At 65.5% G+C, this 56,917-nt stretch carries 49 protein-coding genes (2 of these 49 cut by a window edge); 30 read left to right on the forward strand and 19 right to left on the reverse strand.

The window, feature by feature from the left end; translation table 11 throughout:
• The 9 genes from HG262_RS11950 to HG262_RS11990 form a co-directional block, all read right to left on the reverse strand.
• Nucleotides 1-42, reverse strand: the 5' portion of a protein-coding gene (locus HG262_RS11950; RefSeq protein ID WP_169271230.1) for a tripartite tricarboxylate transporter substrate binding protein. 960 nt of this gene lie to the left of the window's left edge; the window shows 42 of its 1,002 coding nt (coding positions 1-42); its start codon is at nt 40-42; its stop codon lies beyond the left edge, outside the window.
• 44 nt (nt 43-86) lie between these two features.
• The gene (locus tag HG262_RS11955; RefSeq protein WP_169271231.1) at nt 87-1,013 is read right to left on the reverse strand and encodes an allantoinase PuuE; all 927 of its coding nucleotides are present in this window, start codon (nt 1,011-1,013) and stop codon (nt 87-89) included.
• A 24-nt stretch (nt 1,014-1,037) separates the two neighbouring features.
• Nucleotides 1,038-1,535, reverse strand: coding sequence for an ureidoglycolate lyase (locus tag HG262_RS11960; protein WP_248293338.1), 498 nt, complete (start codon nt 1,533-1,535; stop codon nt 1,038-1,040).
• A 1-nt stretch (nt 1,536) separates the two neighbouring features.
• A complete protein-coding gene (locus HG262_RS11965) occupies nt 1,537-2,175 on the reverse strand; it encodes a GntR family transcriptional regulator (RefSeq protein ID WP_169271233.1) in 639 nt (212 codons plus the stop codon).
• 592 nt (nt 2,176-2,767) lie between these two features.
• Nucleotides 2,768-4,330 (reverse strand): ABC transporter substrate-binding protein, encoded by a 1,563-nt coding sequence (locus tag HG262_RS11970; protein ID WP_169271234.1) that lies wholly within the window; start codon nt 4,328-4,330, stop codon nt 2,768-2,770.
• A gap of 35 nt (nt 4,331-4,365) precedes the next feature.
• Nucleotides 4,366-5,502, reverse strand: coding sequence for a C45 family peptidase (locus HG262_RS11975; protein ID WP_169271235.1), 1,137 nt, complete (start codon nt 5,500-5,502; stop codon nt 4,366-4,368).
• 109 nt (nt 5,503-5,611) lie between these two features.
• Nucleotides 5,612-6,382 carry a polysaccharide deacetylase family protein gene (locus tag HG262_RS11980; protein WP_169271236.1) on the reverse strand — a complete coding sequence of 257 codons (771 nt, stop codon included), beginning with the start codon at nt 6,380-6,382 and terminating at the stop codon, nt 5,612-5,614.
• Complete coding sequence (locus tag HG262_RS11985; RefSeq protein WP_169271237.1) at nt 6,379-7,263, reverse strand: polysaccharide deacetylase family protein; 885 nt, start codon at nt 7,261-7,263, stop codon at nt 6,379-6,381. Before HG262_RS11985 ends, HG262_RS11980 begins: the two co-directional genes overlap by 4 nt.
• Nucleotides 7,263-8,279 (reverse strand): tripartite tricarboxylate transporter substrate binding protein, encoded by a 1,017-nt coding sequence (locus tag HG262_RS11990; RefSeq protein WP_169271238.1) that lies wholly within the window; start codon nt 8,277-8,279, stop codon nt 7,263-7,265. Before HG262_RS11990 ends, HG262_RS11985 begins: the two co-directional genes overlap by 1 nt.
• A 221-nt stretch (nt 8,280-8,500) precedes the next feature.
• Between HG262_RS11990 and HG262_RS11995 the strand changes: the two genes are divergently transcribed.
• The gene (locus HG262_RS11995; protein ID WP_169271239.1) at nt 8,501-9,271 is read left to right on the forward strand and encodes an IclR family transcriptional regulator; all 771 of its coding nucleotides are present in this window, start codon (nt 8,501-8,503) and stop codon (nt 9,269-9,271) included.
• 40 nt (nt 9,272-9,311) lie between these two features.
• On the opposite strand, the gene HG262_RS12000 is transcribed toward HG262_RS11995, so the two are convergent.
• The 3 genes from HG262_RS12000 to HG262_RS12010 are packed head-to-tail and all read right to left on the reverse strand — an operon-like array spanning nt 9,312 to nt 15,075.
• Nucleotides 9,312-10,784, reverse strand: a complete 1,473-nt coding sequence (locus HG262_RS12000; protein WP_169271240.1) for an efflux transporter outer membrane subunit — start codon at nt 10,782-10,784, stop codon at nt 9,312-9,314.
• Between the two features lie 14 nt (nt 10,785-10,798).
• Nucleotides 10,799-13,951, reverse strand: coding sequence for an efflux RND transporter permease subunit (locus HG262_RS12005; protein ID WP_169271241.1), 3,153 nt, complete (start codon nt 13,949-13,951; stop codon nt 10,799-10,801).
• A complete protein-coding gene (locus HG262_RS12010; protein ID WP_169271278.1) occupies nt 13,948-15,075 on the reverse strand; it encodes an efflux RND transporter periplasmic adaptor subunit in 1,128 nt (375 codons plus the stop codon). Before HG262_RS12010 ends, HG262_RS12005 begins: the two co-directional genes overlap by 4 nt.
• Nucleotides 15,076-15,265: 190 nt before the next feature.
• On the opposite strand from HG262_RS12010, the gene HG262_RS12015 reads away from it, so the two are divergent.
• Nucleotides 15,266-15,889 (forward strand): TetR/AcrR family transcriptional regulator, encoded by a 624-nt coding sequence (locus tag HG262_RS12015; protein ID WP_169271242.1) that lies wholly within the window; start codon nt 15,266-15,268, stop codon nt 15,887-15,889.
• Here the strand turns inward: HG262_RS12015 and HG262_RS12020 are convergent.
• Nucleotides 15,886-16,266 carry a VOC family protein gene (locus HG262_RS12020; protein ID WP_169271243.1) on the reverse strand — a complete coding sequence of 127 codons (381 nt, stop codon included), beginning with the start codon at nt 16,264-16,266 and terminating at the stop codon, nt 15,886-15,888. The two genes, HG262_RS12015 and HG262_RS12020, sit on opposite strands and share 4 nt — an antisense overlap.
• Nucleotides 16,267-16,390: 124 nt before the next feature.
• Between HG262_RS12020 and betT the strand changes: the two genes are divergently transcribed.
• The 5 genes from betT to HG262_RS12045 all read left to right on the forward strand — a co-directional run bounded on the left by betT (nt 16,391) and on the right by HG262_RS12045 (nt 24,958).
• A complete protein-coding gene (betT, locus tag HG262_RS12025) occupies nt 16,391-18,361 on the forward strand; it encodes a choline BCCT transporter BetT (protein WP_169271244.1) in 1,971 nt (656 codons plus the stop codon).
• Nucleotides 18,362-18,527: 166 nt separating this feature from the next.
• Nucleotides 18,528-19,658: an efflux RND transporter periplasmic adaptor subunit gene (locus HG262_RS12030; protein WP_169271245.1), complete on the forward strand. Its 1,131-nt coding sequence runs from the start codon at nt 18,528-18,530 to the stop codon at nt 19,656-19,658.
• Nucleotides 19,659-19,674: 16 nt separating this feature from the next.
• Nucleotides 19,675-22,782 (forward strand): MexW/MexI family multidrug efflux RND transporter permease subunit, encoded by a 3,108-nt coding sequence (locus HG262_RS12035; protein WP_169271246.1) that lies wholly within the window; start codon nt 19,675-19,677, stop codon nt 22,780-22,782.
• Nucleotides 22,783-22,792: 10 nt separating this feature from the next.
• Nucleotides 22,793-24,244 (forward strand): efflux transporter outer membrane subunit, encoded by a 1,452-nt coding sequence (locus tag HG262_RS12040; RefSeq protein ID WP_169271247.1) that lies wholly within the window; start codon nt 22,793-22,795, stop codon nt 24,242-24,244.
• Nucleotides 24,245-24,298: 54 nt separating this feature from the next.
• A complete protein-coding gene (locus HG262_RS12045; RefSeq protein WP_169271248.1) occupies nt 24,299-24,958 on the forward strand; it encodes a metalloregulator ArsR/SmtB family transcription factor in 660 nt (219 codons plus the stop codon).
• Here HG262_RS12045 and oprZ read toward each other — a convergent pair whose 3' ends face one another.
• The 3 genes from oprZ to HG262_RS12060 are packed head-to-tail and all read right to left on the reverse strand — an operon-like array spanning nt 24,959 to nt 30,657.
• On the reverse strand, nt 24,959-26,350 hold the full coding sequence (oprZ, locus tag HG262_RS12050) for a multidrug efflux RND transporter outer membrane subunit OprZ (RefSeq protein WP_169271249.1): 1,392 nt from the start codon (nt 26,348-26,350) through the stop codon (nt 24,959-24,961). It abuts the gene before it with no gap.
• Complete coding sequence (locus HG262_RS12055; RefSeq protein WP_169271250.1) at nt 26,347-29,484, reverse strand: multidrug efflux RND transporter permease subunit; 3,138 nt, start codon at nt 29,482-29,484, stop codon at nt 26,347-26,349. Before HG262_RS12055 ends, oprZ begins: the two co-directional genes overlap by 4 nt.
• A gap of 3 nt (nt 29,485-29,487) precedes the next feature.
• Nucleotides 29,488-30,657, reverse strand: coding sequence for a MexX/AxyX family multidrug efflux RND transporter periplasmic adaptor subunit (locus HG262_RS12060; RefSeq protein ID WP_169271251.1), 1,170 nt, complete (start codon nt 30,655-30,657; stop codon nt 29,488-29,490).
• Between the two features lie 322 nt (nt 30,658-30,979).
• On the opposite strand from HG262_RS12060, the gene axyZ reads away from it, so the two are divergent.
• The 7 genes from axyZ to HG262_RS12095 all read left to right on the forward strand — a co-directional run bounded on the left by axyZ (nt 30,980) and on the right by HG262_RS12095 (nt 38,769).
• Nucleotides 30,980-31,618, forward strand: coding sequence for a multidrug efflux transcriptional repressor AxyZ (gene axyZ / locus HG262_RS12065; RefSeq protein WP_169271252.1), 639 nt, complete (start codon nt 30,980-30,982; stop codon nt 31,616-31,618).
• A 45-nt stretch (nt 31,619-31,663) separates the two neighbouring features.
• Nucleotides 31,664-32,560, forward strand: a complete 897-nt coding sequence (locus HG262_RS12070; protein WP_169271253.1) for a LysR family transcriptional regulator — start codon at nt 31,664-31,666, stop codon at nt 32,558-32,560.
• Nucleotides 32,561-32,698: 138 nt separating this feature from the next.
• Entirely contained in the window at nt 32,699-34,201 is a 1,503-nt protein-coding gene (locus tag HG262_RS12075) for an ABC transporter substrate-binding protein (RefSeq protein ID WP_169271254.1), read from the forward strand.
• An 85-nt stretch (nt 34,202-34,286) separates the two neighbouring features.
• Nucleotides 34,287-36,086 carry a gamma-glutamyltransferase family protein gene (locus tag HG262_RS12080; RefSeq protein WP_169271255.1) on the forward strand — a complete coding sequence of 600 codons (1,800 nt, stop codon included), beginning with the start codon at nt 34,287-34,289 and terminating at the stop codon, nt 36,084-36,086.
• A 153-nt stretch (nt 36,087-36,239) separates the two neighbouring features.
• The gene (locus tag HG262_RS12085) at nt 36,240-37,214 is read left to right on the forward strand and encodes a diacylglycerol kinase family protein (RefSeq protein ID WP_169271256.1); all 975 of its coding nucleotides are present in this window, start codon (nt 36,240-36,242) and stop codon (nt 37,212-37,214) included.
• On the forward strand, nt 37,211-38,005 hold the full coding sequence (locus HG262_RS12090; RefSeq protein ID WP_169271257.1) for a metallophosphoesterase family protein: 795 nt from the start codon (nt 37,211-37,213) through the stop codon (nt 38,003-38,005). The genes HG262_RS12085 and HG262_RS12090 overlap by 4 nt, the downstream gene beginning before the upstream one ends.
• On the forward strand, nt 38,002-38,769 hold the full coding sequence (locus HG262_RS12095) for a phosphatase PAP2 family protein (protein ID WP_169271258.1): 768 nt from the start codon (nt 38,002-38,004) through the stop codon (nt 38,767-38,769). Before HG262_RS12090 ends, HG262_RS12095 begins: the two co-directional genes overlap by 4 nt.
• Here HG262_RS12095 and HG262_RS12100 read toward each other — a convergent pair.
• From HG262_RS12100 to HG262_RS12110, 3 genes are read right to left on the reverse strand one after another with little or no spacing between them, the layout of a single operon-like run.
• Nucleotides 38,740-39,168: an NAD(P)-binding domain-containing protein gene (locus tag HG262_RS12100; RefSeq protein WP_169271259.1), complete on the reverse strand. Its 429-nt coding sequence runs from the start codon at nt 39,166-39,168 to the stop codon at nt 38,740-38,742. The genes HG262_RS12095 and HG262_RS12100 overlap by 30 nt on opposite strands.
• Entirely contained in the window at nt 39,165-39,608 is a 444-nt protein-coding gene (locus HG262_RS12105; protein ID WP_169271260.1) for a PaaI family thioesterase, read from the reverse strand. Before HG262_RS12105 ends, HG262_RS12100 begins: the two co-directional genes overlap by 4 nt.
• A complete protein-coding gene (locus tag HG262_RS12110; protein WP_169271261.1) occupies nt 39,605-40,219 on the reverse strand; it encodes a TetR/AcrR family transcriptional regulator in 615 nt (204 codons plus the stop codon). The genes HG262_RS12105 and HG262_RS12110 overlap by 4 nt, the downstream gene beginning before the upstream one ends.
• Before the next feature lie 460 nt (nt 40,220-40,679).
• Here HG262_RS12110 and HG262_RS12115 point away from each other — a divergent pair, with 460 nt between their 5' ends.
• From HG262_RS12115 to HG262_RS12190, 16 genes are all read left to right on the forward strand, one after another.
• Nucleotides 40,680-41,795, forward strand: coding sequence for a porin (locus HG262_RS12115; RefSeq protein WP_169271262.1), 1,116 nt, complete (start codon nt 40,680-40,682; stop codon nt 41,793-41,795).
• Nucleotides 41,796-42,093: 298 nt separating this feature from the next.
• A complete protein-coding gene (locus HG262_RS12120) occupies nt 42,094-42,453 on the forward strand; it encodes an NADH-quinone oxidoreductase subunit A (protein WP_006217959.1) in 360 nt (119 codons plus the stop codon).
• Between the two features lie 40 nt (nt 42,454-42,493).
• Nucleotides 42,494-42,970, forward strand: a complete 477-nt coding sequence (locus HG262_RS12125; protein ID WP_006217960.1) for an NADH-quinone oxidoreductase subunit B — start codon at nt 42,494-42,496, stop codon at nt 42,968-42,970.
• Between the two features lie 76 nt (nt 42,971-43,046).
• Nucleotides 43,047-43,673 carry an NADH-quinone oxidoreductase subunit C gene (locus tag HG262_RS12130; RefSeq protein ID WP_169271263.1) on the forward strand — a complete coding sequence of 209 codons (627 nt, stop codon included), beginning with the start codon at nt 43,047-43,049 and terminating at the stop codon, nt 43,671-43,673.
• Nucleotides 43,674-43,676: 3 nt separating this feature from the next.
• On the forward strand, nt 43,677-44,933 hold the full coding sequence (locus HG262_RS12135) for an NADH-quinone oxidoreductase subunit D (protein WP_169271264.1): 1,257 nt from the start codon (nt 43,677-43,679) through the stop codon (nt 44,931-44,933).
• 47 nt (nt 44,934-44,980) lie between these two features.
• Nucleotides 44,981-45,475, forward strand: a complete 495-nt coding sequence (nuoE, locus tag HG262_RS12140) for an NADH-quinone oxidoreductase subunit NuoE (protein WP_006217963.1) — start codon at nt 44,981-44,983, stop codon at nt 45,473-45,475.
• Nucleotides 45,472-46,839: an NADH-quinone oxidoreductase subunit NuoF gene (gene nuoF / locus HG262_RS12145; RefSeq protein ID WP_169271265.1), complete on the forward strand. Its 1,368-nt coding sequence runs from the start codon at nt 45,472-45,474 to the stop codon at nt 46,837-46,839. The genes nuoE and nuoF overlap by 4 nt, the downstream gene beginning before the upstream one ends.
• A gap of 15 nt (nt 46,840-46,854) precedes the next feature.
• Nucleotides 46,855-49,182: an NADH-quinone oxidoreductase subunit NuoG gene (nuoG, locus tag HG262_RS12150; RefSeq protein WP_169271266.1), complete on the forward strand. Its 2,328-nt coding sequence runs from the start codon at nt 46,855-46,857 to the stop codon at nt 49,180-49,182.
• On the forward strand, nt 49,182-50,255 hold the full coding sequence (gene nuoH / locus HG262_RS12155; RefSeq protein ID WP_054424153.1) for an NADH-quinone oxidoreductase subunit NuoH: 1,074 nt from the start codon (nt 49,182-49,184) through the stop codon (nt 50,253-50,255). The genes nuoG and nuoH overlap by 1 nt, the downstream gene beginning before the upstream one ends.
• 21 nt (nt 50,256-50,276) lie before the next feature.
• Nucleotides 50,277-50,765: an NADH-quinone oxidoreductase subunit NuoI gene (nuoI, locus tag HG262_RS12160; RefSeq protein ID WP_006223758.1), complete on the forward strand. Its 489-nt coding sequence runs from the start codon at nt 50,277-50,279 to the stop codon at nt 50,763-50,765.
• 17 nt (nt 50,766-50,782) lie between these two features.
• The gene (locus HG262_RS12165) at nt 50,783-51,439 is read left to right on the forward strand and encodes an NADH-quinone oxidoreductase subunit J (protein WP_169271267.1); all 657 of its coding nucleotides are present in this window, start codon (nt 50,783-50,785) and stop codon (nt 51,437-51,439) included.
• The gene (gene nuoK, locus HG262_RS12170; RefSeq protein WP_006217969.1) at nt 51,436-51,744 is read left to right on the forward strand and encodes an NADH-quinone oxidoreductase subunit NuoK; all 309 of its coding nucleotides are present in this window, start codon (nt 51,436-51,438) and stop codon (nt 51,742-51,744) included. Before HG262_RS12165 ends, nuoK begins: the two co-directional genes overlap by 4 nt.
• A 17-nt stretch (nt 51,745-51,761) precedes the next feature.
• Nucleotides 51,762-53,798 carry an NADH-quinone oxidoreductase subunit L gene (gene nuoL / locus HG262_RS12175; RefSeq protein WP_169271268.1) on the forward strand — a complete coding sequence of 679 codons (2,037 nt, stop codon included), beginning with the start codon at nt 51,762-51,764 and terminating at the stop codon, nt 53,796-53,798.
• Complete coding sequence (locus HG262_RS12180; RefSeq protein WP_169271269.1) at nt 53,795-55,297, forward strand: NADH-quinone oxidoreductase subunit M; 1,503 nt, start codon at nt 53,795-53,797, stop codon at nt 55,295-55,297. The genes nuoL and HG262_RS12180 overlap by 4 nt, the downstream gene beginning before the upstream one ends.
• A 9-nt stretch (nt 55,298-55,306) precedes the next feature.
• Complete coding sequence (gene nuoN / locus HG262_RS12185; protein ID WP_169271270.1) at nt 55,307-56,791, forward strand: NADH-quinone oxidoreductase subunit NuoN; 1,485 nt, start codon at nt 55,307-55,309, stop codon at nt 56,789-56,791.
• A gap of 13 nt (nt 56,792-56,804) precedes the next feature.
• On the forward strand, nt 56,805-56,917 hold the 5' end (the start) of the coding sequence (locus HG262_RS12190; RefSeq protein WP_169271271.1) for a DUF2818 family protein. It continues 217 nt past the right edge of the window; 113 of the gene's 330 nt are visible here — the first part of the coding sequence; it begins with the start codon at nt 56,805-56,807; its stop codon lies beyond the right edge, outside the window.

The raw sequence follows: 56,917 nt of genomic DNA on the forward strand, positions 1-56,917 counted from the left end.
GGTCATCGCGCCGCGGCGATTGAATTTCCTGTACTTCGACATACTGCTCTCCTGAAAGAGAAAACGTGGTCATTGCAGAAAACAAATCAGCGCGGCGCGTCCGGGGCGCACGGATGGCAAGCGTGCCAGTGGCGGGCGATATCCGCGCGGCGACACACCCACACATCGGAATGGGCGGCCACATGGTCCAGGAATCGCGCCAGCCCTGCCGCGCGGCCGGGCTGGCCGACCAGGCGCAGGTGCAGCCCCACGGACATCATCTTGGGGGCCGTCGACCCTTCCTCGTAAAGCATGTCGAAGGCGTCGCGCAGGTACTCGAACAAGTCCTGCCCCGTGGCCATGCCGCCACGGATGAACTTGGCGTCGTTGTTGGCCAGACCGTACGGCACAAGCAGATGCGGCGTGTCGCCGACTTGCGTCCAGTAGGGCAGTTCGTCGTTGTAGGTGTCGGAGTCATACAGGAACCCGCCTTCCTCCACGAGCAGCGCGCGGGTGTTCAGGCTGGGGCCGTAACGGCAGTACCAGCCCAGCGGACGCGATCCGACCGAGCGGGTAATGGATTCCACCGTGCGGCGGATGCGCTCGCGTTCCTGTTCGAGCGTCAGGTTCTGATGACGCTCCCAGCGCCAGCCATGCGCGCAGACGTCGTAGCCCGCCGCGCGGATCGCGTCGCAGACCTGGGGATTGCGTTCCAGCGCCAGGCCGCAGCCCAACACGGTCGCCGTCATGCCGCGCGATTGCAGCAATCGATGCACTCGCCAAAAGCCGATGCGGCTGCCGTACTCGAACATCGACTCGGCTGCCAGGTCGCGGCCGGTGAAGCCGCCCGCGCCGCCCTCGGTCAAGCCGGTCTCGGATTCCGGGTCGCCGTCCGGCACCGAAGGCTCACCGCCTTCCTCATAGTTGATGCACAGATTCAGCGCCAGACGCGCGCCGCCCGGCCATTGGGGATCGGGGGGATTTGCGCCATAGCCGATGAAATCGCGGCGCAAGTGGAGAGGATCGAAGTTCATGACGGACAAGCCACCTGAGAGGAATCAACCGGGAAGGGAAACGACGGCATGCGGGGCCGGCGCCTGCCAGAATTCATCGTCGTCATCACGGCCGGTCTGGCCCATCAGGACAAGGAATTCCGCGGGCCCGCCCAGCACGGTCAGGCCGTGGTGCCAGGTGCCCACGCGATAGCACACGCCCTGGCTGCCGGAAGCCAGAAAGGCCTCCAGCCGCGCCATATCCGGCAGGCCGTCGGCCCCGGTTGGCGCGACCACGACGAGATAAGGCGTCGCCGTCAACGGAACGAAGGTCTGGGCCGCGTGCGGATGCCGCTCCATCAGTTCGATCACAACCGGGCCGGCCGGCCGCGCATTCACGCGGCTGACCCAGCAGGCCTGCCGCGTGGCCTGCGGTCCGTGCCGCATCGGCTCTGTCAGGAAGTGGCGGCGTTCCGTGCCTTGGTGCGCAATCACCTCGCCATAAGGCGCGAACGCGTCGGCGGTAAGCGGCTGCGCGTGCACGAGGGTGGGGGAATGCGTCATGTCACGCACCATGGGTCAGGTATCCCAGCGAGTTGACGTAGCTGCGGCGCACGCTCTCCAAATGGGCGGCCATCGCCTGGCGAGCGCGGGCCGAATCGCCGGACAACAACCCCTGCACGATCGCCAGGTGCTCTTCCCTGGCTTGCACCTGCCGCTGCGGCAGGCGTTCAACGTCGCACATTCGCACCTGCCTGCGGGTCGCGGTGATCATCGACGCCAGGTTCCGGTTGCCGCAATAGGCGGCCACCAGATCATGCAGGGCGTTGTCGACCTCCCAGTCCGATTTTTCATCAGAGGTCTGGGCGTCCAGCAACGCTTGGAGGCGGGTGCGCAACCCTTCCAGCGGCTCGGCCGGAATGCGCCCGGTCGCCATCGCCGCCGCCTCGCTTTCCAAGAGGCTGCGGATCTGCAGCAATTCCAGCAGATCCGTCACACCGAACGACCGCACCACGATCGACCCGTTGGACAGGCGCTCGAGCATGCCCTCGCCCAGCAACCGATTCATCGCGGCGCGCAACGGCGTGCGCGACACCTCCAACTCATCCGCCAAGCGGCGCTCTTCCAGCACCTCACCCGCCGGAATCCGGCGCGAAACGATTTGGTCCAGCAGGGTTTGATAGGTGCGTTGCGTAGCGTTCATGGCGTGTGGCAGGAATAGAAGCGGCGCCGCCACCAGAAAAACCGGCTCGCGGCCATGCGATGGCTGAACGGTACTTCATTGGTATCCCAATGGGATACCAGTAGTATCCCCAATGCGCGGGCCGAACGAAACCCGCAGGGGAAGGCGAAGAAGGGGAAGGGGATCTCGCCCAGACGGAGCAGAACAGGTCCGGAGAAAGGGGAATTCGCCCAAGAGAGGGGAATTCGCGCATAAGGAAGGGAATACGCCTGCTTAGGCAGCCAGGCGCAGGACGGACACCGCCACGACGCCCACAACCATGTATGCCGATTGTGGCCGCCCGCGCGGCCGCAATTCGGCGGGCGACGCAAGACTCTCCACCCACCACGGGTCTAGCAGCGCCTCAAGCCAAGACGCTGGTAGCCCGTCGGCGCGGCCACCCGGATGGCGCGCAACCTCGATGCGCCCGAGGGAATCTGAAGGCCGCGGCCGCAGGCCGCAACGAAGATGACAAAGGGGCAGTCCGGAGCGAAGGCTCCGGACCGCAATCGTGGGCGCGCGCCATCCGGGTGGCCGCGTCGATGGGCGGCCTACTTCACCGCGTTTACAGCGCTCACTGAGAAACCCGCTCCACTTCCCATGCACGCGGCTTCTTCACCGCCCAAGGTTGATACCCCTTGATGCTGCTCCGGTAAGCCCCGATATCCAGGCCGTTATAAAGCGGAATGCTTGGCACGTCCGCCAGGAACAGCTGATGCAACTGATCGAACGCCGCCTGCCGTTTGGCATGATCCGTGTCCACGGACGCCGCTTCCACAAGTTTCGCGGCCTCCGGGTTATCCCAGATCTTGCGCGGTTGCTTGGCCTTGTCGCCCGTCACCATCTCGTAGTTCAGCGCCGCGTCCAGGCGCGCCGAATACGGGAACGTCATCATCTGGTAGGTGCCCGCGTTATAGCGATCCAACTGCGTCGCCCACTCCACCACCGACAACTGCGCATTGATGCCCACCGACTGCAACATCGCCTGCACGATCACCGCCGAGTTATATGACTGAGGGTAGCGCTTGGTCGTCAGGATCGACAGTTCCTGGCCCTTGTAGCCGGCTTCCTTCAGCAGCTTCTGCGCCGCGGCCGGATCGTAGTCCCAGCCTTTCTTCTGGACGGCGTCATGGTAGGGCGAGACCAGCGGCACGATGGAATTGTTCGGCTGCGCCAGCCCTTCGGTCACGGCCGCGGCCAACTGCTTGTAATCGATGGCGTGGGCCAGGGCCTGGCGCATCTTCGGGCTGGACAGCACCGGGTCCTTGGTCTGCAGCAGCAGCGCCGTCATGCTCATCACCGGCGCGTAGGCCACCTTGACGTTCGGCGTGCCTTGCAACACGGGAACGTCGTTGTTGGACACGTCTTCGATGATGTCGATGTTGCCGCGCTGCAAAGCGGCCTTGGCGGTAGAATCGTCCGGCACGATCATGAAGCGCACTTCGTCCACCAGCGGGCGCTTTGACCCGGTGTAGCCGTCGCGCTTGCCGTCCAGGTTGGAATAGGCGGCGAACTTGGTCAGGCGGATGTATTCGCCGCGCTTCCATTCGGCCAATGCGAACGGACCCGTGCCGATGGGCTTGATCCAGGCCCCGTCCGCGCCGACGGAGTCCTTGGACAGGATGCCGGTGCCACCGCAATCGGTGCGGGCCAGCGACGCCAGGAACAGGCTGGTGGGTTTCTCCAGGTGATAGACGACCGTCTGCGCATCGGGCGCTTCCACGCCGGTGACCTTCACCGTGCCGCGGCCGTCGAATTCGCTGGCGCAGCGCCAGCCCGAGTTGGCGGCGGTGTAGTGCTGCCAGGTCCACAGCACGTCGGCCGACGTCATCGGCTTGCCGTTGTGGAACGTGATGCCCTCGCGCAGCTTGAAGGTATAGGTCTTGCCGTCCGGGCTGATGTCGACAGACTTGGCCAGCAGCGGGCGCACCTCGGCGTCTTCGCCGTAGGCGACCAGGCCTTCCACGATGTGCAGCACGACCGCGTCGCTGTTGCTGTCGCGGTTGACGCCGGGTTCGGTGGAACGGATATCGGCTGTCAGCGAGATACGCAGCGGCGGCGCCGATTGGGCGGCGGCCGTGCCGGCCAGGCCGGCAAGCGCCAACGCAACCGCGGCGCGCAAACAATGGTTCTTCATTGATATTTCCTCGGGTTGCGCGGACGCGTTGCCGATCAGGCGGCGGCCAGCAGTTCGGGTTCCGCGGTCAGGCTGTAACGGGTGAACGTACGGTTCAACGCGGGCAGCGGCGCCACTTCCATCAGGCCGGCGGCGGGTTCCATGATGACCATGGCGACCGTGGCCGACAGGTTGTCGTGGCTGCCGGGGCGCGGCGGGCGGCAGACGGAATAGGGCGAGCCGAAGTCGTCGAACAGGGCGTGCTTCAGGTCTTCGCGCGTCAGTTGCGTCTTGTCGTTCAGCAGGCGGCGCACGCGCCAGTCGCGGTAGGCGCTTTCCGGCGTGCTGGCGCGGCCGGTGTCGCGCAGCTTGCCCAGCGCCACTTCGCTGACCCAGTGGTTGGCGTGCACGATCAGGTCGTCGGCGCCCGGGTAGATCGGGAAGGCTTCATCGGTGGTGCATTCGTAGTCGACGCCAAAGCCGGCGGCCATGCCGATCATGATGTTGTTCGAACACGACTTGGGCGTGGTGGCGACGGCCTTGATGGCCAGCGCGAAATGTTGCTGTTCCAGCACCTTGCGGCGGATCAGCGACAGCGGCACGCCCAGTTGGCGGAAGTCGCGGTCGGATTCCAGATAGTTGGCGGTGATGGACACGCCGGCGCTGTTCAGGCCGCTGCGGGCCAGGCCGCCAGCTTCCACGAAGGTCAGGATGTCCGGGCCGTTGTCGTTGCGCACGCGCAGCACGATGGCGGTTTCGGCGCATTCGGCGCGCCAGTCCCAGTTCTGGCCGTGGATCAGATTGCCGTTGGCCGAGCGCGTGGGCAGGATCAGGGCGCCCGTGCAGCCGTCGCCGGGTTCCAGTTCGGCGGCCTTCTTTTTTTCGGCGCGCGCCTTGGCGACGACTTCGGTGCGGGCGTTCACCATCACGATGTCTTCGAACGGCACGTCGGCGCCGGCGGCGATGCCGCGCATTTCTTCCAGGTAGTGCGGGGCGAAATCCTCGATCTCACGTGCGAAATGGGCGATGAGCTGGGTGCGCGCCATGGCGTCGTAGCCCAGGTCGACCAGCGTCTGGCCGTACATGGCCGCGCTTTTGCGCACGCGGTCGGCGGCTTGCTGGCCGTAGGAGCGGCCACGGGCTTCGGGCGTGCCGGAAACCGATACGAAGGGGAATTGGGTGATCTGGGTCATGGACGGTAAGCGGCGACGCGCGCCGTGTAGTCGGAAGGGGAAATCGATATTGCAAAAATGTTAGCTTATTTTGGCGCCAATATTGCTCAGGGTTTACCCAATGACGGGCTTAGCCTGCCCGCAACGCACGCGCCGCCAGGTCGCCGCAGGCAGAGAAATCGGCTCCCGCCGCCCGGAAGCGTTCCAGCAACTGCTCCACTTTCTGCAGCCGCGCGGCGCGGCCCACGCCGTTGTCGGCGCGCGGATGCAGGGTCAGGCAGGCGTAGCCGTCGGCCGCCAGCAGCGCGTCGCCCTGTTCCACCCAGTGCGCATAGGCGCGGTCCTGGGTGACGCGGCGGCTGAAGTGGGTGGCGTCGCACAGGCCTTCGCTCCAGGGCAGTTCGACCATGCCGGCGCCACCGTCGGCGTCCAGCGCATAGGGCGCGTCGTCGTCGATCGCGCTGCTGTCATAGCGGTAGCCCAATTGCCGCAGGAGCGGCACGGTGCGCGCCGAAAATGCGCTGCTGGTGTAGCGGAAGCCCTGCGGCGCGACGCCCGTCAATCGGCCCAGGCGGTCGCGGGCGCGCTCCAGCACCTCGCCTTCGCGGTCGCCCAGCGTGCTCAGGTCTTCGAAGGCATTGCCCTGGGAGGCCGCCTCGTGGCCGTCGCGCAGGCTTTGCTCCAGCAGGTCGCGGCAGTGTTCGGCTTCGAACACCGGCCAGAAGAGCGTGGCACGGATGCTTTGCCGGCGCAGCATGTCCAGCACGCGGGCCAGGCCGCCGCCATAGGTGTAGCGGCCATGGGCGTCACGGCCGTGCAGCGCGGCTTCGGGCTGGGTCGCGGCTTCCGGGCCGATGCCTTGCACGTTCAGGGTGACCAGCACGGTCTTCGCGGCGGTCATGCGCGTCTCCAGTTGTCGGGGTGGGCCAGGCAGTGGCGGGCAAGCGCTTCCAGCGTCATGACATGCACATCGGATTGTGCGGCGACGTGGCCCAGGAATCGGTCCAGGGCCGCCGCGCGGGCGGGCGTGCCGGACCCGCCGGCCGCCTTGGGGTGCACGGTCAGGTGCACATAGCCTTCGGCCTGGCGCAGCGCCTCGAATTCCTGGACCCAGTTGTCGCAGGCTTCGGCGGCCAGGCTATGGCCCGAGAAGTAGAAGGGGTAGTCGTCCAGCGACACGGTGTTGTTGGGCAGCATGACGAAACCGTCGTCGCCATCGGCCAGGTAGGGCCGGTCCTGGTCTTTTTCGCTGGCGTCGTAGCAATAGCCCAACTCGCGAAGCGCGGGCAGGGTGCGATGGCTCTTGCGCCCCGACGGCGAACACCAGCCCACCGGCGTCACACCCAGTTCCTGCTGGATGATCCGGTGGGTTTTCGCCAGCAGCGCGGGTTCTTCGTCGCCCAGGTCCCAGGCTTCGTGCAGATAGCCGTGCGCGGCGATTTCGTGTCCGGCGGCCAGGATGGCGTGGAAAGTGGCGGGGTAGTGTTCGACGTCATACCCGCAGGCGAAGAAGGTGGCGGGCATGCGGTGCCGCGCCAGGATCTCCAGGTGCCGGGGCACGCCGCGACGGATGGCATAGCGGCCCGCGGTGTACGGGCCCGCCGGAAATTGCTTGCGGCCGACTTCGACGGCGGGGCCGTCCACGTGGACGGTGACGCAGACGACCGCGCGCACCGGCGGGGCGCCCGCGGCCCGCAAGCCTTGCGCGCGCAGTGCTTGGTCCAGCGGCAGCCAGGGGTTGTCGTCGGCGCCAATGACGACGCCGTAAGGAATTCGTTGCATCAGGTGGCCTTGATGTCGGCGTTTTTGATCAGGGTGCGCCACTTCTCGCTTTCGCTGGCGACGAAGCGGCCCAGTTCTTCGGGCGTGCCGCCGTGCAGCTCCAAGCCGTTTTGCGTCAACTGCGCCAGCGCGGGTTGCTTGAGCGCGCTTTGCACGGCGCCGTTCAGCATTTTGATGATGGCGGCCGGGGTGCCCGCGGGCACGAACACGCCGTTCCATCCGATGGCCTGATAGCCGGGGAAGCCGGATTCGGCCACGGTGGGCACGTCCGGCAGTGCCTGGGCGCGCTGCGCGGATGTCACCGCCAGCGGGCGCGACTTGCCGCCGTGGATGAATTGCTGCTGGTTGATCACGACGTCCATCAGGATGGGGAACTGCCCGCCCAGGAAGTCGTTGACCGCCGCCGCCGCGCCCTTGTACGGCACGCCGGGCAGGTCCAGCCCGGCCGTGGCCTTCAGCAGTTCCATGGCCAGATGCGCCGAACTGCCGTTTTGCGTGATGCCGTAGAAGTACTTGCCCGGATTGGCCTTGATGAGCGCGACCAGTTCCTGCAGGGTCCGCGCCGGAAACGACGGATGCACGACCAGCACGTTGTTGTAGTAGCAGACCATCGACACCGGCTCGAAATCCTTGACCGGGTCGTAGCCGATGTTCTCGTACAGGCTCTGGTTCACGGTATGCGTGCCGGTGGAACCCAGCGCGATCGTGTAGCCATCGGGCGCCGAGCGCGCCGCCTGCTGGGTGCCGATGTTGCCTGCCGCCCCGCCTTTGTTGATGACGACCACGCTTTGCTTGAGCGCTTCGCCAATGCCCTGCGCCAGCGGACGGGCCACCAGGTCGGTGCCGCCGCCGGCGGGAAACGGCACGATGAACTGGATGGCGCGCGCCGGATAGTCCGCCGCCCAGGCCTGGCCGGGGCGGGTGATGGCCGCGCTGGCCACGGCTGCCGCCCCGGCCGTCAGGAATTGCCGGCGGCTGATGCCGCCATGCGGTTCGTTGCTGCGTGACTGCGTCATGGTTTTCCCCTTGGGTTTTGCTTCTAATGAATATCATTATTCGATAAAAAACCAGACTTACCAACTAGTATTTATCTATAAATGATAAAAATAGGAAAGGCGATAGTCGCAGGCTGCCATTTATGGCGACCTCGATAGGCTGTCTCCATGGCGCGCGGCGGCGGGGCGGAATGCTGTGATACGCTGCGCCGGTCCCGCGTTGTTCCCTGCCCAAAGACCCCATGTCCACCCTGAAGCGAGCCCTGGCGATTCTTGACCTCTTCAGCCTAGACACTCCGGTGCTTACGGCCGAAGACATCATTTCGCGTCTGGCGTATTCGGCGCCCACGGGTTACCGCTACATCCGCGACCTGTCCGACCTGGGCTACCTGCTGCGGATGACGGGTGGCGGCTACAAGCTGGGGCCGCGCATCATCGAACTGGACCACCTGATCATCGATGGCGATCCCGTGCTGGCCGTGGCGCGGCCGATCATGCGCGAGGTGGTCGATCAAGTGGGCGGTGACGTCCTGCTCAGCGTGATCCACGGCTTACGCATCCTGAACATCCATCATGAACGCGGTCCCGACGAACTGGGCATCCCGCACGGCCGCGGCCGCGCGCATCCCTTGTTCCGCGGCGCCACGGCCAAGACCATCGTGGCGTTCCTGCCGCGCAAGGACCAGCGCAAGCTGTACGAGGCGCATACGGACGAAATCCGCGCGCTGGGCCTGGGCGATACCCTGGGGGAATTCACGGCGAAGCTGGACACGATCCGCGTGCGGGGCGCTTACTTGGGCGTGGGGGAAATTTCACCCGAGCGGGCGGGCATCGCGGTACCGGTGTTCCAGGAAGACCGCCGCATCTTTGGCGCGCTGACCGTCACGTTCCTGGCGACGCGGTTGAACACGATCGCGCAGGACAAGACGACGGCGCTGCTGCAATCCGCGGCCCGCCGCATCGAATCGCTGGCGTTGGCCGCGCGCATGAAAGAACAGGCCCCTGCGCCGTAAGCGCAAGGGCCTGTCTGAATCCCGCCAGAATCAGGTCGGCTCAGGGCTGCCGGGCGGTGGTCTCCGGGGCCCGCGCGGGCGAACCCATGGCCTGGAACAATGCCGCGGTTTCGGTCAGACGGGCGTTCGCGTATTCCAGCTCGCGCAGCCGCGCTGCCACGTAATGCTGTTCCGCCGCGTATTCCGTGTAAGGCGCCAGCGCGCCCAGCCGCACGCGGCTGGCCGTGTTGCGGTAGGACTGCTCGGCTGCCCGCCGCGATGCTTCCGCCGAGGCCAGCGCCTGCCCGTCGGCCTCCAGGCGCGACAAGGTGTCGGCTACATCCTGGAACGCGGTCAGCACGGTCTGCTTGTATTGCAGCACCGAGGCTTGATAGCGTTCCTGCGCTGCGCGGCGTTCGGCCAGCAAGGCACCGCCGTGGAAGATGGGCTGCGTCAGCGAGGCGCCGATGGCCCAGATCGACCCTGCGCCCGACAGCGCGGACGGCCAACTGAAGCCGCCTTTGCCCATGGACGCGGACAGCGACAGGCTGGGGAACAGCTGCGCCGTGGCCACGCCCACGTCGGCGGCGGCGGCCTGCACCACTGCGTCGGCGACCAGCACGTCCGGGCGCGACGCCAGCAATTCCGACGGCACCACCACCGGCACCTGCGCCGGCACTGCCAGCGTGCTGAACGCCAGATCGTCCGGCGCCTGGTCGGGGCTGCGGCCCAGCAGCACGGCCAACGCGTGCCGGGTGGCATGCCACTGCGCACGCAGTCCGGGCAGCGAGGCCTCCAGCGTGGCGGCGTCCTGGTCGGCGTCCAGCGCATCGTTCTGCGAAGCGGATCCCAATTCGTAGCGGCGCTGCGTATCGCGCGCCACCTGGCGCAGCAGGACCACCTGCTTTTCCGTCAGCGCCACGCGCTCGGCCAGCGATGCGGACGTGATGGCGCCGGTGACGATATTGCCAGCCAAGGAGCGGCGCGCGGATTCCAGCTGGAACGCCTGCTGCTCGACCTGCGCCGCCAACGACGCGTTGGCGAAGCGCGCGGCGCCGAACAGGTCCAGGTCGTAGGTGGCCTGGATCTGCCCGGTGAAGACGTTGTACAGCGTCGTGGGTTCGGGCAGGTTCGGCATCGTCAGCGCGCGGTTGCGTTTGGCGTTCGCGCCCGCGTCCACCGACGGCAGCAGGGACGAATTGACCTGTGCGCGCAGTTGCTCGCGCGCGCCTGCCAGGTTGCGTTCCGCCGCGGCCAGGTTGGGACTATTGGCCAGGCCTTCTGCCACCAGCGCGTCCAGCGCGGGGGACCCATAGCGTTTCCACCATTCGGGCACGGGACGCGCGCCCGGCTCGAAACGTTGCGCCACGCCCTGGGCGGCGGCGCCTGCAGCCGGCGTGGGTTCCACGCCGTATTGCACGGGCGATGCCACTGCGGGCGGCTTGCTGTCCGGGGCGAAGGCGCAGGCGCCCAGCACCAGGATCAGCGGCAGCGCCAGCGGCAGTTTGGCCAAACGGAGGGGAAGGGTCTTCATCGTCAGATTTCTCATTACCGCGTGTCGGCGGCGTTGGCGCCGGGCGGCACGCCTTCCGGTTCGTCGCGTTCGTCGTGGCGCACGCGGAACCAGGCCGCATACAGCGCGGGCAGGAAGAACAGCGTCAATACGGTGGCGCTGGTGATGCCCCCCATCAACGCCGTCGCCATGGGACCGAAGAAATTGCTGCGCAACAGCGGGATCAGGGCCAGCACCGCCGCCGCGGCCGTCAGCACGATGGGGCGGAAGCGCCGCACCGTGGCGCCAACGATCGCGTCCACGCGCTTGTGCCCGTTCAGGATGTCCTGCTCGATCTGGTCCACCAGGATCACCGAGTTGCGCATGATGATGCCGAACATCGCGATCACCCCCAGCATGGCGACGAAGCCGAAGGGCTTGCCGAACAGCAGCAGCGCCGCGACCACGCCGATCAGGCCCAGCGGCGCCGTCAGCACCACCATCAGCACCCGCGCAAAGCTCTGCAGCTGCACCATCAGAAGCGTCAGCACTGCCACCGCCATCAGCGGCATCTGTGCGTTGATGGAGGACTGGCCCTTGGCGCTTTCCTCGACCGGGCCGCCCACTTCGATGCGGTAGCCAACCGGCAGTTCGGCCCGGATGGCATCCAGCTTCTTGTCGATGGCGTGCGTGACGTCGATGCCCTGCGCCCCGCTGGCCACGTCGGCCTGCACCGTGATGGTGGGCTGGCGGTCGCGTTCCCAGATGACGCCGTATTCCAGGTCGTAGCGGACCTGCCCCAGGCTGCCCAGCGGCACGGGGCCGTTGGGGGTGGGCATGGCCAGCGTGGCCAGGCGGGCGGGGTCCACGCGTTCGTCACGCGGCGCACGCAGGCTGACAGTGATCAGTTTGTCGCGTTCGCGATACTGCGTGACGTTGTAGCCCGATAGCGTCATCGCCAGAAAGTCGGAAATATCGCTTGAACTGATGCCCAGTTCGCGCGCCTTCTGCTGGTCGATCTCGAAGCGCACGGAACGTTCCGAGGGTTCGTCCCAATCGAACTGCACGTTCACCGACCGGGTGTCGGCGCGCACTTCGGCGGCCACCTTCTCGGCCACGGCCCGCACGTCGGAGATCTTGTCGCCGCTGACGCGGAACTGCACCTGGTAGCCAACAGGCGGCCCGTTCTCCAGGCGCGACAGGCGGGTGCGGATCGCGGGGAATTCCTCGCGCAGCATCGGCGCCAGCCATTGCGCCAGCTTTTCGCGGTCTTCCACCGAATGCGCGGTGATGACGAGTTGTGCGAAGTTGGGCGTGGCCAGTTGCTGGTCCAGCGGCAGGTAGAAGCGCGGCGCGCCCGTGCCCACGAAGCTGACCGAATGGTCGATCTCGGGGCGGCCGTCCAGGGCCTTTTCCAGGCGCTCGACCTGGCGCAGCGTGGCGGCGAACGACGCGCCTTCCTGCAAGCGCACATCCACCAGCAGTTCGGTGCGGTCCGAGCTGGGGAAGAACTGCTGGGGCACCAGCTTGAAGCCCGCCATCGACCCGACGAAGACCAACACGGTGGCGGCCAGCACCCAATAGCGCCGGTCGACACACCAGGCTACCCAGCCGCGCAGGCGCTGATAGAAGCGGGTGTTGTAGATGTCGTGTTCATGATCGTGCGGCAGATGCGCTTCGCGCTTGCGCTCGGGAAGCAGCCGATAGCCCAGCAGCGGGATCAGCACCACGGCGGCGAACCAGGAGGTGATGAGCGCAATGGCGGACACCTGGAAGATCGACCGGGTGTACTCGCCCGTGCTGGACTTGGCCAGCGCGATGGGCAAGAAGCCCGCCACCGTGACCAGCGTGCCCGTCAGCATGGGGAAGGCGGTGCTGGTGTAGGCGTACGCCGCCGCGCGGGCCCGGCTCCAGCCCTGCTCCAGCTTCACCGACATCATTTCCACGGCGATGATGGCGTCGTCCACCAGCAGGCCCAGCGCCAGCACGAGCGTGCCCAGCGATACCTTGTGCAGCCCGATGCCGAAAACGTCCATGAACAGCGCCGTGACCGCCAGCACCACCGGAATCGAAATCACCACCACCATGCCCGTGCGCAGGCCTAGCGACACCAGGCTGACGATCAGCACGATGGCGACGGCTTCCGCCACGGAGCGCAGGAAGTCGTCGACGGAATGCGATACCGCCTGCGGCATGCTGGACACTTCCGTGAGCGTCAAGCCGGCCGGCAGTTGCGTCTTCAGCTTTTCGAAGGTCGTGCCCAGCGATTTGCCCAGACGCACCACGTCCTGCCCGGGCTGCATGGTGATGCCGATGCCCAGCACGGGGTTGCCGCCCGCGCGCATCTGCTCGATGGGCGGATCGTCGTAGCCGCGATGGATCGTGGCGATGTCGCCCAGCCGGATGGATTTTCCGTTCACCCGGATCAGCGTATCCGCCAGCGCGCGGCTGTTCTCGAACTGGCCGGTCGGACGCACGAAGATACGGTCGTCGGCGGTCGTCAGCGTGCCGGCGGCGGCCACCGCGTTCTGCGTATTGATCGCCTGGGCGATCTGTTGCGGCGACACACCCAGCCGGGTCAGCTGCGTGTTCGAGATTTCGATGTAGACGTGTTCTGCCTGGTCGGCGAAGTAGTCGACCTTGGCCACCCCGGGCACGCGCAGCAGTACCGTGCGCAAGCTGTCCGCGTAGTCGTGCAGCTGTGCGGGCGAAAAGCCGTCGCCGTGCAGGGTGTAGATATTGGTGTAGACGTCGCCGAATTCGTCGTTGAAGAACGGGCCCTGCACGCCCTGGGGCAGCGTGGCCTGGATGTCGCCGACTTTCTTGCGTACCTGGTACCACTGTTCGGCCACCGTGCTGGCCGGCGCTGAATCCTTCATGGTGTAGAAGATCAGCGATTCGCCGGGGCGCGAGTAGCTGCGCAGGAAGTCCGTGTTTGGGGTCTCCTGGAGCTTCTTGCCGATGCGGTCGGTGACCTGTTCCTGCATCTGCTGCGCGGTCGCGCCCGGCCACAGGGTCTTGATGACCATGACGCGGAACGTGAAGGGCGGGTCTTCCGACTGCGCCAGCTTGGAATACGACAGCACGCCGAACAGCGTCACCAGCGTAATGATGAAGATCACCAGCGGCTGGTGGCGCAACGCCCAGGCCGACAGGTTGAACTTGCCTTCTTCGTGGCTGTGGCCCGGCTCCCGATCCGGCGCGCTCATGACGCGAAGTCCTCGGCGTGCAGCGGCGGCACGGCGCGCACTTTTTCGCCAGCCGATACCGTGTGCACGCCTTGCCAGACCAGGCGTTCGCCGGCCTGGACGCCGCCGGACAACGTGACCGAGCGCGCGTCGTAGCGCAGTACCTGCACGCGGCGCAGCTCCAGCGTGTCTTCCTGCGGCTTGACGACCCAGACCGCGGGCGCCTTGCCGTCATGGAACAGCGCGGTCGCCGGCACCGTGTAGGTGGTCTGGTTGTTCAAGCTGCGATTGTCGAAGCTGATGTTGGCGGTCATGCCCAGCCGGACGTCCGGCGAGGGCGACTCCAGCGTGAGCTTGACGCGGTAGGTGCGGCTTTGCGGATCGGCCGCGGGCGCGATCTCGCGCAGCACGGCGCTGAAGGTCTTGCCGGGCAGCGGGCCCAGGGTGACGTCGGCGCGCTGGCCCACTGCCAAGCCGGCCAGCACGCTTTCCGGCACGTCGCAGATGGCGTCGATGTCGCCGGACCACGCCAGTTGGTAGACCGGCGTGCCCGCCGCCACGTTCTGGCCGGTGTCCGCCTGTTCCGCGGTAATGACGCCTGCGTGGTCGGCTTGCAGGGTGGTGTATTTCAATTGGTCCGCCGACAGCGCTGCCTGTTGCGCAGCCTGGTCCCGCTGTGCGAGCGCCGAAGCGTAGGCGTTGCGGGTCTGCTCAAGCTGGGTCGCGGCGATCAGGTTTTCGCGCGATTGGGCGCGGTCCCGGTCCAATTGCTGGCGCGCATAGTCCAGCTGATGCTGGGCGGCCGACAACTGGGCCTTCGCGGCGGCCGCGTTCTTGGTCGCGTCAGCGGGGTCCAGCTTGGCCACGATCTGGCCCGGGGTGACGCTGTCGCCCAGTCTGACCTGGCGTTCGATGATCTTGCCGCCTACGCGGAATGACAACGGCGTGCTGTAGCGCGCCTGCACCTCGCCCGGCAAGGTCCAGGCCGGCAGGCGTTCGTCGGCTTTGGCCGGCATGGCGACCACCGGGCGCGGCGCGGGGGCGGGGGCTTCCTTGCGGCCGCAGCCCGACAGGGCCACGGCCAGCGCCAAGGCGGCCGGCAAGGCCAGCCGGCGCGTCCAGCGGCGGGAAGAAGAAAGGGGCAGCGCCGCGGCGGCGGCACGGCCGTGCGCGACGGGAAGGGCGCAAGGGCCAGGACAATTCACGGAACACCTCGCGGCGCGGAAAGGAGCAAAAGAGGGGCGAGTCAGACTCGATACGGCCTGGATTCTAATTCAACTATGAATTCAGATACAAGAGTGTATTTGAAATCGTGGCCAGTGCTAAACTCGCGCCATGTCAAAAATCCGCCTTACCCGCGAGCAAAGCCGAGACCAGACGCGCCAGCGCCTGTTCGACGCCGCGCAATCGGTCTTTCTCAGCAAGGGCTTTGTGGCCGCCAGCGTCGAGGACATCGCCGAATTGGCGGGGTATACGCGCGGGGCCTTCTATTCCAATTTCGGCAGCAAGTCCGAGCTGTTCCTGCAGTTGCTCCGGCGCGATCACGAAAAAGTGATGGCCGACATGCGCGCCATCTTCGAGGACGGCGAATCGCGCTCGCAGATGGAGGCGCGCGTGCTGGAGTACTACAGCACGCACCACCGGGAAAATGACTGTTTCCTGCTCTGGATGGAAGGCAAGCTGCAAGCCGCCCGCGACCCGGAATTCCGGGTGGGCTTCACGGACTGCCTGCGCGAACTGCGGGCGGCCACTACGGAATACGTCCGCCAGTTCTCCGCTCACGTGGGCACGCCGCTGCCGCTGCCGGCAGAACAACTGGCCATCGGCCTGCTGGCCCTGTCGGACGGCATGCAGTTCAGCTATGCCTTCGACCCGCAGGGCGTCCCGCTGGAAATGACCGAGGCCGTGCTGGCGGGATTCTTCCGCCGCGTGGTGTTCGGCGACCCCCCGCCCACTTAATCCTGTAGTTCTGATATCTCGATCAGGTTCAAATCCGGGTCGCGCAGATATACCGAACGGATCTTGCCGGTGGCACCGGTGCGCGGCACCGGGCCTTCGATGATCGTGGCGCCGGCCTGGTTCAACCGGGCGATTACCTCGTCCAGGGGGCGGTCGGCGATGAAGCACAGGTCCAGCGCGCCCGGCACGGGCAAGTGCGCCTTCGGCTCGAACTCATGGCCGCGCACGTGCAGGTTGATTTTCTGGTTGCCGAAGCGCAACGCCTGGCGGCCCGCGCCGAAAGTCTCCAGGCGCATGCCCAGGATGCGGGTGTAGAAATCCACGGTGGCATCGGGGTCGGTGCAGGTCAAGACCAGATGGTCCAGATGAGCGATCATGCGCGTCTCCGTTATTTCAGATTGTCAGCCTTACGATGAGCGTGATAGTAATACCTGCGGCGTGCAGCCAGACTGAGGGGGCCTGCGCCGGATTTTTCTACCCTCGGGCGAAAGGAGCGGCAACTTGACTTCAGAAACCCGACCATCCACGATCAACCGGCCCGTGTTCTTCCCGGCGGCCATCTTCACGCTACTGCTGGTGGGGTACGCGATACTCGCGCCCAAGTCCGCGCAAAGCCTTTTTGAGTCCGTGCAGGGCTGGATCCTGGGCAATGCCAGCTGGTTCTACATCCTGGTCGTGGCGATCATCCTGCTTGCCGTGGTGTTCCTGGCCGTCAGCCGCTACGGCGATATCAAGCTGGGTCCCGATCACAGTGAACCGGACTACCGCAATTTCACCTGGTTCGCGATGCTGTTTTCAGCCGGCATGGGTATCGGGCTGATGTTCTTCGGAGTGGCGGAGCCCGTGATGCACTTCATGTCGCCGCCCGTTGGCGAGGGCGCGACCGCGCTTGCCGCGCGCGAAGCCATGAAGATCACGTTCTTCCATTGGGGCCTGCACGCCTGGGCCATCTACGCGGTGGTGGCGCTGATCCTGGCGTTCTTCAGCTATCGCCACGGACTGCCGCTGACGCTGCGTTCGGCACTGTATCCGCTGATCGGCAACCGCATCCATGGGCCGATCGGCCATGCCGTCGACATCTTCGCCATCATCGGCACGGTGCTGGGCGTCGCGACGTCGCTGGGACTGGGCGTGGCGCAGATCAACAGCGGGCTGAACCACCTGTTCGGCGTACCGGTGGGCGTGACCACGCAGATCATCCTGATCGTCGTCACTTGCGGGCTGGCCACGATATCCGTCGCAAGCGGCCTGGACAAAGGCATCCGCATCCTGTCCGAGACCAATCTGGTGCTGGCGGCGGTGTTGCTGCTGTTCGTGCTGATCGTCGGCCCCACCGTGTTTCTTTTCCAGACCTTTGTACAGAACACCGGCGCGTACTTGTCCGACATCGTCAACAAGACCTTCAATCTCTACGCCTATGAGCCCACCGACTGGATCGGCGGCTGGACGCTGTTCTATTGGGGCTGGTGGATCGCGTGGTCGCCGTTCGTGGGCCTGTTCATCGCGCGCATCTCGCGCGGCCGCACGATCCGCGAATTCGTGACCGGCGTCTTGCTGGTGCCGGCCGGCTTCACCCTGTTCTGGATGACGGTGTTCGGCGATACGGCCATCCATATGATCCTGGTGGACAAGGTGCAGGGTTTCGCGGAAGTGGTGGAAGCCGATTCATCGCTGGCTCTCTTCGCCTTCCTGGAACACCTGCCGTGGAGCGGCGTGCTGTCGATCGTCGCCATCGTGATGGTGGCGGTGTTTTTCGTCACCTCGGCAGACTCGGGCGCTTTGGTGGTGGACTTGCTGGCCTCCGGCGGGTCGGACCGCACACCGGTGTGGCAGCGCATCTTCTGGTCGCTGCTGATGGGGGCGGTGGCGATCGCGCTGCTATTGGCCGACGGACTGACCGCATTGCAGACGGCCACGATCGCAAGCGCGTTGCCGTTCTCCGTCATCCTGCTGTTGTCGGTGTGGGGGCTGTTCAAGGCGTTGAAACTGGACGCGACCAAACGCGGTATCCGCTACCAGTCGCTGACCTTGTCGCGTCCGGCGCGCGGCGGGCAGTCCTGGGAGCGCCGCCTGCGCAACATGGTCATGATGCCGCGCCGCGCCCACGTGCAGCGCTTCATCAGCGACGTCGTGCGCCCGGCGCTGGAAGACGTGGCCGATGAATTGCGCAAGCAGGGCTATGCCGTCGAGGTCCGGGAAAACGAAAGCGACGGCAGCGCGATCCTGGAGGTGTCCCATGGCGAGCACCTGGATTTCTCGTATGCCGTGCAGCCCCAGGCCTTCGTGCGCCCCAGCCTGACGCCGGAAGAGGCTGCCGACGAGGAAGAACGCAAGTACTTCCGCGCCGAAGTCCACCTGCGTGAAGGCGGGCAGGACTACGACATCATGGGTTGGAGCCGGGACGCCGTCATCGGCGACATCCTGGACCAGTACGAACGCCATCGCCATTATCTGCACATGGTGCGAACCTAGGTTCGTACTTGGCGCAGCGCCTGACGCCTGTAACCGCCGGATCTTTCCGGCGGTTTTTTTTCGCCCATAGCCTGCCGCTATCTCCGGCATTGCTTTCGTCCCTTTGACGGATTGCTCGGAATCATGGATTATCCAAGCATATTCTTGGATAAATAGAGAGCGAATCATGAAGGCGAAATCAGGGGCATGGGCGGCGGGTGTCGTCGTGCTGGCGGTCGTGGCGGGGGGCGGGCTGGTCTGGAAGTTCAGCGGGCCGTCGCAGAAGGGCGGTTGGACGATGCCGCCGGCCAAAGTCGCGGTGGCGCCAGCGGTGCGGGCGGACTTTCCCGTGGCGTTGACGGGCATCGGGTCATTGGAGGCGACGCGCCAGGTGCAGGTGCCGGCCGAAGTGGACGGCCGCGTCACCCAGATCCTGTTCACAGCAGGGCAGCGCGTCCAGGCCGGCCAGTTGCTGGTGCAGATGAACGACGCGCCCGAGCAAGGCGAGTTGGCCCGCTTGCAGGCCCAGGCGCGCAACGCGCGGACCTTGCTGGAGCGCACGCGTCGCCTGTTGCCGCAGCAGGCCGCCACGCGCGAGCAGTTGGACCAGGCGCAGGCCGACTACGACCAGGCGGCCGCCGACATCAAGCGGGTACAGGCGCTGATCGAGCAAAAGCGCGTCAAGGCGCCGTTCAACGGCGTGCTGGGCGTACGCCGCGTCAATCTGGGCCAATTCGCCAAGGCGGGCGATGCGCTGGTGTCGCTGACCGACGCGACCACGCTGTACGCCAACATCACCTTGCCCGAGCAGGCATTGGGCGTATTGCGTGCCGGCCAGCCTGTCACCGTGACCGTGGACGCCCACGCCGGGCGCGAGTTCGCCGGACAGGTCACCACCGTGGAACCTCAAGTGGACGCGGGATCGCGCACCGTGCGGGTGCAGGCCACGCTGCCCAATGCCGATGGCGCGCTTGCGGCCGGCATGTTCGCGCACGGCCGCATCGGCCTGCCCGACCGCCCCGGCGTGATCACCGTGCCGGAGACCGCGGTCAGCTATAGCGCCTATGGCGATTCCGTCTACGTCCTGACCCCGCCTGCGGCAGAGCAGCAGGGCGCGGCCCCCACCGTGCGGCAAGCCTACGTGAAGACGGCCGAGCGCATGCGCGGCCGGGTCGTCGTGACCGAAGGCCTGGACGCCGGCGACCAGGTCGTGACGTCCGGCCAATTGCGCCTGCATAACGGCGCGCCGGTCGACATCCTTCCCACCGACACCGTGGCGCTGGACGGCGCGCGGCAAACCGTGGCGCAAGCCAGGTAATGGGGCGGGGGCAATCATGAGATTCACCGACCTCTTCGTCCGCCGGCCCGTGCTGGCCCTGGTGGTCAGCACGCTGATCCTGCTGCTGGGCATCAAGGCGCTGAGCGGCCTGCCCGTGCGGCAGTACCCGCTGACCGAAAGCACCACCATCACCATTACCACCCAGTATCCGGGCGCGTCCCCCGACCTGATGCAGGGCTTCGTCACGCAGCCCATCGCGCAATCGGTGGCCACCGTGGAAGGCATCGACTACCTGTCGTCCTCGTCCACGCAGGGCCGCAGCGTCATTACGGTTCGGATGAAGCTGAACGCCGACTCCAACAAGGCCATGACCGAGGTCATGGCCAAGGTCAACGAGGTCAAGTACCGGCTGCCGCAAGACGTGTACGACCCCGTGCTGGTCAAGTCCGCGGGCGAGGCGACGGCCGTGGCTTACGTGGGTTTCGCAAGCACCACGCTGTCGCTGGCGGCGCTGACGGATTACCTGTCGCGGGTCGTCCAGCCCCAGCTCTCCTCGATCGACGGCGTGGCAAGCGTCGAACTCTATGGCGGCCAGAAGCTGGCCATGCGCGTTTGGCTCGACCCCAACCGGATGGCCGCGCGCGGCATTTCCGCTGGCGAATTGGCGCAGGCGCTGCGCGACAACAACGTGCAGGCCGCGCCGGGCCAGGCCAAGGGGCTGTATGTCGTGTCCAACATCCAGGTCAACACTGATCTCGCGAACGTGGCGGAATTCCGCGACCTGGTGGTCAAGCACGACGGCGACGCCATCGTGCGGCTGGGTGATGTGGCAACGGTGGAACTGGGCGCGGCCTCCACCGATTCCAGTGGCCTGATGGACGGCGAACCGGCCGTGTATTTCGGCCTGAACGCCACGCCGGTCGGCAACCCGCTCGTCATCGTCAAGCGTTTGAACGAGCTGCTGCCGAACATCAAGCAGAACCTGCCGCCGGGCACCAGCGTGCAGGTGCCGTTCGAGCTGGCCCGCTTCATCAGCGCATCCATCGACGGCGTGATGCACACGCTGCTGGAGGCTGTCGCCATCGTGGTGGTGGTGATCTTCCTGTGCTTGGGGTCGCTGCGCGCCGTGCTGATTCCGGTCATTACGATTCCGCTGTCCATGCTGGGCGGGGCGGCCATCATGGCGCTGTTCGGCTTCAGCGTGAACCTGCTGACCTTGCTGGCGATGGTGCTGGCCATCGGCCTGGTGGTGGACGACGCCATCGTGGTGGTGGAAAACGTGCACCGCCATATCGAAGAAGGCAAGTCGCCCGTGCGGGCTGCGCTGATCGGCGCGCGTGAAGTGGCGGGGCCGGTGATCGCCATGACGATCACGCTGGCGGCCGTCTATGCGCCCATCGGGCTGATGGGCGGGCTGACAGGATCGCTCTTCAAGGAATTCGCCTTCACGCTGGCGGGCGCCGTGGTCGTATCGGGCGTGATCGCGCTGACGCTGTCGCCGGTGATGAGTTCTTTCCTCTTGAACAGCCACGTGTCGGAAGGCTGGATGGCGCAGCGGGCCGAGCGCTTCTTCGGGCGGCTGGGTGACGCCTACGGCCGCGTGCTGGACGTGTCTTTGCATCACCGCTGGGTAACCGGACTGATTGCGGTGGGGGTGCTGGTCAGCCTGCCGTTCCTGTACAACGCGGCGCAGCGTGAGCTGGCGCCCGTCGAAGACCAGTCCACCGTGCTGACGGCGATCAAGTCGCCGCAGCAGGCCAACATCGACTATGTCGAGACGTTCGGCAAGAAGTGGGACGACGTCATGAAGACGTTGCCCGAACAGAAAGGGCGCTGGCTGATCAACGGCTCGGATGGCGTGTCCAACAGCATCGGCGGCGTGGACTTCGTCGAATGGAAAGACCGCAAGCGATCGGCCGACGAGATCCAGGCCGACATGCAGTCGATGGCCAACCAGGTCGAAGGCAGCAACATCTTCGCCTTCCAGCTGCCGTCGCTGCCGGGCTCCACGGGCGGCTTGCCCGTGCAGATGGTGCTGATGAGCGCGGCCGATTACCCGGTGGTCTACGAGGCCATGCAAAGCCTGAAGCAGGCGGCGCGCGAAAGCGGCCTGTTCATGGTGGTGGACAGCGACCTGGACTACAACAATCCGGTGGTGCAACTGAAGGTGGACCGCGCCAAGGCCAACAGCCTGGGCGTCACCATGAAGGCCATCGGCGACACGCTGGCGGTGCTGGTGGGCGAGAACTACGTCAACCGCTTTGGCATGGACGGCAGGTCCTATGACGTCATTCCGCAGAGCCTGCGCGAACAGCGCATCTCTCCGGCGTCGCTGGCGCAGTTCCACGTCAAGAGCGCCAGCGGCGCGCAGGTGCCGCTGTCGAACCTGGTGTCGGTATCCATGGGGGTGGAACCCAATTCGCTGACGCAGTTCAACCAGCTGAACGCCGCCACCTTCCAGGCCATTCCGATGCCCGGCGTCACGATGGGCGACGCGGTGCAGTTCTTGTCGCGGCAGGCGCAGCAGCTGCCGGCCGGGTTCAGCTACGACTGGCAGTCGGACGCGCGCCAGTTCAGCCAGGAAGGCTCGGCGCTGATGATCACGTTCATCTTCGCCATCATCGTCATCTACCTGGTGCTGGCCGCGCAGTACGAAAGCCTGCGCGACCCGTTCATCATCCTGGTCAGCGTGCCCATGTCGATTTGCGGCGCGCTGATCCCGCTGGCGCTGGGCATGGCCACCATCAACATCTACACCCAGATCGGCCTGGTGACGCTGATCGGCCTGATCAGCAAGCACGGCATCCTGATGGTGGAGTTCGCCAACGAGATGCAGGTCAGCCACGGGCTGGACCGGCGCGACGCCATGGAGCAGGCCGCCCGCATCCGCCTGCGCCCGATCCTGATGACGACGGCGGCGATGGTGATGGGGCTGATCCCGCTGCTGTTCGCCTCGGGCGCCGGCGCGCACAGCCGCTATAGCCTGGGCCTCGTCATCGTGGTGGGCCTGCTGGTCGGCACGCTGTTCACGCTGTTCGTGCTGCCCACTGTCTACACCGTCTTCGCCCGCGACCACCGCGCGGCCAACGACACGCCGCGCGCCCGCGAGCTGGCCGCCGCGCAGGCCGCCGACGCCGGCACTGTCGCCGTCGTCCCGCATTAAGGAACGCATCATGAATCACTTGCTTCATTCCCAGCGCCTGCGCCGCGGCTTCGCCGTGTTGCTGGCAGCCCTGGCCACCGCGGGTTGCGCGGTCGGGCCCGATTACCAGAAGCCGCAGTCCGCGCCCGTCGCCTTGGCCAGCCCCGAGCAGGCGCTGTTTTCCACTGACCGGGTGCAGCAGGACTGGTGGAGGCAATTGCAGGATCCGCAACTGGACCGGTTGATCGGCCTGGCGCTGTCGCGCAATCACGATATCCGCATCGCCCAGGCGCGGCTGGCCGAATCCCGCGCCGTGCTGGACGAAAAAGAGCTGGACCAGTTGCCCGCGGTGACGCTGGACGGCCGCTACGAACGCAGCCTGTCCCAGGCCAACGCCGGCGCAGCCGGGCAGCGCAACCTGGCCCAAAGCTACCGGGCCGGGTTCGACGCCACCTGGGAACTGGATCTGTTTGGCCGTTTGCGCCGCACGGCCGAAAGCGCAGCGGCGCGCAGCGAAGCCCAGGCCGCGGACCTGGACCAAGCCCGCATCGTGGTCGCGGCCGAGATGGCGCGCAATTACTTCGAGCTGCGCGGCGCCGAACAGCGGCTGGCCGTGGCGCGTGCCAATCTCGACACCCAGCGCGATAGCCTGCGCGTCACCCAGGCGATGGTTTCAGCCGGCCGCGGCGACGAGGGCGATCTGGCCAGTGCGCGTGCCGAACTGGAAACGGTGCTGGCCAGCGTGCCGGTGCAGGAAACGGCAAGGCGGCTTGCGCTGTACCGCATCGCGGTGCTGGCCGGGCTGCGGCCCGTGGAGCTGGGTGAATTGGACGCCGGCAAACCGCTGGCCCCATTGACCGCGCGCCTGCCGATCGGCGACGTGGGCGCCTTGCTGTCGCGCCGTCCCGACATCGTGGCGGCCGAACGCAACATGGCCGCTGCTAATGCGGACGTGGGCGTGGCGACCGCCGAGCTTTATCCCCGGATCGATCTGGGCGGTTTCCTGGGCTTTGTCGCGTTGCGCGGGGCGGACTTCGGTTCGTCGTCCAGTCGCGCGTTCAGCGTGGCGTCGGGCGTGAACTGGCCCGCGTTCCATTTGCCGACGGCACTGGCCAGAAAGCGCGGGGCGGTAGCCCGGTCCGAAGGCGAAGTGGCGCGTTACGAGCAGACCGTGCTGCGGGCGGTGCAAGAGCTGGAAGCGGCGTTGGCCGAATTCGGCCAGACGCAGCAGCGCCTGGGCAACCTGGCGCAGGCCGCCGCGCACAGCAGCCGGGCGGCCGGCCTGGCGCAATTGCGCTACCGGGAAGGCAGCGCCCCGTATTTGACGGTGCTGGATGCGCAGCGTACGCTTTTGCGCGCCCAGGACGCCGTGGCCGTTGCCGAAACCGAGTCCTACACCCGCCTGATCGCGGTATACAAGGCGCTGGGCGGCGGCTGGGAAGCAGCGCCCGGGGGATCGGCGGCATCCCCAGCCGCGGGCTGACCTTCGCCCCGGTTCGTGGCACCATAGGAAAAAACCTGGAGTTCCGTTATCGCCATGTCTGACAGCCTGTCCCAACCCGTTACCTGGACGCCGCATCAACCGGCGGACCGTGTGCTCATGACCTTGAAGACGCGTGGCCCGCAGTCCATCGCCGTCATCGCGAAGGCCATGGATGTGACGGCCGAAGCGGTGCGCCAGCAGATGACGCGGCTGCATGCGGACGGGCTCGTCGACTCCGAAAGCCATAGCGCCGGGCGCGGCCGGCCCACGCAGATCTGGTATCTGACGGAAGCCGGCCATGGCCGTTTCCCGGACACGCACGCCGAAATGACGGTGCAGATGATCGGGGCGGTGCGCCAGGTGTTCGGCGACGAGGGCGTGGAAAAGCTGATCCAGGTGCGCGAAACCGCCATGCTGAACGGCTACCACCAGGCGATGCTGGGCGCCAAGGATCTGGCCGGCCGGCTGGAACGCCTGGTGCAGGTGCGTTCGTCCGAAGGCTATATGGCCGAACTTCGCAAGGACGGCGCCGACTACCTTTTCATTGAAAACCACTGTCCCATCTGCTCGGCGGCCAAGGCCTGTATGGGCTTTTGCCGCAGCGAGCTGGAACTGTTCCGCAGTGTGCTGGGCGAGGGTGTAAACGTCGACCGGGAAGAGCACATCCTGGCCGGTGCCAGGCGCTGCGCGTACCGAGTCAGTGCACGGACGTAGTTACGATTCCCCGCCGGCCGGCGTTTCCCATCCGCCTAGCGCCTTGTACAGTTCCACCGCGTTGACCAGCCGGCGTTGCTGCAGGCGGATGTACTCCTGCTCGGATTCGAACAGGCTGCGCTGGGCCTCCAGCATTTCCAGATAGCCGGCTACGCCGCGGTCATAGCGCCGTTCGGCCAGCCGCTGGCGGTCGCGGTCGGCGTCGCGCACCTTGCGCTGGGCGTCGATCTGCACGCGCAGGGTGTCGCGCGCGGACAGCGCGTCGGCCACCTCGCGGAAGGCCAGCTGGATGCTGCCTTCATATTGCGCCACCGCGATGTCCTTGCGGGTGTCGGCCAACGACAGGTTGGCGCGGTTGCGGCCGGCGTTGAAGATGGGCAGCGTCAGCGTGGGCGCGAACAGCCAGCTGCCCGTGCCCGATCCGAACAGGTCCGAGAAACTGCCGGCGACGGTGCCAATGTCGGTCGTCAACTGGACCGACGGGAAGAACGCCGCCCGTGCGGCGCCGATGTCGGCATTGGCGGCCCGCAGGGTGTTCTCGGCTTGGCGCAGGTCGGGCCGGCGTGTCAGTAGCGTCGACGGCAAGCCCGCCGCCAACGGCGTCAGGCTCTGGTTTTCCAGCGACACCGAGTCGGCGCCGGCGGGCAAGGAAAAGTCGCCCGCCAACAGCCCCAGGGCATGGACGGCCTGCCGGTATTCGCGGCTGAGTTCGGCATGCGTGGCGCGGGACGATTCCACCAGCATCTGCGCGGTGCGCAGCCCGATCGCGGTTTCCAGCCCCGCGTCATAGCGGCGCTGGGTGATTTGCAACGTTGCGACGCGCAGCGCCAGCGTACGGTCCGTCAGGCGCAACTGCTCGGCCAGCGAACGCTGGTTGAACACCGCCGTGGCGGTCTCCGCCACCAGTGACAAGGTGGCCGCGCGGTGCGCCTCTTCGGTGGCCAGATAGCGTTCCAGCGCGGCGTCGCTCAAACTTTTCACGCGGCCGAAAAAGTCCAGTTCGAATGCGGTGACGCCGACGGCGGCGCGGTAGCGGTTCGCCACCGGCTGCGGGCCTTGTCCGGGTTCCACGCTGCGGCCCCGGCTGAATTCGCCGCGCCCGTCCAGGCTGGGCAAGCGGTCGGCGTCCTGCACGCCATACAGTGCGCGCGCCTCCTGGATGCGCAATGCCGCCACGCGCAGGTTGCGGTTGTTCTGCAGCGCAGCGTCGATCCAGGCCTGCAACGCCGGGTCGTTGAAGTACACGCGCCAGTCCTGGGGTATTTCTGCCTGGCCGTCTTGCGTGGGCGTGTCGTAAGCCGCGGGGATGGGCGCGGCGGGGCGCTCATGGACGGGCGCCAGCGAGCAGCCCGTCAGGGCCGCCGCCAACAGGGTCATGGCCATGGCTTTCATGGCGTGGTCTCCACAGTGTCGCTGCCGGTCCGGCCAGCGGGGCGGGCGCGCCCGCCGAACAGGCGGCCCACGATCAGGAAAAACAGCGGCACCAGGAAAATCGCCAGCACCGTCGCAGTGATGATGCCGCCCAGCACGCCGGTGCCGATCGCCGCCTGAGCGCCTGAGGCCGCGCCCGTGGCGAGCGCCAGCGGCAGCACGCCCACGCCGAAGGCCAGCGAGGTCATCACGATCGGCCGCAGCCGCAGCCGCGCGGCTTCCAGGGTGGCCGACACCAGGCCCTGGCCGTCGCGCACCAGGTCCTTGGCTACTTCCACGATCAGGATGGCGTTCTTGGCCGACAAGCCGATGGTGGCGATGAGGCCCACCTTGAAATAGATGTCGTTAGGCATGCCGCGCAGCGTCACGCCCAGCACGGCGCCAATCACGCCCAGCGGCACGACCAGGATCACCGCCAGCGGAATGGTCCAGCTTTCATACAGGGCGGCCAGCGCCAGGAACACGATCAGCACCGACAAGGCGAACAGCGCGGCCGCCTGGTTGCCCGACAGCCGTTCCTCATACGATTGGCCCGACCAGTCGAAACCGATGCCGCGCGGCAGTTCCGCGGCCAGTTCCTCCATGGCGCGCATGGCTTCGCCGCTGCTGTGCCCCTTGGCCGCCGACCCGTTGATCGTGAACGTAGGAAAGCCGTTGTAGCGACTGAGCTGCGGCGGGCCCATCGTCCATTTCAGCGTGGTGAACGCGGACAGCGGCACCATCTGGCCCTGTACGTTGCGCACATGCAGGCGCGACACGTCGTCCACGTCGACCCGGCTCTTGCCGTCCGCCTGCACCGTCACGCGCCGCACCTGCCCGTTATGCATGAAGTCGCCGATATAGTCCGACCCGTACATCACCGCCAGCGCCGTGTTGATCTCTTCCACGGACACGCCCATGGCCTGGGCCTTGTCGCGGTCGATGTTCAGTTGCAGCTGCGGCGCCTCTTCCTGGCCCGCGAACACCACTTCCGTCAACGCGGGGTGCTTGGCCGCGGCGGCCAGCAACTGCTGGCGCGCCTGGGTCAAGGCTTGATAGCCCAGGCCCGCACGGTCCTGCAGCCGGAAATCGAAGCCCGAGGTGGAGCCCAGGTCCGGCAGGGGCGGCGAATTCAGCGCCTGCACCATCGCGTTCTTGCGCTCGGAGAAGGCCTCGTTGATGCGTTCGACCACGGCGTCCACATGTTGGCTGGCATCGCGCCGTTCCTTCCAGTCCTTCAACGTTACGAAGAACATGGCCGAGTTCGGTCCGCTGCCATACAGGCTGAAGCCATTGACCGAATACACGAACTGCACCGGCTCGTTGTCCAGCATGTAGCGTTCAACCTCCTTCACCAGCGCCATCGTGTCGCTCTGCGGCGTGCCTTGCGGCAGGATCACCATGGCCATGAAACTGCCCTGGTCTTCGTCGGGCAGGAACGAGGAGGGCAGGCGCATGAACAGGAACGCCACGGCCGCGATAACGGCCAGATAGGCCAGCCCGAAGCGCACCGGCCGGGCCAGCACGGCCGCCACGCGGGCGGTGTAGCGCTGGGTCAGGCGGGCGAAGGCGCGATTGAACCAGCCGAAGAAACCGCGCTTTTCGTGATGGCCGGCCGGCACGGGCTTGAGCAGCGTGGCGCACAGCGCCGGCGTCAGCGACAGCGCCAGGAATGCCGAGAACGCGATCGACACCGCCAGCGTCACCGCGAACTGGCGGTAGATGTTGCCCACCGCGCCGTCGAAGAAGGCCATCGGCACGAACACCGACACCAGCACCACGGTGATGCCCATGATGGCGCCGCTGATCTGGCGCATGGCGCGCACGGTGGCGTCGTGGGCCGACAGGCCTTCCTCGGCCATGATGCGTTCCACGTTCTCGACCACCACGATTGCGTCGTCCACCAGGATGCCAATGGCCAGCACCATGCCGAACATGGTCAGCACGTTGATGGAAAAGCCCAGCCACAGCATCACGCCCAGCGTGCCCAGCAGCGCCACCGGCACCACCAGCGTCGGGATGAGCGTGGCGCGGAAGTTCTGCATGAACAGGTACATCACGCAGAACACCAGGGCCACCGCTTCCAGCAGGGTCATCAGCACCTTCTGGATCGAGATCTCGACAAAGGTCGAGGTCTCGTAAGGCAGGTCATAGGTGACCCCGGGCGGAAAATACTGCGCCAGCTCGTCCATGGTGGCGCGGATGCGGCGCGTGGTGTCCACGGCGTTGGACCCCGGCGCCAGCTTGATGCCCAGCCCGGTGCCCGTCATGCCGTTCACGCGCGACAGGTACATGTAGTCGGTGCCGCCCAGTTCCACCCGCGCCACGTCTTTCAGGCGCAGCGTGGCGCCGCCCGGCTGCGTGCGCAGCGGGATGTTGGCGAACTGCTCGGGCGTGTGCAGGGATTCGCCCGCCACGATGCTGGCGTTCAGCGGCGCATCCTTGGGCACGGCCTGGTTGCCCAGCTCGCCGATGGTGACGCGCGCGTTGTGGTCGCGCAGGGCGCGCGCAATATCGCCGGGCGTGAGCGACATGGCCGTCAGCTTGGCCGGATCGGGCCAGATGCGCATCGCCGCTTCCGCGCCGAACGACTGCACCTTGCCCACGCCTTCCACGCGGCGCAGCGCCTGCAGCACATTGGAGGCCGCCAGTTCGCCCAACTGGATGTCGTCCAGGCGCCCGTCGGACTTCAAGGACACCACCAGCTGGATGTTGTCGGCCGCTTTTTCCACGCGCACACCGTCGCGCCGCACAGACTCGGGCAGGCGCGGCTCAACCGCCTTCAGGCGGTTTTGCACTTCCACGGCGGCGATGTCCGGGTTGGTGCCCTGCTTGAAGGTCAGATTGATGCTGGCCCAGCCCGTGGAGTCGCTGGTGGACGACGTATACATCAGGCCGGGCGCGCCGTTCATTTCGCGCTCGATGATGGCAGTGACGGCCTCTTCCACCACCTGTGCCGACGCGCCCGGGTAGCTGGCGCCGATGTTGACCACGGGCGGGGCGATGTCCGGGTACTGCGCCACCGGCAGCGTGCGGATCGACAGGATGCCGACCAGCATGATCAGCAGCGAGATCACCCACGCGAAAACGGGGCGATCAATAAAGAAACGCGCCATGGCTTATCCCTTCTTGCCCTCGGTGGCGGTTTGTGCGCCGGGGGCTGGTTTTTCAATGGGCTTGATCTTCTGGCCGGCGGCCAGCTGAGCGGCGTTTTCCACGACGATGCGTTCGCCACCTGTCAGGCCTTGCGTAATGATCCAGTTCGGGCCTTGCAGTCGGTGTGCGGCGACGGGAACGCGGCGCAGCTCACCGGTGTCGTCGGCTGCCAGCAAGTGCGCGCCTTCGGGGGTGCGTAACAGCGCGTCGCGCGGCACCAGATAGGCGTCGCGGTTGATCGCCTGTTCCAGCCGCACGCGCACGTACATGCCCGGCAGCAATTCGCGGCCGGGGTTGTCGAACAGCGCCCGCATCGTCACGTTGTCCGTGCCGGGGTCCACGGCCAGGTCGGCGAACGATAGCGTGCCGCCCCGCGCGTACTCGGATCCGTCCGGCAACACCAGGCGCACTCGCACCTGGTCCGGCGCCACGCCTTGCAGCGCGCCCGCGCGGATCTGTTTCTGCAGTTGCATCACCTCGGCGGCCGGTTGGGCAAAGTTCACATAGATCGGGTCGATCTGTTGCACGACCGTCAGCGGCGTGGCCTGGCCTTCGCCCACCAGCGCGCCCTCGGTGACCAGCGCGCGTCGGGCGCGGCCGTCGATGGGCGAGGTGACGCGCGCATACTCCAGGCGCAGCTTGGCGCTTTGCAGGTTGGCGCGGGCCAGCGCGACTTGTGCGCGCGCCTGGCGTTCATCGGCCACGCTTTCGGCATGGTCGCGTTCGCTGATGGCGCGGTCGCTCACCAGGTCGGCGTAGCGGCGCAGCTTGTCGGCGGCGGCCGACAGGCTGGCCTGAGCCCGCGCCAGGTTGGCAGCCTCGGAGTCGTACGCGGCCTGCAAGGGCGCCGGGTCGATCTGGAACAGCGCGGCGCCGCGGACGACGTCCTGGCCTTCTTCGTACAGGCGCTCGGTGACGATGCCGGCCACCCGAGCGCGCACTTCGGCCTCGCGATAGGGTTCCAGCCGGCCGGGCAGGTCGGTGGTGACGGCAGTCGGCGTGGCCCGGGCGACGATGACGCCGATTTCGGCGGGTGCCTTGGCGGCTTCTTCCGGTGCCTTTTTCGAGCATGCCGAAATAAGAACTAATACGGATAGAAAGGCGAGCTTTTTGTAGGGGACTCGTTGTTTCATTTTTGATTGTTGTTGTGGTGTGCCCCTGGGAAGGGCAGAGGGTGATGCCGTACCGGGAATGCGCGGGTTTTCCCGGTGGGAGGCGAGTCTATCATTTAATCCGTCATGCTTGATTGATTATCTTGTTGGAAAGTATGCTCATGACTGCACACTTCTTAACAGTGTGGAAATGGCGGCTCCTCGACGGGCCGCCGTTTTTTTGTTGCTGGGCCGCCCCAAGACAAAAGCGCTCCCTCGGGGGGCAGCAAGCGCGCGAAGCGTGCGCGGCGTGGGGACTTTTTTGCCGCCCGTTCCCGACAACCCCTTCATGGAGATTTCCTGCATGGCCCGCAAGACGAAAGAAGAGTCCCAACGCACCCGCGACCGCATCCTGGATGCGGCAGAGCACGTGTTCCTGTACAAAGGGGTGGCCAGCACCACCATGAGCGACATCGCAGACCATGCGGGGGTTTCCCGGGGCGCCGTCTACGGCCATTACAAGAACAAGATCGATGTCTGCATCGCCATGTGCGACCGGGCTCTGGGTGAGGCGGCCTCGTTGACCGAGGTGTCCACCGAGGGCGAGGCCCTGGAATCGCTGTACGTCTCCATGCGCCAGTTCATCCGGATCTACTCGGAAGAGGGCTCGATGCAGCGCGTGCTGGAAATCCTGTACCTGAAGTGCGAGCGCAGCGACGAGAACGCACCGCTGCTGCGCCGCCGCGACCTGTGGGAACGCTACGCGCAACGCACGTCCGAAAAGCTGCTGCGCGCAGCCGTCGAGCGCGAAGACCTGCCGCCCGCGCTGGACGTGCGGCTGTCCAACATCTACCTGCATTCGCTGGTGGACGGTGTGTTCGACAGCATTTGCTGGTCCGACCGCCTGAAGGGCGATTTCTGGCCAAGCGTCGAACGCATGCTGCGCGCCGGCATCGACACCCTGCGGCTGTCGCCGCATCTGCTGATGCCGCGGTTGGCATAAGCCGCGGGGTCAGCCGGCGCGGGCACATCCTCCTACAATCGGCGCATGACTCTCAAGCAACTCGAAGCCTTCTATTGGGCCGCCACCTGCGCCAGCTTCGCCGTGGCCGCCGATCGCCTGCACCTGTCGGTGTCGTCGCTGTCCAAGCGCATCACCGAGCTTGAGGAGGCGCTGGGCCAGGCGCTGTTCGACCGCAGCGGCCACAAGGCCGCATTGACCGATGCGGGCCAGCGGCTGGTGCCCCAAGCCCGGGAACTGCTGGCCGCCGCGGACCGGGTGCGTGCATCCATGAACGAAACACCGGGCCTGCGTGGCCGCTGTCGCTTCGGCGTAGGCGAGTTGACCGCGCTGACCTGGCTGCCCCGCCTGATCGCTGGCGTGCGCGCGGCCTATCCCGACCTGGTGTTGGAACCCTATGTGGACATTGGCCAGGTGCTGGAGCAGCGCGTGGCGGACGGCGAACTGGATTTCGCCGTCATCGCCGGGCGGTCTTCGCGCGCGAATATCGCGTCCACGCCTATCGGCGAGGCGCACTTCGCCTGGGTGGCGTCGCCGAACGTGCTGGACGGCGAAACCCGCATGACGACAGCGCTACTGGCACGCCTGCCGCTGGTGACCCTGCCGGCAGGCGCGGGCACGACCCGCATCATCGACGACTGGCTGGCCGGGCGAGAAGCCGGCGGCATTCGCCTTTGCTGCAACAACTGGGGCGCGATCGCGGGCCTGCTGATCGAAGGGACTGGCGTCGGATTGCTGCCCAGCCATTGGGCCGAGACGCTTGCGGCCGAAGGCAGCCTGCGCGTCCTGCAGGGCGAGCCTGCGCTGGCCGCCTTGCCCTACGCTTTCCAATACCGGCGCGACGATACGCGCGCGCTGGTGGCTCGGTTGCGCGACGCGGTCGCCGCCGCGGTGGACTTCTCGGCGCCTTGCCGGCTGCCCTGAACGAGGCGCGCGGCAGCTCGGGCCGTGTCCGCGAGGCGGCCGCCGCCGATCCCGTTTAGGTGTCCGACAGCCCGCGCTCTATACAATCGCCGCGCGCCTGGCGCAGAATCCAACAAAATGAATCGAGGGAGAACATCCATGCGTAAACTTTGCGCCGCCATGGCCATGGCGGGAATGCTGGCGGGCGGACTGGCGCACGCCCAGTCCACGTTGCGGATCGGCCTGCAGGACGACCCGGACGTGTTGGACCCGGCGCGCGCGCGCACGTTCGTGGGCCGCATCGTCTTCGCCTCGCTGTGCGACAAGCTCGTCGACATTACGCCCGACCTGAAGATCGTGCCCCAGCTGGCGCAGTCCTGGACGATCAGCCCCGACAACAAGTCGCTGACGTTCAAGCTGCGCACGGATGCCGTGTTCCATGACGGCACGCCCGTCAATGCCGCCGCCGTCAAAGCGAACCTGGACCGCGCCCGCACGCTGCCCGACAGCAACCGCAAGAGCGAGCTGGCCACCGTCGCCAGCGTCGACGCGCCCGATGCCGCCACCGTCGTGCTGAATCTGTCGGAGCCGGACGCCTCGCTGCTGTCGCAGTTGTCCGACCGCGCCGGCATGATGATGTCGCCCGCTTCCTTCGACAAGGATCCGGGCGGCAAGCCCGTTTGCTCGGGCCCGTACCAGTTCAAGGAGCGCGTGCAGAACGACCGCATTGTGCTCGAGAAATTTCCTAAATACTGGGACGCCGCCAATTATCACTTCGACCGCGTGGTCTTCACGCCGATCCCGGACAACACCGTACGCCTGAACAATCTGCGCGCGGGCGACCTGGATATCATCGAGCGCGTGGCGCCCAGCGACGCCAAGGCCGTGAAAGACGACGGCAACCTGCGCCTGGCGCCGGTGACCGGCCTGGGCTTCCAGTCGATCTCGATCAACCTGGGCAACGGCGCGCGCGCCAACAACCCGCTGGCCAAAGACAAGCGCGTGCGCCAGGCGCTTGACCTGGCGATCGACCGCGACGTGCTGAACCAGGTGATCGGCGAAGGCATGTTCCAACCCGCCTACCAGCCGTTCCCGCCTGCCAGCTTCGCCTACAACACCGCCTTCGAACACAAGGGCCGCGACCCGAAGAAGGCGCAGGCGCTCTTGAAGGAAGCCGGCTTCGACCGCGTGAAATTCGAGATCACCTTCGGCAACAACACGACCATGCAGCAGGTGTTTGAACTGGTGCAGGCGATGGGCGCCGAAGCGGGCTTCGACATCACGTTGCGTCCCGTGGAGTTCGCATCGCTGCAATCGTCACTGGCGCGCGGCGATTTCGAAGTGGGCCAGAGCGGCTGGTCGGGCCGCGTCGATCCCAGCGGCAACATCCACCAGTACCTCAGCTGCAAGGGCAACCTGAACGACGGCAAGTTCTGCGACGCCGGTGTGGACAAGCTGCTGAACGACGCCCGCGCCGAAGCCGATAACGCCAAGCGCCGCGCCATGTATGACCAGGTGTTGACGGCGATGCAAGACCAGCGCCCGATCGTCTACCTGTTCTACCTGCCGTGGACCTTCGGCGTGCAAAAGAAGGTGGAAGGCTTCGTGCCGTACCCGGATGGCCTGATCCGCCTGAAGGGCGTGACGGTCGCCAAAAAATAAATCAGGCACCTTCCGACGGGATCCGAATTCGGATCCCGTTTTCTCATCCGAGGGCGGCGCGAAGCCGTCTTCTACTGGATTCATCATGTTTACGACTCGCCCGGAAATCCTCGGCACCTTCGGTGTCGTGACCTCTACCCACTGGTTGGCCAGCGCGGCCGGCATGTCGCTGCTGGAACGCGGCGGCAACGCGTTCGATGCGTGCGCCGCATCGGCGTTCGTGCTGCAGGTGGTCGAGCCCCACCTGGTCGGCCCGGCCGGTGAAGTGCCCGCGGTGTTCTATTCGGCCCGGACCGGGCGCGTCGAGGTGCTTTGCGGCCAGGGCACGACGCCTGCCGCGGCCACGCTTGAACGCTATCGCGCCGAAGGGCTCAAGCTGATCCCCGGCAACGGCCTGCTGGCCACCGTGATCCCGGGCGCGTTCGACGCCTGGATGCTGCTGCTGCGCGACCACGGCACGATGCGCGTGCGCGACGTGCTGGAGCCCGCCATCTATTACGCCGAGCACGGCCACGCGCTGATGCCGCGCATTTCCAACACCATCGCCGGCCTGAAGGACTTCTTCGAAACGCATTGGCCCACCACCGCCCAGGTCTACGTGCCGGGCGGCAAGGTGCCCGAAGCTCGCAAGCTGTTCCGCAACCCGGCGCTGGCCCGCACCTGGACCCGCGTGCTAAAGGAAGCCGAGGCCGCGGGGGCGGACCGCGAACGCCAGATCGAAGCGGCCCGCGATGCGTTCTACCGGGGGTTCATCGCCGACGAGATCGACAAGTTCGCGCGCAACACCGACGTCATGGATGAAAGCGGCACGACCCACCGGGGTGTCATCACGGCGGACGACCTGGCGGGCTGGTCGGCCAGCTACGACAAGCCGCTGACCTACGACTATCACGGCTATACGGTCGCCAAGGCCGGCGCCTGGAGCCAGGGGCCGGTTTTCCTGCAGACGCTGGCGCTGCTCAAAGGCATGGACCTGGCGGGCGTCGGCCCGAACAGCGTGGAATTCATCCACCGCGTCACCGAAGCCATGAAGCTGGCGTTCGCCGACCGCGAGGCCTACTACGGCGATCCGGCTTTCATCGACGTGCCGCTGGCCCATCTGTTGTCCGACGAGTACAACGCCGAGCGCCGCGCGCTGATCGGCGAATCCGCCTCGCACGACCTGCTGCCCGGCCGGGTGCCCGGCTTCGAGGCCCAGGTGGCGCGCGTCATGGATACGCTGGAACGCCTGTCCAAAGTGTCGGCGCCCGGCAGCGCCACCAACGAACCGACGCTGGCCGACATGCGTGCCTCCGCCAAGCGCGGGGACACCACGCATGTGGACGTCATCGATCGCTGGGGCAACATGATTTCCGCCACGCCGTCGGGCGGCTGGTTCCAGTCTTCGCCCGTCATCCCGGAACTGGGCTTTGGCCTGAACACCCGCGCCCAGATGTTTTGGCTGGAAGAGGGTCTGCCCGGCACGCTGGCGCCGGGCAAACGTCCGCGCACGACGCTGACGCCTTCGCTGGCGCTGCGCGACGGCAAGCCCTATCTGGCATTCGGCACCCCGGGCGGCGACCAGCAGGAACAATGGCAGCTGCTGTTCTTCCTGCGCCACGTGCACCACGGGCTGAACTTGCAGGAAGCCATCGACCTGCCCATGTCCCACACCATGCACTTTCCCTCGTCCTTCTACCCGCGCGACCGCAAGCCCGGCCATCTGGCGGTGGAAGCCAGTTTTGGTCCCGAGGTCATCGACGGCCTGCGCCAGCGCGGGCACCAGGTCGAGGAAGTGCCGGAATGGTCCGTGGGCCGCCTGACCGCGGCCTCGCGCGACGAAGATGGGCTGCTGCATGCGGCGGCCACGCCGCGGTTGATGCAGGCCTACGCCATCGGCCGCTAAGCGCCGTTGCAGGCGAACCGGTGCGCGCGGCTGCGCGCACCGGGCGCATCGGGCTGTCTGCACTGGCCGTCCCGCACGGCAAGCCGGGGCTGGTCGAGCCGGCCGCGCCTTGCTGCCTTGCGGCGATTTGCCGGCATGGGCTATCTTTCTCCCATGACGTCATCCCAGCAGCGCCCGGCAATCGGGGCGCAATCCCTGACGGGACAAGAACCGCTATTCATCGTCCTCAACACCGGATCGGGGCGCGGCGACGCGCAGGTCCTGCAGGACACCATCCGCGGCATCCTCGACGAGGCCGGTCGGCGTTACACGCTGATGCCCGTCGATGATCCGTCCAAACTGACCGAAACGGCGCAGGCCGCCGTCAAGCGTGCGCAGGACGAACAGGGCGTCGTGATCGCCGCCGGCGGCGACGGCACGCTCAATGCCGTCGCCAGCACGGTGCTGGGCCGCGGCGTGCCTTTCGGCATCCTGCCCCAGGGCACCTTCAATTATTTCGGACGCCGCTACGGCATCTCGCAGGACACCGACGTCGCCTTGCGCGGCTTCCTGCAAGGCCATCTGCAGCCCGTGCAGGTCGGGCACCTGAACGGCAGGCTGTTTCTGGTGAACGCCAGTCTGGGCCTGTACCCCACGCTGCTGGAAGACCGCGAGGCCTATAAGCAGCGTTTCGGCCGCAGCCGCCTCGTGGCCCTGTGGTCGGGCATCGTTACCTTGTTGCGCGCGCCGCGCCAGCTCAGGCTGCAACTGGAATACGAGGGCCGGGCGCGCGATCTGCGTTCCCCAACGCTGGTGGTCGGCAACAACAAGCTGCAACTCGAACACATCGGCATCGAATCCCACGAACTGGACCACGGACGCCTGGTGGCGATGGCGGCGCGGCCGGTCGGCACGCTGGCGCTGTATGGCCTGCTGCTGCGCGGTCTGTTCAGCCGGCTGGGCGACGCGGAGCACGTGATCAGCTTCGCCTTCGACCGGCTGACGGTGCACATTCGCGGGCGCAACCGCGTCAAGGTGGCGATGGACGGTGAAATCTCCTGGATGAACACGCCGCTGGAATTCAAGGTGGCCGACGAAAAGCTGCCGCTGGTGGTGCCGGCCGACTCGCAGTTCCTGGACCGCTCATGACGCGCATCCTGCAGTTATCCGACACGCATTTCGGCACCGAGCGCAAACCCGTGCTCGAGGCCGCGCTGGACCTGGCTCGTTCGCTGAACCCGGATCTGGTCGTGCTCAGCGGCGACATCACGCAGCGCGCGCGGCGCGGGCAGTTCGCCGCCGCCCGCAAATTCATCGAACGCCTGTCGCTGCCGGTGCTGGCCGTGCCGGGCAACCACGACATCCCGCTGTTCAACCTGTTCGCCCGCGCGCTCAACCCGTACGGCAACTACAAGCGCGCGTTGGGCGCGGTGCTGGAGCCGGTGTTCGAAAACCCGGGCCTGCTCGCCATCGGCGTGAATACCACGCGGCCGCGCCGTCACAAGGACGGCGAAATCTCCGATACGCAGATCGCCCGCGTGGCGCAGCGCCTGCGCCAGGCGCGCCCGGGCCAGTTGCGCGTCGTGGTGGCGCACCATCCCGTGCGCGCCAAGGTCGAATCCGACCTGTCCAATCTGCTCATCGGGCGCGAGCGGGCGCTGGCGGCCTGGGCCCAGGCGGGGGTGGACCTGATCCTGGGCGGGCACATCCATCTTCCTTATGTGCTGCCCTTGTCCGCGGCGGGCCAGCCGGCAGGCTGGATCGTCCAGGCGGGCACCGCGTGCTCTCACCGGGTCCGGGGCAGCGTGCCCAACTCGGTGAATGTGATCACGCGCGAAGGCGAGGGCGGCCTGCAGGCCTGTCACGTCGAGCGCTGGGACTACGCGGCAGGCACGCACGCGTTCGCGCCGGTCGACAAGACGCTGGTGACGCTGTCATGACCGACGCGTATGCGGCATGGGTGGCCTACCACGCCTTGGCGTTGTTCATTGCGCTGCCACTGCTTGCGGGCGTGGGCGCGTTCTTCGCCGTGCGCGCCTATGCCGGTTGCTCGGGACGGTGCCGCAACGTCGTCCACGCGTCGGGGCTGGCCGTCTTGTTGTTGCTGTTCGTGGGGCTGGCGATGGCGGTGCGGCGCCAGGGGGGCATCGTCGCGTTCGACGGTGCGCTGGCGGGCGCGTTGAGCATGACGATCGACACGTCGCTGCTGTGGCTGCTGTCGTGGTTTACATATCTGGGCGACCGCGACTTCCTGACGGTGCTGAGCGTGCTGATGACGCTTTACCTGCTCTGGACGGGCTGGTGGCGCCTGGCGGTGTTCTGCGCCATCACCACCGGCGTCGGCGGGGCGATCAACTCGCTGCTCAAGCACACCTTTGAACGGGTTCGGCCTGAGCACGATCACGGCTATGCCACGGTGGCGGGGTGGAGTTTCCCCAGCGGCCATGCCTCGGCCGCGATGGCGGTGTACGGCACGGCCTGCTATCTGGCATGGCGTCTGGCGCCGCCCGCCTGGCGGGGGCCTTGCGTGGCGATTTCCGCCGCGCTGATCATGGCCATCGGACTCAGCCGCATCTTGCTGCAGGTCCATTTCACCAGCGACGTCGTGGCGGGTTTCGCCTTCAGCCTGGCCTGGTTGTCGGTTTGCGTCGCGGTGGCCGAGCGCTACTGCACGTCACGCCGGGCAGTGCAAGACGCGCAGTAGGCGCGCGCTGGCGTCTTCCGCCGCCAGTCCTGGCATGCTGGTGTAGCGGCCGCCTGCGCTTGCGATCGCCATCCCCAGACGGCGCGCCCGTTCACCGGGCGGAGGGGCCAGATCGATGATCTGCTTGCCTGCGACGGGCGCCGTGACTTCGCCGTCGCTGAAACGCTCCAGCGTACGGTCGATCTCGCGCTCCCGCGGCAAGGCCAGCACGATGGTGTCCGATTCCGCCAGGGCTTCCCGGGCCGAGGTGGCCAACGTGGCCGAACCGCGGAAATCCTCGCAGCGATCGGGATCGATGTCGTAGACGGTCAGCGCAAGGTCCGGCTTGGCCTCAAGCAGGCGCCGGGCAGCCAGCGTCCCGGTGCCGCCCATGCCTAAGATGCTGATGCGCTGGCTCATGGCTTGGGCACGGACCACGTGCTCACGATATGGGCGAGGGGCTCGTCCGAGCCTTCGCCGGTCAGGATGACTTCGCCGGCGGACAGGCGTCCCACCTTCAGCAGGCGGGCGTCCGCGTAAATGGCGCCGGCGGGGCTTTTACGCAGGAAGTTGATGGTCAGGCTGGCGGTGACGGCGTGCGCCTGGCCGGTGGCGCCCACCACGGCGGCATACATGGTCAGGTCCGCCAAGCCCATCAACATGGGCCCCGCGACGATGCCGCCCAGGCGTTGGTGAGCGTCGCGGGCAGGCAGCACCGCGCGCGCCGTGCCGCGGCCGATGCGCAGGATGTCGATGCCCAGCAGCAGGGAAAACGGATGCTGGTCGGCCAGCAGGATGTGGAAATCGGCCAGGCTGATCAGCGGGGCCTCGGGGTCGGCGGCCAGGGCGGTTGCGGTCATCGTTGCTCCAGGGCGAGGCAGTAGTTGTCCAGCAACGCGTCGGCGTGCTGGCCCAGGGATTTCAGGCGATGGGTGTGCAGCAGCAGCAATAACCCCATCAGATAGGTGAAGAGATTCATCTGCTCAATCGCCACGACTGGCGCGTCCCAGCCTTTGGTGCGGCCCAGGGCCGCGCCAAGCAGGTCCACGCATTGCCGCAGCCGGGCGTTGAGCTTTTCGTCCATTTCCCGGCCGAGGCCGCGTGGCCCCAGCCCCTGGAACAGATACATGCCCAGTGAAAAGTCGGTCTGCCGCTCGGCGTAATAGCGGAAAAAGGCCTGGATGGCGCGGCGTGCGGCGCCCGGCGCATCACCCGTGGCGGCAGCGTCGGCCAGGTGCGTGTGCAGCCGCTGCAGCGATTCGTCCAGCAGCGCGCCGTAGATCGTTTCCTTGCCGGCGAACCAGGGGTAGATGGCGCCGGTGGTGCAGCCGGCCTCCTTGGCGATCGCCCGGATCGTGGTCTTTTCCAGGCCGTCCTGTTCGAACACGCGCTGGGCGGCGTCCAGGATCAACTGGCGGCGCAGCGCACTCAGGCGTTCATTGCGGTCGGTACGGGCGCTCGGGGAGGGCATGGGGGCACGGCGGCAGCGATGGAATCAGCTCGATAATATCGACGATTTTTATTAATAACAATGTTATCTGAAGGTGGCCCCATGCATGGGCGGCAAGGGTGCGGGCCTCGGCGCCGGAACCGGCTTCAAGACGGAAAGCGCGTGGCCTTGGGTGGGAAAGGCGTTTGAAAGCGGCAGGCTAAAATGCCCAAAAAAATTAGGGGCAGGGCTGAAAGTCGCATGGATACGGGCTTGCCTGTTGAACCAAGGGTAAGCCCTAGCAGCTTTGGCGGCAGGTTCGCGTGATGTTGCAAGATCCCAACAGGGGTGTCGCAAACCAGCACTTTTCTGATGCCGACCATAGCCAGTCCCCGCGATTTTTGATGCAATAGCGTCAACTTCCCTTCGCGGAGTTAGGGGGGCGGCAGGCTGGTTTGCTGGATTGCTGCTCTTGTCACTCAAATCAACGGAGATTTCTTAAATGAAAAAGACTCTGCTCGCTGCCGCCCTGCTCGCCGGTTTCGCCGGTGTCGCCCAGGCAGAAACGTCTGTCACCCTGTACGGCATCATCGACACGGGCCTCGGCTACAACAAGATCAGCGGCGCCAGCAATGAAGGCGCGAACGGCAGCCGTTTCGGCATGATCAACGGCGTCCAAAACGGTTCGCGCTGGGGTCTGCGTGGTTCGGAAGATCTGGGTGACGGCCTGCGCGCTGTTTTCCAACTGGAATCGGGTTTCAACTCCGGTAACGGCAACTCCGCTCAAGGCGGTCGCCTGTTCGGTCGTCAAGCCACCGTCGGTCTGGCCAGCGACAGCTGGGGCCAACTGGACTTCGGTCGCCAAACCAACATCGCGTCGAAGTACTTCGGCTCGATCGACCCGTTCGGCGCTGGCTTCGGTCAAGCTAACATCGGCGTGGCTCTGAGCGCCGCCAACACGAACCGCTACGACAACATGGTCATGTATCAGACCCCGTCGTTCAGCGGCTTCCAGTTCGGCGTCGGCTACTCGTTCAACGTGAACGACACCAACGCTGCTCAAACCGGCTTCAAGACCGCCGACAACACCCGCGCCATCACGACCGGTCTGCGCTATGTCAACGGCCCGCTGAACGCAGCCCTGACGTACGACCAACTGAACGGCTCGAACAAGCTGCCGGGCGCTTCGTCCGACGCTACCCCGCGTCAGTACGCCATCGGCGGTTCGTACGACTTTGAAGTCGTCAAGCTGGCTCTGGCCTACGCTCGCACGACCGACGGCTGGTTCGCTGGTCAAGGCGTCGACACCAACCTGGGCAGCATCAACTTCGGCGCCAACGCCTTTGCTGATGGCTTCAAGGCCAACTCGTACATGGTCGGCCTGTCCGCCCCGATCGGCGGCGCAAGCAGCCTGTTCGGTTCGTGGCAAATGGTTGACCCCAGCAACACCAAGCTGACCGGCGGCGACGAGTCGACCCAAGTCTACTCGCTGGGCTACACCTACGACCTGTCCAAGCGCACCAACCTGTACGCCTACGGTTCGTACGCCAAGAACTACGCCTTCATCGACGACCTGAAGTCGACCGCTGTCGGCGTCGGTATCCGCCACCGCTTCTAATCCAATGCAGGGCGCAAGCCCTGTCTGGATTCAGAGCGCAAGCGAACGAACGGGCTTCGGCCCGTTCGTATAAAGCCACCTTTCGGGGTGGCTTTTTTTTGTTCCATCGATCTGGTTTTTTGCGTTCCGCAGGTGCTTGTCAGGAGAGTCCTGTATCCTTGCAGCTCTGTCTCGAAAACTGCGATTGTTCCATTTGAGGAATGCAGTCTTTCACCTGTTATTCAAGCTACAGAGTTCAGCCGGAAGTAACCACGCGAATGCTACAATCCTAAGGTTTGCGCATTTGACGGACGCCTGAATGAACCTGCAACAGTATTTTCCCGTCCTGCTGTTTATCGTAGTGGCCACCCTTATCGGGTTCGCGCTTCTAACGGCCGGCTCCCTCCTTGGCCCACGGCGTCCTTACGCTGAGAAGCTGTCGCCCTATGAGTGCGGCTTCGAAGCGTTTGAAGACGCCCGCATGAAGTTTGACGTGCGCTACTACCTGGTGGCGATTCTGTTCATTCTTTTCGACCTGGAAATCGCGTTCCTGTTCCCGTGGGCCATTGCCCAAGGCACAGTCGGGCTCGTCGGTTTCTGGACGGTCATGGTTTTCCTAGCCGTGTTGACCGTCGGCTTCATCTACGAATGGAAAAAGGGCGCGCTGGACTGGGAATAACCCCTCCGGGTTTTTTCACAGCACGCTATCAGAGACGAATATGGCTATAGACGGCATTCTCAAGCAAGGGTTCATCACAACCAGCGCCGACAAGTTCCTTAATTGGGCGAAGACCGGCTCCATGTGGCCCATGACCTTCGGTCTGGCCTGTTGCGCGGTTGAGATGATGCACGCGGGCGCGGCCCGCTACGACCTGGACCAGTTCGGCATCATTTTCCGGCCCAGCCCGCGTCAGTCCGATCTGATGATCGTCGCTGGCACGCTGTGCAACAAGATGGCGCCGGCGCTGCGTAAGGTCTATGACCAGATGCCCGAGCCGCGTTGGGTGGTTTCCATGGGCTCCTGTGCCAATGGCGGCGGCTACTACCACTATTCGTATTCGGTGGTTCGTGGTTGCGACCGCATCGTACCGGTAGACGTCTACGTGCCGGGCTGCCCGCCCACGGCCGAGGCGCTGGTCTACGGCTTGCTGCAGATGCAGAACAAGATCCGCCTGACCAACACGATTGCGCGCTGAGCCTTCGTCTGGCCGGCGGCAATCGTTGCCGCGGGCCTTCTCGAAACCAGCGTATCGGTTCACCTAAGCGTACAAGATGATGACCAGGCTCGAAACCCTGAAAAACAATTTGCAGACCACCCTCGGCGCGGATATCGCGCTGACCGAGGCGTTGGGCGAGCTGACGCTCGAAGTACCCGCGCAGCAGTGGTTCTCCGTCTGCAACAAGCTGCGCACCGAAGCCGGCCTGCGCTTTGAAACCTGTATCGACCTCTGTGGCGTCGACTACCTGACCTGGGGCAACGGCACGCGCCAGTTGCCCGAGGAAACCACCGCCAAGATCCACCGCGCGCGCTTCGCCGTGGTGATCCACCTTTTGTCGATCGAGAACAACTGGCGCCTGCGTGTCCGTACCTGGGCCACTGACGACGAATTCCCGATTATCGCGTCGCTGATGGAATGCTGGCCGACCGTGGGCTGGTTCGAACGCGAAGCCTTCGACCTGTACGGCATCGTCTTCGAAGGCCACCCGGACCTGCGCCGCATCCTGACCGACTACGGCTTCATCGGCCATCCGTTCCGCAAGGACTTCCCGCTGTCCGGTACCGTCGAAATGCGTTACGACCCCGAACAACGGCGTGTCATTTACCAGCCGGTCACGATCGATCCGCGCGAGATCACCCCGCGTGTGCTCCGCGAAGACTCCTACGGCTTGGGGCGCTAAATCATGGCAGAAATCAAGAACTACACGCTCAACTTCGGTCCCCAGCATCCGGCCGCGCACGGTGTGTTGCGCCTGGTGCTGGAACTGGACGGCGAAGTCATCCAGCGCGCCGACCCGCACATCGGCCTGCTGCACCGTGCCACCGAAAAGCTGGCCGAACACAAGACCTACATCCAGGCGCTGCCCTACATGGACCGCCTGGACTACGTGTCCATGATGTGCAACGAGCACGCCTATGTCATGGCCATCGAAAAGCTGCTGGGCGTCGAAGCCCCGTTGCGTGCCCAGTACATCCGCGTCATGTTCGACGAGATCACGCGTCTGTTGAACCACCTGATGTCGTTGGGTTCGCACGCGCTGGACGTGGGCGCCATGGCGGTGTTCCTGTACGCCTTCCGTGAACGCGAAGACCTGATGGACTGCTACGAAGCGGTCTCGGGCGCGCGCATGCACGCGGCCTACTACCGTCCGGGCGGCGTCTACCGCGACCTGCCGGACACGATGCCGCAGTACGGCGACACCAGCAAATACCGCGGCGACAAAGAAATGCGCTTGATGAACGATGCGCGTTCGGGTTCGCTGCTGGACTTCATCGAAGACTTCACCAACCGCTTCCCGGCCTGCGTCGACGAGTACGAAACGCTGCTCACCGACAACCGCATCTGGAAGCAGCGTCTGGTGGGCATCGGCGTGGTCGATCCCGAGCGCGCCAAGGCGCTGGGCTTCACCGGCCCGATGCTGCGTGGCTCGGGCGTGGCCTGGGACTTGCGCAAGACGCAGCCCTACGAAGTCTATGACCTGCTCGATTTCGACATCCCCGTGGGTGTCAACGGCGACTGCTATGACCGCTACCTGGTCCGCATCGCCGAAATGCGTGAAAGCAATCGCATCATCCGCCAGTGCGTGGAATGGCTGCGCAATAACCCGGGTCCGGTCATGATCGAGAATCACAAGATCGCCCCGCCCAAGCGCACCGCCATGAAGACCAACATGGAAGAGCTGATTCACCATTTCAAGCTCTTCACCGAAGGTTTCCACGTGCCCCCGGGCGAGGCGTTTGCCTCGGTGGAGCACCCCAAGGGCGAATTCGGCATCTATCTGGTGTCGGATGGCGCCAACAAGCCTTACCGCCTGAAGATTCGGGCCCCCGGCTTTGTCCACCTGCAAGCGCTGGACGAAATGTCGCGCGGTCACATGATCGCCGACGCCGTCACCATCATTGGTACGCAGGACATCGTTTTCGGCGAGATCGATCGCTGATCCGCCCAGACAGTCACGAGCACGCCCGCATAACCCGGATTCAAACTATGCTGCTTTCCGAACAGGCCTACCAGAAAATCGACCGAGAACTCGCGAAGTTCCCGGCCGACCAGCGGCAGTCCGCCATCATGGCCTCGCTTGCCATCGCGCAAGAAGAGAAGGGCTGGTTGGCTACCGAAACCATTGAAGATGTGGCCAATTACATTGGCGTCCCACCCATCGCGGTGCAGGAAGTCGCCACGTTCTACAACATGTTCGACGTCAAGCCCGTCGGCAAGAACAAGATCGCCGTCTGCACGAACTTGCCCTGTGCCTTGCGCGATGGCGATCGTGCCGGTGAATACCTCAAGCGCAAGCTGGGTGTCGACTACCGTCAAACCACCGCCGACGGCCAGTTCACGCTGGTCGAAGGCGAATGCATGGGCGCTTGTGGCGATTCCCCCGTGCTGATCGTGAACAACAAGCATATGTGCGTGCGCATGACCGACGAGAAGCTGGACGCGCTGGTCGCGGCCCTCAAGGTGCAAGGAGAGTCGGCATGAACGCGCCCGACCTGTACAAGCAGTTCGCGCAAGGGCTGGATCCCAACCCGCTGAACGACGTGTCCAACTCGATGTGCCTGCACGGCCGGCACATCCAGCCGCAGATCATGGCGGACGTCGACGGCGAGAACTGGCGCCTGGCCGACTACGTCAAGCGCGGGGGCTACGAAGCCCTGAGAAAGATCCTCACCACCGGCCTGAAGCCGGAAGACGTGATCGCCGAAGTCAAGGCGTCGGGCCTGCGCGGCCGTGGCGGCGCGGGCTTCCCGACCGGCCTGAAGTGGAGCTTCATGCCGCGTGCCTTCCCGGGCCAGAAATACCTCGTCTGCAACTCGGACGAAGGCGAGCCCGGCACGTTCAAGGACCGCGACATCCTGCGCTTCAATCCGCACATCGTGATTGAAGGCATGGCGATCGCGGCCTACGCCATGGGCATCAGCGTCGGCTACAACTACATCCACGGCGAAATCTTCGAAGTCTACGAGCGCTTTGAAGAAGCGCTGGAAGAGGCGCGCGCCGCTGGCTTCCTGGGCGACAAGATCCTGGGTTCGGACTACAGCTTCCAGCTGCACGCGTTCCACGGTTACGGCGCCTACATCTGCGGCGAAGAAACCGCGCTGCTGGAATCGCTGGAAGGCAAGAAGGGCCAACCGCGCTTCAAGCCGCCGTTCCCGGCCAGCTTCGGCCTGTACGGCAAGCCCACCACGATCAACAACACCGAAACGTTCGCGGCGGTGCCGTGGATCATCCGCAACAGCGGCCAGGCCTACCTGGAAGTCGGCAAGCCGAACAACGGCGGCACCAAGCTGTTCTCGATCACCGGCGACGTCGAACGTCCCGGCAACTACGAGATCCCGCTGGGCACCCCGTTCTCGACGCTGCTGGAACTGGCGGGCGGCATGCGCGGTGGCAAGAAACTGAAGGCAGTGATCCCTGGAGGATCCAGCGCCCCGGTGCTGCCGGCCGACATCATCATGGAATGCACGATGGACTATGACTCCATCGCCAAGGCCGGCTCGATGCTCGGTTCTGGCGCGGTGATCGTCATGGACGAAACGCGCTGCATGGTGAAGTCGCTCTTGCGCCTGTCGTACTTCTATTTCGAGGAAAGCTGCGGCCAGTGCACGCCGTGCCGCGAAGGCACCGGCTGGCTCTACCGCATGGTGCACCGCATCGAAAACGGTCACGGCCGTCCGGAAGATCTGGACTTGCTGGACAACGTGGCAGGCAACATCATGGGCCGCACCATCTGCGCCCTGGGTGACGCCGCCGCCATGCCCGTCCGTGGCTTCCTCAAGCATTTTCGCGACGAATTCGCGCACCACATCGAGCATAAGTCTTGTGTGGTCCCGCAATATCTGTAGGTCTCAGGAACAGCAATGGTTGAACTAACCGTCGACGGCAATCAGGTCGAAGTGCCCGAAGGCAGCATGGTCATGCATGCCGCTCAGAAAGTCGGGCTTTACGTGCCGCATTTCTGCTACCACAAGAAACTGTCCATCGCGGCCAACTGCCGGATGTGCCTGGTTGAAGTGGAAAAAGCGCCCAAGGCGCTGCCCGCCTGCGCCACGCCCGTGACCAACGGCATGGTCGTCCACACCTGCTCTGAGAAGGCTCGCGCCGCTCAGAAGTCGGTGATGGAATTCTTGCTCATCAATCACCCCCTCGACTGCCCGATCTGCGATCAGGGCGGCGAATGCCAGCTGCAGGATCTGGCCGTGGGCTACGGTGGCTCGTCCTCGCGTTACCAAGAGGAAAAGCGCGTCGTTTTCCACAAGGACCTGGGTCCGCTGGTTTCCGCCGAGGAAATGAGCCGCTGCATCCACTGCACCCGCTGCGTGCGCTTCGGCCAGGAAATCGCCGGCGTCATGGAGCTCGGCATGCTGGGCCGTGGCGAACACTCCGAGATCACGACCTTCGTGGGCCGCTCGATCGAGTCCGAACTGTCGGGCAACATGATCGACATCTGTCCGGTGGGCGCGCTGACCTCCAAGCCCTTCCGCTACAGCGCCCGCACCTGGGAACTGGCCCGCCGCCGTTCGGTCAGCCCGCACGACAGCCTGGGCGCCAACCTGGTGGTCCAGGTCAAGGGCGACCGCGTGATGCGCGTGGTCCCGTTCGAAGACGAAGCCGTCAACGAATGCTGGATCAGCGACCGCGACCGTTTCTCGTATGAAGGCCTGAACAGCGACGACCGCTTGTCCGCCCCGATGATCAAGGGCACCGACGGCAAGTGGCAGGAAGCCTCCTGGGCCGACGCGCTGCAAGCCGTGGCCCAAGGCCTGTCGCGTGTCCGTGACAGCTTCGGCGCCGGCCAGATCGGCGCGCTGGCGTCGGAATACGCCACCACCGAAGAATACGCGTTGCTGGGCCGTCTGGTCCGCGCGCTGGGTTCCGAGAACATCGACTTCCGCCTGCGCCAGACCGATCCGGCGTTTGACGCCGCATTGACCGGCACGCCGTGGCTGGGCATGCCCATCGCCGAACTCGACAACCTGGACCGCGTCCTGGTCGTCGGTTCGTTCCTGCGCAAGGACCACCCGCTGATGGCGCAGCGCCTGCGCCAAGCGGCCAAGCGCGGCACGCAGATCCTGATGGTCGACAGCGCCGCTGACGATCCTCTGATGCCCGTCGCCGCCCGCATCACCGTTGCTCCGTCCGAGCTGCCGCGCGCGCTGGCCGAAGTGGCCGTCGCCCTGGCGCAGGCCAAGGAACAAGCCGTGCCGGCCGAATTCGCCTCGGTCACCCCGGGCGAAAACGCCAAGATCATCGCCGCCAGCCTGGCTTCCGGCGCCAACACCGCCGTGCTGATGGGCAACCTGGCTGTCGCCAGCGCCCAGGCCTCGACGCTGGCCGCCAACGGCCGCGCCGTGGCGGATCTGGCCGGCGGCAAGTTCGGCTTCCTGACCTCCGGCGGCAACACCGTCGGCGGTTACCTGGCGGGCGCCGTTCCGGGCAAGGGCGGCAAGACCGCCGCCGCCATGCTGGCCGAGCCGCTGAAGGCCTATGTCGTGCTGCACGCCGAGCCGCTGCTGGATGCCGACAACGGCCAGCAAGCCATCGCCGCGCTGCGCGGCGCGCAATTCGCCGTCGCCTTGACGCCGTACCGTTCGGCCGCCGCCGAGTGGGCCGACGTCATGCTGCCGGTGTCGCCGTTCACCGAAACCTCGGGCACGTTCGTCAACGCGCAAGGCCTGGCCCAGAGCTTCAAGGGCACGGTCACGCCGTTGGGCCAGACGCGTCCGGGCTGGAAGGTCCTGCGCGTGCTGGGCAACGTCCTGCACCTGGCCGGCTTTGACGATGAAACGTCGGAATCCGTGCGCGACGCCGCGCTGGCCGGTGGCATCGAAGGCCGCTTGTCCAACGACGTCAAGGCGCCGCTGGGCCTGGGCCAGGCTGCAAGCGGCCTGGAACGCGTGGCTGACGTGCCGATCTACCGCACCGACGCCATGGTCCGCCGTTCGGAGCCGCTGCAAGCGTCCCCGGCCTCGAAGAAGCCGGCTGCCGCCATGAACGGCCGCACGCTGACCAGCCTGGGCCTGACGGCCGGGGTCAAGGTCCGCGTCGCGGGCGCCCAAGGCGCCGTCGAACTCGAAACCGTGCAGGATGATGCCGTGGCCGACCGCGCCGTGCGCATTTCCGCAGCCTTTGAAAACACCGCAGCCCTGGGTGGCGCATTCGGTCAACTCAGCGTGGAGCGTGCCTGATGGAATGGCTTAATGTTCTTGAGAGCCACGGGCAGGCATTGCTGGGCCCGACGGTCTGGATGGTCCTCTGGACCCTCATCAAGATTGTGATCATCGCCGTGCCGATCATTCTGTGCGTCGCGTACCTGACGTACTGGGAACGCAAGATGATCGGCGCCATGCACGTGCGCGTGGGCCCGAACCGCGTGGGTTTCAAGGGGTTGCTGCAACCGTTCGCTGACGTGTTCAAGCTGTTGACGAAGGAAGTCATCGTCCCCAGCGAAGCCAACAAGGTGCTGTTCGTCGTGGCCCCCGTGGTCACGCTGATGCCCGCATTGGCCGCCTGGGCCGTGGTGCCCTTCGGTCCCGATGTCGTGCTGGCCAACGTCAACGCCGGCCTGCTGTACATCATGGCCATCACGTCGATCGGCGTTTATGGCGTGATCGTGGCGGGCTGGGCGTCGAACTCCAAGTACGCATTCCTGGGCGCCTTGCGCGCCTCGGCGCAGATGCTGTCCTACGAACTGGCCATCGGCTTCGTGCTGGTGACGGTGCTGCTGGTGTCCGGCAGCCTGAACATGTCCGAGATCGTCAACGTCCAGAACCGCGGCTGGTTTGCCGACAAGGGCCTGACGTTCATGTCGTGGAACTGGCTCCCGCTGTTGCCGCTGTTCGTGATCTACGTCGTGGCGATCGTGGCCGAAACCAACCGCCACCCGTTCGACGTGGTGGAAGGCGAATCGGAAATCGTGGCCGGCCACATGGTCGAGTACTCGGGTATGGCCTTCGCCCTGTTCTTCCTGGGTGAATACGCCAACATGATCCTGCTGTCCTGCATGGCGTCGATCATGTTCCTGGGCGGCTGGGCTTCCCCGATCGACATCGCGCCGCTGACCTGGATCCCGGGTTGGATCTGGCTGGGTCTGAAGACGTTCGTCGTGGTCTCGTTGTTCGTGTGGTTCCGCGCATCGTTCCCGCGCTACCGCTATGACCAGATCATGCGTTTGGGTTGGAAAATCTTCATCCCGCTGACCGGCGTTTGGCTGGTCGTGGTGGCGATCTGGATGCAGACGCCCTGGAACATTTGGCGCTAAGCCGCCAGGCAGAGGCAGGATATGGAAGCGATCAAAGATTTCTTCGGCAGTCTGATGCTGACCGAGTTGCTCAAGGGCATGCGCCTGACGGGCAAGTATTTTTTCAAGCGCAAGGTCACCTTGCGTTATCCGCAGGAAAAGACGCCCACGTCGGCGCGTTTCCGCGGCCTGCACGCATTGCGCCGCTACCCCAACGGGGAAGAGCGCTGCATCGCGTGCAAGCTGTGTGAAGCGGTTTGCCCGGCGTTGGCGATCACCATCGAATCGGAACAGCGTGATGACGGCTCGCGCCGCACCACGCGTTACGACATCGATCTGACCAAGTGCATTTTCTGCGGCTTCTGTGAGGAAAGCTGCCCCGTGGACTCGATCGTGGAAACCCATATCCACGAATACCACGGCGAAAAGCGCGGCGACCTGTATTTCACCAAAGACATGCTGCTCGCCGTGGGCGACCGCTACGAAGCCGACATCGCCCGCCGCCGGGCCGACGACGCTCCTTACCGTTGAAGCCCAGGGTCTGATCCATGACTTTTACCACTGTCCTTTTCTACATACTGGCCGCCGTGCTGGTGATCGCGGCGTTCCGCGTGATCACCGCGCGCAGTCCGGTCACCGCGGTCCTGCACCTGATCCTGGCGTTCTCCAACGCCGCCATGCTGTGGATGCTGTTGGGCGCTGAATTCCTGGCGCTGCTGCTGGTGCTGGTGTACGTGGGCGCCGTGATGGTGCTCTTCCTCTTCGTCGTGATGATGCTGGACATCCGCATGGACACCATGCGCCAGGGCATGAAGACCTACCTGCCTTTGGGCCTGGTGATCGGTCTGGTGCTGGTGCTGGAGATGTCCTTCGTGCTGGGTTCCACCTGGTACGGCTCGGGCCCGCAGGCCCCGGTCGCTGGCGACTACAACAACGCCCGCGCGTTGGGCGAAGTCATGTACACCCAGTACGTCTACGCCATTGAAGTCGGCGCCGCGTTGCTGCTGGTCGGCATGGTCGCCGCCATCGCGCTGACCCTGCGCCGCCGTCGCGACGTGAAGTACAACGACCCGGTCGCGGCCGTGCGCGTTCGCTCGAAGGATCGTTTCCGCATGGTGGACATGCCCGCCCAGAGCGAGCGTGCCCAGGCCAAGCGCGACGCCGCCAACGGCGTTGCCGCTGCGCCCCAAGGAGAAAAAGAATGACGCTGACGCTGGCCCACTATCTGATCCTGGGAGCGATCCTGTTCGCCATCGGGATCTTCGGCATCTTCCTGAACCGCCGCAACCTGATCATTCTGCTGATGTCCATCGAGCTCGTGCTCCTGGCCGTCAACATGAACTTCGTGGCGTTCTCCAGCTGGTTCGGCGACACCGCCGGCCAGGTGTTCGTGTTCTTCATCCTGACCGTGGCCGCCGCTGAAGCGGCGATCGGCCTGGCCATCCTGGTGCTGCTGTTCCGCAACCTGAACACGATCAACGTTGACGAACTCGATCGCCTGAAGGGCTGACGGGGTATTGGAAGAAAATGTCTAGCTCACCCAATCTCTACTTGCTCATCGCGCTGGCACCGCTGGCCGGAGCAATTCTCGCGGGCCTTTTCGGCACCGGCTTCCTGGGCCGTCCCATCGGCCGCCGCGCGTCCCACGTCATCACCATCCTGGGCGTGCTCATCTCCGCCATCGGTTCGGTGGTGGTGCTGGGCGACGTGCTGAACGGCTTGCGCTTTGACGGCGCGGTCTACACCTGGAGCCTGATCGGCCAGACCAAGCTGGAAATCGGCTTCCTGATCGATCCGCTGTCGGCCATGATGATGGTCGTGGTGACCTCCGTGTCGCTGATGGTGCACATCTACACCATCGGCTACATGGCGGATGACCCCGGCTACCAGCGCTTCTTCTCGTACATCTCGCTGTTCACGTTCTCCATGCTGATGCTGGTGATGTCGAACAACATGGTGCAGCTGTTCTTCGGCTGGGAAGCGGTGGGCCTGGTGTCGTACCTGCTGATCGGCTTCTGGTACACCCGCCCGACGGCCATCTTCGCCAACATGAAGGCGTTCCTGATCAACCGCGTCGGCGACTTCGGCTTCGTGCTGGGCATCGGCCTGTTGTTCGCGTACGCCGGCACGATGCACTACGGCGACGTGTTCGCCCAAGCCGACAAGCTGGCCACGATGACCCTGCCGGGCTCGGATTGGATGCTGCTGACGGTGGCGTGCATCTGCCTGTTCATCGGCGCCATGGGCAAATCGGCCCAGGTTCCGCTGCACGCCTGGCTGCCCGACTCGATGGAAGGCCCGACCCCGATCTCCGCGCTGATCCACGCCGCCACCATGGTGACGGCCGGCATCTTCATGGTCGCGCGCTTCTCGCCGCTGTTTGAACTGTCGGACGTGGCCCTGTCGTTCATCATCGTGATCGGCGCCATCGGCGCACTGTTCCTGGGCATCCTGGGCATCATCCAGACCGACATCAAGCGCGTGGTCGCGTACTCCACGCTGTCGCAGCTGGGCTACATGACCGTGGCGCTGGGCGCGTCGGCCTACTCGGTGGCGATCTTCCACCTGATGACCCACGCGTTCTTCAAGGCGCTGCTTTTCCTGGGCGCGGGTTCGGTCATCATCGGCATGCACCACGACCAGGACATCCGCAACATGGGCGGCCTGCGCAAGTACATGCCTATCACCTGGATCACCTTCCTGCTGGGCACGCTGGCGCTGGTCGGCACGCCGTTCTTCTCGGGTTTCTACTCGAAAGAGAACATCATTGAAGCCGCAGGCCACGCTAACGTCTGGGGCGCAAGCTTCGCGTACTACGCCGTGTTGATCGGTGTGTTCGTGACCTCGCTGTACTCGTTCCGCGTGTACTTCCTGGTCTTCCACGGCAAGGAACGCTTTGACACCAGCGACCACGGTCATGGTCATGACGATCATGCTCACGATGACCACGGCCACGACGACCATGGCCACGGCCATCATGGCGGCAAGCCGCATGAATCGCCCTGGGTGGTCACGCTGCCGCTGATCCTGCTGGCGATCCCGTCGGTGCTGGTTGGCGCCTGGGCGGTCGACCCGATGCTGTTCGGCAAGTTCTTCAACGGCGTGATCACGGTGCTGCCGCAGCATCCGGCGATGCACGAACTGAACGAAGAGTGGCACGGCTGGGTCGCCTATGGCCTGCATGCCTTCCAGACGCTGCCGTTCTGGCTGGTCGTGGCAGGTTTCGTCATCGCCTGGTACTGCTACCTGATCAACCCCAAGGTTCCGGCCGCGATCAAGTCCAGCCTGTCTGGCGTGAACAAGGTGCTTGAGAACAAGTACTACGTGGATTGGGTCAACGAGCAGATCATCGCTCGCGGCCTGCGCGCCCTGGGCCGTGGCCTGTGGCAGACCGGCGACCGCGGCATCATCGACGGCTTGCTCGTCAACGGTAGCGCCCGCGTGGTGGGCTGGGTGGCAGCGGTCAGCCGCCACCTGCAGTCCGGCTTCATCTATCACTACGCGTTCGCGATGATCATCGGCATCATGGCGCTGGTGACTTTCTTTGTGCTGATTCCCCAATGATGGCAAGCGAGATGGCATCCAACACTTTCCCCTGGCTCACGCTTGCGATCTTTGTCCCGATCGTATTCGGCCTGCTGGTGCTGGCGGTGGGCCGTGACGACCGTCCCGGTCTGACGCGCGGCCTGTCGCTGGCTGGCGCCTTGGCCGGCTTCCTCGTCACGATTCCGCTCTACACCGGTTTCGACTCCACCACGGCTGCCATGCAGTTCGTGGAGAAGGCCTCCTGGATCGAGGCTTTCAACGTCAACTACCACCTGGGCATCGACGGCATTTCGCTGTGGTTCGTTCTCTTGACCGCCTTCATCACCATCATCGTGGTGCTGGCGGGCTGGGAAGTCATCACCAGCCGCGTGGCGCAGTACATGGCCGCCTTCCTGATCCTGTCGGGTCTGATGGTGGGCGTGTTCGCCGCGCTGGACGGCATGCTGTTCTACGTGTTCTTCGAAGCCACGCTGATCCCGATGTACATCATCATCGGCGCGTGGGGCGGCGATAACCGCATCTACGCAGCGTTCAAGTTCTTCCTGTACACGCTGATGGGTTCCCTGTTGACCCTGATCGCGTTCATCTACCTGTGGCACGCCTCGGGTGGTTCGTTCGACATCCTGACCTGGCACAAGGTCAAGCTGGGCCAGACCGAGCAGATCCTGATCTTCGTGGCGCTGCTGGCGGCATTCGCGGTGAAGGTGCCGATGTGGCCCGTCCACACGTGGTTGCCGGACGTCCACGTTGAAGCGCCCACGGGTGGCTCCATCGTGCTGGCTGCGATCATGCTGAAGCTGGGCGCTTATGGTTTCCTGCGCTTTTCGCTGCCGATCACGCCGGATGCTTCGCACAGCCTGGCCGGCCTGATGATCACGCTGTCGCTGATCGCCGTGATCTACATCGGTCTTGTCGCGATCATCCAGGAAGACATGAAGAAGCTGGTGGCCTACTCGTCCGTGGCCCACATGGGCTTCGTGACCCTGGGTTTCTTCATCTTCAACACGGCCGGCGTCGAAGGCGCCATCGTGCAGATGATCTCCCACGGCTTCGTGTCGGGCGCCATGTTCATGTGTATCGGCGTGCTCTATGACCGCATGCACTCGCGCAACATCGCCGATTACGGTGGTGTGGTCAACGTGATGCCGCGCTTCGCCACGTTCTTCATCCTGTTCTCGATGGCCAACAGCGGCCTGCCGGCCACCAGCGGTTTCGTCGGCGAGTTCATGGTGATCATGGGCGCGGTCCAGCACAGCTTCTGGATCGGCCTGTTGGCGGCCACCGCCCTGATCCTGGGTGCTGCGTATTCGCTGTGGATGGTCAAGCGCGTGGTCCTGGGCGACATCGCCAATGACCATGTGCGCGAACTGACCGATATCAACCGCCGCGAATTTGTGATTCTTGGCGTGATGGCGATCGCCGTGTTGTACATGGGGATCTATCCCAAGCCCTTCACCGACGTGATGCACGTGTCGGTCGAGGCCCTGCTGCAACACGTTGCCGTCTCGAAACTGTAAGACAAGACAATGATGCAATCCCAAATCGATTTCGCCCTGGCGACACCGGAAATCCTTCTGCTGGTTTTCGGCCTGGCTATCCTGCTCGTCGACGCGGTCAGCAATCACCCTGAGCGCAAGCCGACGTTCCTGCTGACCCTGCTTGCATTGGGCGTGCTGACCGTCGTGTCGGCCGTCCAATGGAAAAACGGCGTCGCGGGCGCGACGTTCCACGGGCTGTACGTCACCGACGAACTGTCGCATCTGCTGAAGATCGCGTCCTATATCGCGGTGGGCGCCACGCTTGTCTATGGCCGCGTCTATGCGCAGGTCCGCGACATGCTCAAGGGCGGCGAACTCTACGTGCTGACGCTGTTCGCGCTGCTGGGCCAGATGGTCATGATTTCCTCCGGGAACCTGATCTCGATCTACCTCGGCCTCGAACTGATGTCGCTGGCGCTGTATGCGTTGATCGCGCTGCGCCGCGACGACGTCGTGGCCACCGAAGCCGCCATGAAGTACTTCGTGCTGGGCGCGTTGGCCTCGGGTTTCCTGCTGTATGGCATGTCGATGGTCTACGGCTCCACGGGCCACCTGGACCTGGCCGAGATCTCGAAGGTCATCGCTGCCGGAAAGGCCGAGAAGATGGCGCTGGTGTTCGGCATCGTGTTCCTGGTGTCGGGCCTGGCGTTCAAGCTGGGCGCGGTGCCGTTCCACATGTGGGTGCCGGACGTCTACCAGGGTTCGCCGACCGCGGTCACGCTGATCCTGGGCGGCGCACCCAAGCTGGCGGCCTTCGCCATCACGCTGCGCCTGCTGGTGGACGGCCTGCACGGCCTGGCCGCCGACTGGCAGCCGATGCTGATGATCCTGGCCGTGCTGTCGCTGGCCATCGGTAACCTGACCGCCATTGCACAGACCAACTTCAAGCGCATGTTGGCTTACTCGACCATCTCGCACATGGGCTTCGTGCTGCTGGGCCTGATGTCGGGTTCGGTCGCGGGCAAGCCGGAACTGTCGTCCGCCGCCTATGGCGCGTCGCTGTTCTACATGCTGACCTACGTGCTGACCACGCTGGCAAGCTTCGGCATCGTGCTGCTGTTGTCGCGCCAGGGTTTCGAGTGCGAGCAGATCGACGATCTGAAGGGCCTGAACCGCCGTAGCCCGTGGCATGCCGCCATCGTGCTGCTGCTGATGTTCTCCTTGGCCGGCATCCCGCCGCTGGTGGGCTTCTACGCCAAGTTGGCCGTGCTGCAGGCGCTCGTCAGCGCCGGCCACGTCACGCTGGCCGTGATCGCCGTGCTGTTCTCGCTGATCGGCGCGTTCTACTACCTGCGTGTCGTCAAGGTCGTGTACTTCGACGAACCGGCGGCCGACGCCGCGCCGATCGCCGCGACGTGCGGCCAGCGCGGCCTGCTGTCAGTCAACGGCGCCATGATGCTGGTGCTGGGCCTGCTTCCGGGCGGCCTGATGGCGCTGTGCGTTCAGGCCATCCGTTCGTCGCTGAGCTTCTGACCGGATACCGGCCATGAACCAGACGCTGGCGGTATGGCTGTTGATCGCGCTGGCGCTTGTCAGCGCGAATCTCCCGTTCCTGACGGAACGGGTGTTCGCCGTCCTGCCCTGGAAACAGGACGGGCA

Source organism: Achromobacter sp. Bel, from assembly GCF_012928505.1.
In the GTDB taxonomy this organism is placed as follows: Bacteria; Pseudomonadota; Gammaproteobacteria; order Burkholderiales; family Burkholderiaceae_B; genus Achromobacter.

Excerpts from the sequence above, each read along its gene's own strand:
- HG262_RS11955 (WP_169271231.1), bottom strand. The coding sequence starts at position 1,013 with ATGAACTTCGATCCTCTCCACTTGCGCCGCGATTTCATCGGCTATGGC.
- HG262_RS11960 (WP_248293338.1), bottom strand. The coding sequence starts at position 1,535 with ATGACGCATTCCCCCACCCTCGTGCACGCGCAGCCGCTTACCGCCGAC.
- HG262_RS11965 (WP_169271233.1), bottom strand. The coding sequence starts at position 2,175 with ATGAACGCTACGCAACGCACCTATCAAACCCTGCTGGACCAAATCGTT.
- HG262_RS11970 (WP_169271234.1), bottom strand. The coding sequence starts at position 4,330 with ATGAAGAACCATTGTTTGCGCGCCGCGGTTGCGTTGGCGCTTGCCGGC.
- HG262_RS11975 (WP_169271235.1), bottom strand. The coding sequence starts at position 5,502 with ATGACCCAGATCACCCAATTCCCCTTCGTATCGGTTTCCGGCACGCCC.
- HG262_RS11980 (WP_169271236.1), bottom strand. The coding sequence starts at position 6,382 with ATGACCGCCGCGAAGACCGTGCTGGTCACCCTGAACGTGCAAGGCATC.
- HG262_RS11985 (WP_169271237.1), bottom strand. The coding sequence starts at position 7,263 with ATGCAACGAATTCCTTACGGCGTCGTCATTGGCGCCGACGACAACCCC.
- HG262_RS11990 (WP_169271238.1), bottom strand. The coding sequence starts at position 8,279 with ATGACGCAGTCACGCAGCAACGAACCGCATGGCGGCATCAGCCGCCGG.
- HG262_RS11995 (WP_169271239.1), top strand. The coding sequence starts at position 8,501 with ATGTCCACCCTGAAGCGAGCCCTGGCGATTCTTGACCTCTTCAGCCTA.
- HG262_RS12000 (WP_169271240.1), bottom strand. The coding sequence starts at position 10,784 with ATGAAGACCCTTCCCCTCCGTTTGGCCAAACTGCCGCTGGCGCTGCCG.
- HG262_RS12005 (WP_169271241.1), bottom strand. The coding sequence starts at position 13,951 with ATGAGCGCGCCGGATCGGGAGCCGGGCCACAGCCACGAAGAAGGCAAG.
- HG262_RS12015 (WP_169271242.1), top strand. The coding sequence starts at position 15,266 with ATGTCAAAAATCCGCCTTACCCGCGAGCAAAGCCGAGACCAGACGCGC.
- HG262_RS12020 (WP_169271243.1), bottom strand. The coding sequence starts at position 16,266 with ATGATCGCTCATCTGGACCATCTGGTCTTGACCTGCACCGACCCCGAT.
- HG262_RS12030 (WP_169271245.1), top strand. The coding sequence starts at position 18,528 with ATGAAGGCGAAATCAGGGGCATGGGCGGCGGGTGTCGTCGTGCTGGCG.
- HG262_RS12035 (WP_169271246.1), top strand. The coding sequence starts at position 19,675 with ATGAGATTCACCGACCTCTTCGTCCGCCGGCCCGTGCTGGCCCTGGTG.
- HG262_RS12040 (WP_169271247.1), top strand. The coding sequence starts at position 22,793 with ATGAATCACTTGCTTCATTCCCAGCGCCTGCGCCGCGGCTTCGCCGTG.
- HG262_RS12045 (WP_169271248.1), top strand. The coding sequence starts at position 24,299 with ATGTCTGACAGCCTGTCCCAACCCGTTACCTGGACGCCGCATCAACCG.
- oprZ (WP_169271249.1), bottom strand. The coding sequence starts at position 26,350 with ATGAAAGCCATGGCCATGACCCTGTTGGCGGCGGCCCTGACGGGCTGC.
- HG262_RS12055 (WP_169271250.1), bottom strand. The coding sequence starts at position 29,484 with ATGGCGCGTTTCTTTATTGATCGCCCCGTTTTCGCGTGGGTGATCTCG.
- HG262_RS12060 (WP_169271251.1), bottom strand. The coding sequence starts at position 30,657 with ATGAAACAACGAGTCCCCTACAAAAAGCTCGCCTTTCTATCCGTATTA.
- axyZ (WP_169271252.1), top strand. The coding sequence starts at position 30,980 with ATGGCCCGCAAGACGAAAGAAGAGTCCCAACGCACCCGCGACCGCATC.
- HG262_RS12070 (WP_169271253.1), top strand. The coding sequence starts at position 31,664 with ATGACTCTCAAGCAACTCGAAGCCTTCTATTGGGCCGCCACCTGCGCC.
- HG262_RS12075 (WP_169271254.1), top strand. The coding sequence starts at position 32,699 with ATGCGTAAACTTTGCGCCGCCATGGCCATGGCGGGAATGCTGGCGGGC.
- HG262_RS12080 (WP_169271255.1), top strand. The coding sequence starts at position 34,287 with ATGTTTACGACTCGCCCGGAAATCCTCGGCACCTTCGGTGTCGTGACC.
- HG262_RS12085 (WP_169271256.1), top strand. The coding sequence starts at position 36,240 with ATGACGTCATCCCAGCAGCGCCCGGCAATCGGGGCGCAATCCCTGACG.
- HG262_RS12090 (WP_169271257.1), top strand. The coding sequence starts at position 37,211 with ATGACGCGCATCCTGCAGTTATCCGACACGCATTTCGGCACCGAGCGC.
- HG262_RS12095 (WP_169271258.1), top strand. The coding sequence starts at position 38,002 with ATGACCGACGCGTATGCGGCATGGGTGGCCTACCACGCCTTGGCGTTG.
- HG262_RS12100 (WP_169271259.1), bottom strand. The coding sequence starts at position 39,168 with ATGAGCCAGCGCATCAGCATCTTAGGCATGGGCGGCACCGGGACGCTG.
- HG262_RS12105 (WP_169271260.1), bottom strand. The coding sequence starts at position 39,608 with ATGACCGCAACCGCCCTGGCCGCCGACCCCGAGGCCCCGCTGATCAGC.
- HG262_RS12110 (WP_169271261.1), bottom strand. The coding sequence starts at position 40,219 with ATGCCCTCCCCGAGCGCCCGTACCGACCGCAATGAACGCCTGAGTGCG.
- HG262_RS12115 (WP_169271262.1), top strand. The coding sequence starts at position 40,680 with ATGAAAAAGACTCTGCTCGCTGCCGCCCTGCTCGCCGGTTTCGCCGGT.
- HG262_RS12120 (WP_006217959.1), top strand. The coding sequence starts at position 42,094 with ATGAACCTGCAACAGTATTTTCCCGTCCTGCTGTTTATCGTAGTGGCC.
- HG262_RS12125 (WP_006217960.1), top strand. The coding sequence starts at position 42,494 with ATGGCTATAGACGGCATTCTCAAGCAAGGGTTCATCACAACCAGCGCC.
- HG262_RS12130 (WP_169271263.1), top strand. The coding sequence starts at position 43,047 with ATGATGACCAGGCTCGAAACCCTGAAAAACAATTTGCAGACCACCCTC.
- HG262_RS12135 (WP_169271264.1), top strand. The coding sequence starts at position 43,677 with ATGGCAGAAATCAAGAACTACACGCTCAACTTCGGTCCCCAGCATCCG.
- nuoE (WP_006217963.1), top strand. The coding sequence starts at position 44,981 with ATGCTGCTTTCCGAACAGGCCTACCAGAAAATCGACCGAGAACTCGCG.
- nuoF (WP_169271265.1), top strand. The coding sequence starts at position 45,472 with ATGAACGCGCCCGACCTGTACAAGCAGTTCGCGCAAGGGCTGGATCCC.
- nuoG (WP_169271266.1), top strand. The coding sequence starts at position 46,855 with ATGGTTGAACTAACCGTCGACGGCAATCAGGTCGAAGTGCCCGAAGGC.
- nuoH (WP_054424153.1), top strand. The coding sequence starts at position 49,182 with ATGGAATGGCTTAATGTTCTTGAGAGCCACGGGCAGGCATTGCTGGGC.
- nuoI (WP_006223758.1), top strand. The coding sequence starts at position 50,277 with ATGGAAGCGATCAAAGATTTCTTCGGCAGTCTGATGCTGACCGAGTTG.
- HG262_RS12165 (WP_169271267.1), top strand. The coding sequence starts at position 50,783 with ATGACTTTTACCACTGTCCTTTTCTACATACTGGCCGCCGTGCTGGTG.
- nuoK (WP_006217969.1), top strand. The coding sequence starts at position 51,436 with ATGACGCTGACGCTGGCCCACTATCTGATCCTGGGAGCGATCCTGTTC.
- nuoL (WP_169271268.1), top strand. The coding sequence starts at position 51,762 with ATGTCTAGCTCACCCAATCTCTACTTGCTCATCGCGCTGGCACCGCTG.
- HG262_RS12180 (WP_169271269.1), top strand. The coding sequence starts at position 53,795 with ATGATGGCAAGCGAGATGGCATCCAACACTTTCCCCTGGCTCACGCTT.
- nuoN (WP_169271270.1), top strand. The coding sequence starts at position 55,307 with ATGATGCAATCCCAAATCGATTTCGCCCTGGCGACACCGGAAATCCTT.